A 57671-nucleotide genomic window follows, 5' to 3' on the forward strand; every position below is an offset into this window, starting at 1 on the left:
AATTTATATGTTTTTATAAAGTAAAGACAAAAGAGATATTTTCAGGAATGAAAATATCTCTTTTGTCAACGGTCTGAAGTCATCTCAAAAGAGATGACTTCTTTGTTGTTATTATATATTAAAAAATTCACAAGAGTTTTTATCAAAATACTCAATTAGGTTATTAGGACAAGAGTCCTATAAAAAAAGGGACTAAAGATATCTAGTTTAATAAATAAAGAAAAGCTATAATAAAGTCATGGTAATAAACCTCTTGCTTCAAGTAAGTTAACCCATAGCTTACAATTAGATTCCCACCTAAGAGGAGCAAGTAATATTTTTTTATCGTTTGCAGTATATATAGAAGAAGTCACCTCAGGAGAGGTGACTTCTTTGTTGTTATAATTAAAAACATAATAACAATAATTAAATAAATAGAATACTATAATAATCATAAATAAATTAGGAGCAGTATTCAATGAAGTTAAGAGAGGAAAAAATTAAAGTTAAGCTATATCCTGCTTTAAAAAATATTATATCAGGAAAAGTTTATGGATACATTGATGAAAAAGGAACTTTTATTATAGAGCCTAAGTATAAAAATGCTTATGATTTTAATGAATATGGAATAGCTATAGTTGAAGAAAATGATTTAACAGGAGCAATAAACTTTAAAGGAGATTATGTTATTAATCCTATTTATGAGAGTATTACACCTTTTAAAGAAGGTCGTGCTGTGTATGTTTTAAATAATAAAGTTGGAGTTATTGATGAAAAGGGAAATATAATTACTAAAAAAAATTATAATTACATCAGTGAATTTAATGAAGGAATGGCAGTTGTAAGCATAACTAGGAATGAGGAATCCTACTATGGATATATAGATAAAGATGGCAATGAAATAGTGTCTCCTAAATATTTAACAGCAAATGAATTTAAAGATGGAGTAGCATTAGTTAAGATTAAAGAGAATGAATATGCTTTAATAGATAAAACAGGAAAAGTTACTAATACCTATGATTATGAATATGTTAGCCAGTATGGTGATGGATTAATGGTTTTTACTAAATCTTTTGATGATTCTTACGGATATATAAATAAAGAAGGAAAAGTAGTAATTAAGCCAGTTTACAAGTTTGCCACAGGATTTAATGGTGGAATTGCAGTAGTAAGTACAGAAGAGCCAAACAATTTTAAATATGGTGCTATTAATACAAATGGAAAGTATATCTTTACACCTATTTATAGTGAAATAAAATATTTAGGAGAAGGAAAAGTTGCATTAGGAATGCCTTTAGGGGGAGAGAATAATATAAGTTCAAGCATATTTGCTATAGGAGATACTACTGGTAAGACCTTAACAAATTTTGAATATTTAGAAGTAGGTAATTATGAAAATGGAGTAGATTATGCATCAGATAGTTTGTATACATTTTTTATAGATGAGAATGGAAAGAAAGATAAAAAGCTACCTACAGTTAAGGGAAGTGGAGAATTAAAGATTAAAGATAACATAATACTAGCTAATATAGATTATTCTCCATATTATTTAAGCAAATCAGGAGAAATAATTTATAGACCTAATGAGACTATAGAGCTTGGCAATAAGTATTCAATCACAAGAATTAAATATAAACCTAATATAAATTATTTAATATATTATCCAGAAGTTAATGAAGCATCAAATAAAAAAGTTGAAAATAAAATAAATATAAAACTAAAGGAAATGTCATATTTCAAACCTAATAATAGTGATGGAACCATAAGTAATACAGATATTAAAACAGAGGATGTCCTAGAATATAACTATTATGGAGATTTTACAGTGAATTTTTTTAAGAATAGCTTATTAGTTATTGATATTTCAGGATATTATTATTTCTTTCATGCTGCGCATGGAATGCCATATAGAAAGACTCCTAATATAGATTTAGCTACAGGTGAGTTTTATGAATTGGGAGATTTATTTATAGGAGGAGTAAATTGGGTTGGAGAAATAAATAAAATTATTGATAATATGATAAAAACTGATAAGCAGTATGACTATGTCTTTCCAGATACTTTTAAGAGCATAAAGGCAGATCAAGATTTTTATGTTGATGAAAATAATATATATATATATTTTCCTCCATATGAAATAGGGCCATATGCAGCAGGATTTGTAACTTTCACAATACCATTTAATGAAGTGGATAATATTATCAATAAAGAAGGGGATTTTTATAAAGCATTTAATTAGTATAATATTAAATTAGCTTTAGTAAATAATAATTCTATAGGAAAAACTATGATGACAAAAAGGAGCAGAAATTATGTTTAAACCTAAAAGAATTATTTTTGAAAAAGGGTCATTAGAATATGATGTATCTAAAAGAATTTTTGAAGAATTTAAAGATAAACCTAATGTTGAAATTATAAACTTGAATTCAAATAGATTGAAAGAACATATTCCAGGAGAAAATTTATTTTCTCAATATAGAGAAGGCAAGAAAACTTTAGTTGTTGGGACAAAGAAGAGTTTAAAGTTTCAATCATGTAAGCCATCTGCTCATTATCAATTACCATTAGTATCAGGATGTATGGGTCAATGTGAATACTGCTATTTAAATACACAATTGGGAGATAAACCCTTTGTAAAAGTACATGTTAATATGGATGATATTTTAAATCAAGCTGAAAAATATATAGAAGAAAGATTACCTGAGACAACCATATTTGAAGGAGCTGCTACATCTGACCCTATACCAGTTGAAGCTTACACTCATTCACTAGAAAAAGCTATTTTGTTTTTTGGCAATAATGAAAATTCTAGATTTAGATTTGTAACAAAATATAATGATGTAGATTCATTGCTTAATCTGGAGCATAATGGGCATACAGAAATAAGATTTAGCATAAATACATCACATGTTATAAATCAATATGAAAACTTTACTGCTTCTCGTGATAAAAGATTAGAAGCAAGTTTTAAGGCAGCAAAAGCGGGATATCCAATGGGATATTTAATTGCACCAGTTTTTATTTATCCTAATTGGAAAGAAGAATATCATGAATTATTATTAGAATTAAAGGATAAACTTCCAAGTGATTTAAAGTATCCAGTAACATTTGAAGTTATATCTCATAGATATACAACAATAGCTAAGAATCGAATTCTTGAAGTATTTCCAGAGAGTAGTTTGCCTATGAAAGATGAGGAGCGTAAATTCAAATTTGGACAATTTGGATATGGAAAGTATGTATATGGTAAAGAAGATTTAGGTGAAATAAAAGAATTTTTTAAAACTGAAATAGAAGAGTTATTTGTAAATAAAGAAATAAAATATATTATATAGTTACATTGGACTAAGAATTAGGTTTCTTAGTCTTTTTTTATGTCTCTAAAGTCATATTGTCACCATATGTTAACTATAAAAATATAATGAATAGAGGGGGAATTTCAATGAATGATATAATTTATAGAAATATATATGAACCACTTTTGAAAAATGTTAGTACTCCAATTGAATTATATGAATCTATACTTGGAAAATACTTTATTGGATATGCTGATAATTTAACTTTTGGAAGCAATAATACAAGTGCTTGGGCTAGATTGTACAATCCTATAGGCTCAGGGGTTATTTTACATGTAAATGTATGGACTGTAACAGATGTTTTAGGATCAACTTTTCGTGCACAATTTTGGTTTAATGCAAGTCCACCTAAATCTGATGTTAAACAAGCTCCTATAACTCCTACAAATTTAGTTATTAAGCCAGCACCTAAGCCAAAGGTAAAATTAGAATATGCATCTAATGTTATTGGAAATCCTACAGGAGGAATAAAAGCTTTTGTTAGGAGAGCTCAGTCTGAAACAACATTAGTGGAGAGTGAAAATGGGAAAATAATGATTGGTGAAGGTGGAAACTTTTTAATATTTTTATCAACTCCAGAAACACAAGAAACTGCTGAAGGTAGAGTAGCTTTTGGCTGGTGGGAAGAAAAAGTCTATAATAAATGTAAATAGAAAAATACCACTAGAAGGGGTGCAGTTCAATATAATATTTTCTAGTGGTATTATTTATAGATATTTTTTAAAACCTTGGACAGCATCAATATCATATCCTACTGCTTGATAAAATTTATGAGATTCTTTTCTATAAGATGATGATACCAGCATGGTATAAGAACAATTTCTTTTGAGAGCATAATTTTCAAGATATTGTATTAAAATCTTTCCAACTCCAAGATTCCTAAAGTTACTTTTAACTATTACATTTTCTATAACCATAAATGGACGACAACCACCAATAATATCTTGACATATAATACCAAGTATAGAACCAACTAAATTATTGTTGCCATCTCGTGCTCCTAATAAAATGTAATTATCATTTGAATCTATCCATTGAAAGGTATTTTTCATTTTTTCAAGATTTGCTTCTACATATAAAAGTTCCTTATATAAATCTGCTAAGCTTTCTAAATCATTAGTAGATATTCTAGCTATACTAACCATACCTGTATAAATCTCCCTACTTAAAATTGTATTAATTCTTTTATAAATTCATCAGATAAGCTTATTGAACCAATAGTTTTTACTGGACCTGTCATATATACTGAGCCATCAGGTTTTATTTCTATATCAAGATTTCCTCCTGGCATATGAACAGTAACCTTATTATCAATAAGTCCTAACCTATAAGCAGCACTTGCTGCAGCTGAACTACTGCTACCAGATGCAAGTGTGTAACCAGCACCTCTTTCAAAAATTTCAATTTGAATATTATTTCTATCTAAAACCTTTAATAGTTGCATATTTATTCTATTTGGAAAGTTATTAGAAGTTTCAACATATGGACCTAATTCACATGCAAGTTCCTTTGAAATATTGTCCATAGGGATTACACAGTGTGGATTTCCAATAGATAAGCATGTTGATTTATATACTTTATCATTAAAAATCATAGGCTCATCAATAACTTCTCTAGCAGGCCCAGATACTGGTGTTTCAGTGCTTAAAAAAGTTGTTTTTCCCATTGAAACCTTTAATAAATCTCCACTTTTAGATAAATAGTGAACTTCAACATCTCCACCTAAAGTAGATAAAGTGAAAGAGTTACCTGTTACATATCCTGCATCCTTTAGATATTTTGAAAATATCCTTACTCCATTTCCACTTTTCTCAGCTTCACTACCATCAGGATTGAATATACGCAATTTAATCTTGCCATCTTCTAAAATAGGACCAAGTAGGATTCCATCAGAACCAACTCCAAAATTTCTATGACAAATTAATTTTATTCTTTCAGAATTTAATTTTAATCCATTTTTATTAGGATCTAAAACAATATAATCATTACCTAGACCATGATATCTCTCAAATATAACTCTCATTTCAATACCCCTTTATGATTTATAAGATTTAATTTCTGTAAATTGTGAATTGGATTATTTATATTATATAAAGCATTTTTAATCAATCACATAGGAATAAGTGCTAATGATATTGCAAAAAGTGTTTTTTAAATTGTATATGGTAATTATTGACTTAAAGACTATCTTGCAGTACAATATAGTTAAGGTAACTTGTAGTACAAGATAGTTAAAGAGGTGATTAAAACTTGGCAGATAAATCTCAATTCTTTAGAGGAACTTTAGAAGGCTGTATATTGAAGATCATTAGTGATGAAGAGGTATATGGTTATGAAATAACAGAAAGATTAAAAAAGTTTGGACTTGATGAAGTTAGTGAAGGAACTATATATCCTTTACTCTTACGACTAGAGAAAAATGGTTTTGTTAGTTCAATAAAAAAAGAATCAGCCTTTGGACCAAAACGAAAATATTATAACTTAACTGAGTTAGGAAAAGAAGAACTAAAGAGTTTTTATGAAAATTGGAATATGCTTAAAAATAGTATAGATATGGTATTTGAGAATTATGGAGGAAATTCAAAATGAGTAAAGTAGATGTCTTAAGAAAAGAAAATAATGAATTTAGTAAAAACCTAACTAAAGAGAATTATGAAATATATTTTGAAATGATTTGTTATTTAAGAGTAAGCAAGCTAAACGAAGAAGTGCAGGAAGAAGTTATAAGTGATATATTAAGAATATTTCTAGATTGCCAAGAGCAAGGAAATTCAATAGAAAGTGCAATTGGAGAAGATTTTAAAAAGTTTGTTGATGAAATAATATTAGCAATGAATCCTAGAATAGTTGTATTTGATAAGTTAAAAGAATGTTTTAAAATTTTTATTCAAGCTAGTTGTATACTGCTGACTATAGATTTAATATCTATATATTTACCTAAAATGATAAAAGGTAACTTCAATCTGAATTATGATTATACATTAGATATGTTAATGCAGGAGTTTCTAATTATTATTTTAAGCATAGCTATTGTAAATTATATCTGTAAAAATAGTTTTGATATTACAAAAAAGCAAATATTTAAATGGAAAAAGATTATTATAGTATGTAGTTTCAGTCTAGGCTTTATAATACTATATGTATTAACATTTTTGTTGAAAAATATAGAAGTAGTATCAATAAATGTGTATTATATCCTTCCAATACCAATTATATATTGGGGATATATAGGATTAAAAAAAGTAACAAAATAAAAATGTATTAAAACTGTTAAGTTCACAAGAGAATGTGATATATTTAACTTAAATGGACATAATCATATTAGGTAGGAGTGAAGTTATGTTTTTAGAAATAGATAGAAAAAAGAAATTATTAGATAGTAAAAGACCTTTAGATAAAGAAGCATTAAATAACTTGAAAAAATATTTTGATGTAGAATTAACTTATAATTCTAATGCGATTGAAGGAAATACTTTAACAATAACTGAAACAAAAGTAATACTTGAAGATGGATTAACCATAGGAAAAGGAAAAAGTCTTAGAGAGCATCTTGAGGTAATTAATCATAAAGAAGCAATAGATTATATTGAAGATATAGTAATTAAGAATTTAAACATATCAGAGGGGGTAATTAAGAATCTTCATTATATAATATTAAAAAGTATAGACAATAAAAATGCTGGAGAGTATAGACAAAGCAATGTTTTGATTAGTGGTAGTAAGCATAGACCAGTGGAACATTATTTAGTAAAAGAAAAAATGACAGAATTATTAGAGTGGTATAGTGGAAACAAAGATAAAATACATCCAATAGAGTTGGCAACAGAATTCCACTTTAGATATGTTTATATTCATCCATTTATAGATGGAAACGGAAGAACAGCAAGACTTTTAATGAATTTAATTTTGATGAGAAATGGATATCCAATAACAATAATAAGAAATGAGGATAGAGATGAATATATGAAAGCTCTTGAATCTGCAAGTATAGAGAATAATTTAGAAGATTTTTTGAAAATTGTTTCAAATGCTTTGGATAGAAGTTTGGACACATATTTGTATATAGTTAAATAAGTGAAACCATATATATGGAAATATTCTTCACCATATATATGGTAATATTCTTGAGAATATATATTCTTTAGAATATGCTGGGAAAATGCCAGCTGAAGCACTTCAAATCAAATTTATCTTTAGATAATTATTCATTAGTGCAGTTTCCAGTACCTCTCATACCTCCAGACATATGTCTTTCTTTTCCATTACCATTTTGATTTCTCATTTCACCAGGAACCCCTATACAATTTTCAGCGTTATTCTTTAAAGTTTCTTTTATAGAATCTCCTTCTTCTTTAGTTATAGTTCCATCGGTAGCAGCTTTATCAATAGCCTTGTTTTTTTCTTCAAGTACAGCAGCCTTAAAGTCAGACTCTGACATACCTTTATCCTTAGCTAAATCATAAACTGTCTTTTCAGAGTTTAATCCATTTGATATTTCTTCATCTGTCATACCAAGTTTATTCTTTAATATAGATTCAGTAAAATCGTATCCTCTCATACCAGTAGCTCTTTTAAGTCCTGCTTTTTGATGAGAGCTAACAGTAGTAGAATTTGATTGAGTAGCGTTATTAGAGTCATTACTTGCATATGCTGTTATTCCTAATCCCATTGTAAGAGTTATAGCTAATCCTAAAATTAATTTTTTACCTTTCATTTTTTATTCCTCCTCGTTTTTGCTTTGAATTTGTTGGGCATACTAAAATGATAAAACAAATTTTAAATTGAAAAGTGTCCTAAGTGTGAAATAATAAGACATATTTAAGACACAAATTTAATTAATATAACTGATAAAATTTAGATATATATTAAAGGATTTAAAGAGGGTGATAAAAATAGAAAAGAGTATTTTAATAGCTGATGATAACATGGAAATTATTAGAATTTTGAAGCCTTATTTGGAAAAAGAAGGCTTCAATGTGATATTTGCACTTGATGGAGAAGAGGCAATGCTAAAGTTTAAACATTATAATCCTGAGTTAGTTTTATTAGATATTATGATGCCTTTAATGGATGGAATAGAAGTCTGTAATAGAATTAGAAAACAATCCAATATTCCAATTATAATGATAACTGCTAAAAGTGAGGATGCAGATAAGATTCTAGGTTTAGATTCAGGAGCTGATGATTATATTGTAAAGCCATTTAGTCCAGGCGAAGTTATAGCAAGAATAAAAGCAATACTTAGAAGAATTAATCCAATTCAAAATAATAAATTATCTTTAATTAAATTAGATTCACTTGAAGTAGATATTGATAATTATTCAGTTAAATTAGATGGAAATGATGTTAACCTTACAAAAAAAGAAATTGAAGTTTTGTGGATGCTTGCAAGTGCCCCAAACAAGATGATAAAGAGAGATGATTTACTAGATAATATATGGGGGATAGATTACTTTGGAGATCCAAGAACAGTTGATACTCATATAAAAAGAATAAGAGCAAAATTAAAATTAAATAGTGAACAGAGTTGGGATATTAAAACTGTTTGGGGAATGGGATATAAATTTGAGGTAAAAGATGATTAAAAGAAATATTACATTCAAGTTAACTGTTGGATTCTTATCAATAGTCATAATATCAACACTTATATTAGGATTAATTTCATTAAATACATTTAAAAATAATATATATGAAATTAAAAAAAATAATATGAAAAAACATGCTTTAGCTATATCACAAACACTTGAGCCATATGTTGATGAAGCTGCTAATCGAGATGAGTTTGTGAAAATTATAAATTTATTAGGAGTAATTGATAATTCAAAAATTTGGATTATTAACACTGACAAGGAAATTATAACAGCAGGAGAGAATCAGAATAGAAATGTTAATTTTATTGATGATACAAATGTAAAAGAAGATTATTCCAGTGCTATAGATAAAGCTTTAAATGGAGAAGTGGAAGAGCTGGAACAGTACAATTCTTACTATCAAGAAGAAATGATTACAATATTAACTCCAATAAAAAATAATAATAGGATTAGTGGAGTGGTAATGCTTAATTCTTCAATAAGTGATTTATCAAATTCTATGAATAAATTTTTTGTTCATTTAATTGAAATATTATTTGGAGAAATAATTATTATTGGTATTATAGGATACTATTTTTCAAAAGGAATTTCTAAACCAATAATGAAGATAAATAATGCAGCTTTAGAACTTGCAAGAGGACAATATGGAATAAAAACAAATATATATCAAAAGGATGAAATAGGTGAGTTATCAAGTTCTTTTGATTTGTTATCATTAAAACTAAAATATACTATTGAAAAATTGTCAGAAGAAAAAAATAAGTTAAATAATATTATAAAAAGTATGAGTGATGGTATTTTAGCTCTAGATTTAGAATTTAATTTAATCAATATAAATAAGTCAGCTAAAAATATTCTTTCAATTAGATCAGAGAATGAAGTATTGAAGATACTATCAAATATAGAGATTAAGTCACAATTTGAAATTATAAGTGAGAGAAAATCTGTAATTAAGAAATATGAAGATAAAACATTAGAATTAACTATATCACCAATAAAAAGTAGTTCTAATGATATATTAGGTTGGGTAATTCTTATTCAAGACATAACTGAGAAAGAGAAACTTGAGCAAATGCGCAAAGATTTTGTATCAAACGTTTCACATGAATTTAGAACTCCATTAACTATTATAAAAGGAAATTTAGAGTTAATTCTAGATGGCATAATTAATCCAGAAGATATAATGGAAGTATGTAGTACCATTATAAAAGAGACCAATAGACTTGAAAGAATGGTTAAAGATTTATTAAACTTAAGTAAATTAGAATCAGGGAACATAGATACAGAGATTACAAAGATTGATGTTAATATGCTAATAAATGATACATTAAGAAGTCTTAGAGTGCTAATAAGAGAAAAAAATATTGATTTACAATTGTTGCTTTCAAATGAGTTGCTTAATTTAATGAGTGATTATAATAAATTAAAACAGCTACTTATTATATTTTTAGACAATGCAATTAAGTTTTCAAAAGTTGAAGGAAGACTAGATGTAATTACATATAAAGATAAAAAAAATATTTATATTGAAATTAAAGATTATGGAGTTGGAATTCCTAAAGAAGATATTAAGTATTTGGGAGATCGTTTTTTCAAATCAGATAAATCTAGAAGAGCAAATGTAGAAGGAACTGGACTTGGGCTTTCAATAGCAAAAAAGTTAGTGAAAGTTTTGAATGGTGAATTAAATATAGAAAGTGAGTTAGGAGAAGGAACAAAGATAATAGTATCATTACCAATTATAAATGATGGGGAGGAAGTATAATATGATGCGGAGTTATCATATGAGGATGGGGTTTTATGGGTTTTATGTTTTGATATTTTTTTTAATAGTATTTAGTGTATTAATATATTTATTATTAAGGAAGAAGTCAACACCAAGTCCTTTTATAATAAAATTAATTGATATATTAAAAGAAAAATATGCATCAGGAATTATTGATGTAGATGAATATATGGAGAGAAAATCTATAATTCAAGATATAAAATATACAAATTCATATATACCATTACTTCTTGAAAGGTATGCTAATTGCAAAATAGATACAAAGGAATTGGAAAAAATTAAATATGATATTGAAAATAAAAATTTAGATATAGGAATTATTGAAAAGTTAGTTAAGGGTGAAATACCATATGATAAATATAAAGATGATTTTCATAAAAATAGGTTGAACTAAAAAGTGAATAATTCATATTATGAAATGAGAATTGTTTTTTTTGGAGGAAGACTTTTGGCTATAGTATATATTTATAATGAAATCTATAATAGGATAGAAAAATATTATAGAAATGAATATGATCCTGTACCATATAGTATAGGAACTACATTAACTGTTGGAGAATTCAGAGGATCATCAAAATCTAGTGTTTTGTGGACCAATAGAAAAACTGTTGATTCATGGAATGTTTTTAGACGTTCATGGGGTAGACCAATATATGTAGGTTATGCATTTAAAAGAATCTGGGAGGGTGGTCATTCAGATCAGTCTCAGCATTATGCAGGAACAGCTTTTGATATGGGACAAACGCTAAATTCAACAGACAGGGATAGGCTTAGAAATTTTGCAAGTGCAGCAGGGGTTTGGAGTTATGTAGAACCAAAGTCTTTGACACCAACATGGGTGCATGTTGATGATCGTTTTGGGCTTCCTGCATGTTCAGCAGGTGGATTTCCAAGTATAGTTATAGGAAATAAAGGAAATTATGTTTTTATAGTACAAGATGCATTAAATGCATTAGGTTATAAAGTAGCACTTGATGGAGTATATGGGGTAAATACAGAAAATGCAATTAGAGCTTTTCAAAAAGCGAAGGGGATAAATGTAAATGGAATAGTAAATTGTGGCACATGGACAAGATTGACAGATGCTGCAAATGGAATAGGACGAACATCAACTGTTGTTTCCCCATAGGATATATATTGATAAATTAAAAAAAGAGCATGTCTCAAAATTACTATATAGGTAATTTTGAAACATGTTCTAGTTATTTTTTCTTAAATTTAAATGCTTCTGAGTATCCTCCAAATCCTTGGAAGTTAATTTCTCCATTTTCATAAGTAATTGAAAGGTTTTCTTCAAGAGCTGGGAATGTTATTTTTCCATTTTCAAACTTTCCATCAAGGGTACCATCATCACCGATTAAGGCAATTGAAGCTTTATTATTTGAATCTATAGAAATAGAAATTTCTACATCCTCTTCGCTTATTGCAATCCAGTTTCCTTCATAATCAGATTTACTTGGAGCACAAGATACCATAAAAAGTGTACTTAAAAGAACTATAATAACTGAAATAATAGAAATAAGTTTTTTCTTCATATGTTTTTTTTCTCCGTTTTTTTGACAAAATAACTGCAATTTTGCTGTTTGCTTATAAATTATAACAAAAGGTTAAATTTAATTCAAGCACTACAATAAAATAAAATTTTTAGGTTTCAGAAAAATATGTTTGGAGCCTTAATTTTTTGCGATTTAAACATAAGAGATTTGAAGTGAAAATTTTATAGTTAAGATTTTTGAATTCATTACGATAAATTGGTATGAGAATTATTATTACTAAAGATTGATTCGAAAAACAGGAGGATACAAATGATAAAACTACTTAATAATTTAAAGATGAGGGCAAAATTTATTTCATTAACTACTTTCTTAGCCTTATTTATTGGAGTTGTAGGATATATTGGATTAAACAATATGAATAAAATTCTGATGTTAGAACAGCATTAATTAAGATGGCTTATAAGGAAAGAAAAGATTCTGGTGAGAATGAAGAAATAGTTAAAGAGGTAGATGACTTAACAGGAAGAATTAATGAATTGTTTAAGAGTGTAAAAAGTGAAAATGAAGGGGTAAGACAGAACAAGAGTGAAGAAGATAGGCAAAATGATAAAGAAACATTTGAAAAGATAGAAAGTGCCTCAAAAACATATTTAGATATGGCAAAAAAAGTTACTAGTTTAGGGGCTTCAGGAGAATTAAGAGAAGCTCAAAAATCAATTTCATCAGCATCAAGTGCTAGAGCTACTTTATTTGAAGGATTAGGAACGCTTAATGATAATGCAGTAAAAGAAGCGGATTTAATATCTGCATCAAATGTAGATACATACAATAGAGCTAAATTAATAATGATATCTATAGCAGTGTTTGGATTTATAGTTGCAATGATATTAGGATCATTTATAGCGATTATTATATCAAAGCAAATAAAGAAAGCACTTTTATTTGCTGAAGATCTAGGAAATGGTGATTTAACCAAAGATGTAGAGATAGATTCAAAAGATGAAATAGGGGATCTTGCCAAGGCATTAAACAAGGCAAAAGACAATATGAAGGAGCTCTTATCAGAAATAATAAATGGGACTAGTAATATGAATGCTGCTAGTGAAGAGTTATCAGCTACTGCAGAAGAAGTATCTTCAAGTATGGATGTAGTTAATGAATCTACTGAATATATAACTAGAGGTATTCAAGATTTAAGTGCAACAACACAAGAAATTACAGCATCAACTGAAGAAATAGCAAATGAAACTGATATCTTAACTAATAAGGCTAATGACAGCTTTAAGTCAGCCATTGAAATTAAGGAAAGAGCAAAGGAAATTAGAGAAAAAGCAACTAAGAATATAGAAAAGGGTAACGAGATATATGAAAAGAATAGATTAAATATTTTAAATGCAATAGATGAAGGGAAAGTTGTAAAAGATATAACTGTAATGGCAGATTCTATTGGAGATATAGCAGAACAAACAAATCTTCTAGCATTAAATGCTGCTATAGAAGCTGCAAGAGCTGGAGAAATGGGTAAAGGTTTTGCTGTTGTAGCGGATGAAGTAAGAAATCTTGCAGAGCAATCTTCACAAGCAGTTTCAAATATTCAAGATATGGTAAGTAAAATTGAATTAGCATTTTCTAATTTATCAAATAGTGGTAAAGAAGTTTTAGACTATCTTGAAACTGGAGTAAAACCAAGTTATGAACTTCTTATGAATGTAGGAATTCAATATGAAAAGGATGCAGATTTTGTGAATAATATGGCAAGTGATATAGCTGATTCATCCAAACAAATGAAAATTGTTATAGATCAAGTATCTGTTGCAATGGAAACTTTATCTTCAACTACAGTTGAATCAGCAACAAGTTCTGAAGATATATTAAGAAAGGTAAATGAAATAACAACCTCTATGGATGAGGTGTCAAAGGCATCTCAAAGCCAAGCTAAAATATCAGAAGATATAACAGTAGCAGCTAGCAAATTTAATGTTTAAAATATAAAGTGATAGAGAGGATATATTCCTCTCTATTCTCTTGCAATAAAAATTTGCAAGTTCCTATTTTTGCTTATATTGAGGTTCTTGTTCCTCTATAAATTGTTGTCTTTGTTTTAATGTTTCAAGTGAGCAGTCAAGTTGATCTGCAATTTGTTGAAATTGTTGTTTTGCTTGCTTATCTTGAGTTTCTAAAGCAAAAGTTTTCATTGTAGCTGCTGCACTTTGAATACCAGCTATTGCTTGTTGCATTTGAGTTCCAACTGTCATATAATACACCTCCCTTCAAATATCAACCTTTAGGTTTAAATAATAATGATGCTATAAATGAAAAAATTATTGCAGTAGAAATACCAGCACTAGTTATTTCAAATAGACCAGTAAGTACACCAATAATTCCAGTTTCTTGAGCTTCCATCAAAGCTCCTTTTACAAGAGAGTTTCCAAAACTACAAATTGGAACAGAAGCTCCTGCACCTGCAAATTTTATTAATGGTTCATATAATCCTAGACCACCAAGTATGGCACCTATTACAACTAATGTACTCATAGTATGAGCAGGAGTAAGCTTGAATACATCCATCATTATCTGACCAATTACACATATTAGACCACCTACACAAAAAGCCCAAATAAATGTCATCAAGTTAAATCAACACCTCTCTTTATATTTCTATAGATACAGCATGAGCTATACAAGGGATGCTTTCTTTTTGTTGATATGATAAAGGGGACATTAAAGCTCCAGTTGCAATAACTAATATTCTTTTTAATTCACCCTTTTTCATACGCTTTAGAAAATGACCATAAGTAACAGTAGCAGAGCATCCACATCCACTTCCACCAGCAATTACGGGTTGATCATCCTTATAAATTAAAAGTCCACAATCTGTAAAGATATCAGAAGGAATTTTAAGTCCATGTTTATTCAATAATTCTGTAGCAATTTTATGACCAACTTTCCCCAAATCCCCAGTAGCGATAAGATCATAATAGGATGGATCTATATTTAAATCTCTAAAGTGAGCTTCTATTGTATCTACTGCAGCAGGGGCCATGGCAGCTCCCATATTATATGGATCTGTAAGACCCATATCAACTACTCGACCAATAGTAGCACAGTTTACTCTAGGGCCAATACCTTCTTGAGCTATTAATCCAGCACCAGCACCAGTTACTGTCCATTGTGCAGTAGGAGGTTTTTGGGCACCATATTCTGTAGGATATCTAAATTGTTTTTCAGAAGTCATATTATGACTTGAAGCTCCTGCAAGTACATATTTAGCAGCTTTACTATCAATAAGTAAAGAAGCTAAAGCAAGACTTTCCATTGAGCTAGAGCAAGCACCAAAAACTCCTAAGTATGGTATACCTAAAGTACGTGCTGTAAATGTACTAGAAATTATTTGATTCATTAAATCTCCACTGATAAAAAAATTTACATCTTCTTTTTTCATATTAGCTTTAGTAACAGCTCTTTCAGCAGCTTGCTCTAATAACTTTTGTTCTGCCTTTTCAACACTGTCTTGACCAAGCCATACATCTTCATGTAGAAAGTCAAAGTCTTCACTTAATGCACCTTTAGCCTCAAAAGGACCTCCAACTGCAGCAGAAGATATTATTACTGGTTTAGAATCAAAAATCCATGTTTGATGACCTTTTAGCATTTACATCCCACCTAACCATTTGATTGTTAATTTTATAATTGTAACAACAAAAGCTGAAAAAGCTCCATAAACTATTACTGAACCAGAAAGTTTAAACATATTTCCACCTACGCCTAAAACATAACCTTCACTACTATGTTCAATAGCAGCAGAAGCCATAGTATTTGCAAATCCAGTAATAGGAACAGCAGTACCAGCACCTGCCCATTGAGCAATATGATCAAATACTCCAAAACCGGTTAATAAAATTGAAATAATTATTAAAAGAGCAGAAGTAGGAGCTCCAGCAGATTCTTCTGTAAATCCAAAATAAGAAACAAAAAAATATTGAAAAACTTGACCTATGGTACAAATAATCCCTCCTACTAAAAAGGCTCTTAAACAATTCTTGATAACAGGACGTTTAGGTTCTATTTCTTTAGCTAAATCTTGAAACTCTTGTTGAACGGGAGTAAGTTTTTTCTTTTTTTTATTAGACAAATTACATCACCTTCTAACGTAATAAGTATGGTTCTAGACTATTCATTATCTGTTCTAATTTTTTAGCATCAGTTGAATACATATCTTTAGCTTTTTGATTATTTGTTTCTAATGAGAAAGAAATACAATCAGCTTGAGCTTTAGATATATTTGCATAAAGTAACTCTTTAATCTGAGGGCTAGGAAGATCTATTGAATCATCAAATAAATCAACATATAAATCTCCAGAAGAATCTATTTGAGCTATAAATACATTATCTAAAGATACGCCTAAGGTTGATAATTGAGTTTTTAACCATTCCTCAGTTAAACCTCTATTACATAAAGATTCATGCAATATATTTCCATCCATGATTACTACCTGAGGTTCAGATAATGGTGCAACTTTTTGTTTTAAATCATGAGCAGTTAATGGCTTTTTATCTGATTTCAATAAAGCATTAATTTCTCCAGTAGATTCCATAACTGCAAATTCTACATCAGCTAAGTTAAAGATATTTTTTGTTCTTAATGCTTTAAGTAATTCTTCACCAGTAAACTTTACATCCATTAAGTTTTCTTCCATAATCTTTCCATTCTTAATTAGAACAGTATCTTTTCCATTTACAAGGTCATGAACCCATTTGCTTTTTAAGGATAAATAATCTAGAGCTAATGAAAATACCACCCAAAGGGCTAATGATAAGAGACCAAAAACAAAATTTTCTATTAAACCTAATGAGATAAATGAAGAAATAATAGCAATTACAACATAACTTACAAATTTGAAAGGCGTTATATTTGATAAGTTTACTTTTCCCATGAGTCTAATTACAGCAAAAGTTAAAAAGAATATAATTGAAGTTCTTAGTAGAACTATAATCCAAGGTTGCATAATCTCTTCCTTTCTTAATTTCCTTTATATTGTGGTTCTTCAAACTCTAATGTTTTAATTCTATTTTCAATATCATTAATAACTGATTCAGTAGTTTGAAGAGCTTTTTTATATGCCATAACTTCATCTTTATTGCTACTTTGAATTGAATAAATTCTTAAAGTACTTTCGATACCTTTCAAATTAGCTAAAGTTTGTTTTACCTTTGACCCTACTGTCATTTACAATCAACTCCATAAATAAATTCATGAATTTAGTATTATCAGAGTTTGGCAAGAATATACGATTATTTAAGTTAGGGACTTGTTATTTTTTTGATTGTCCCTTATATCTTTTTCTTCTTATATAAAAAGGACAATATTGCAAATACTGAAATTATAAATAAAATTGTAACAATAGTTTTTATTCCTAACGACATAATAATTCCTCCTGCATAATTTTTTATAATTTGTTTAACTCTATTAGTATTAAATGAATGAAAAAAATATATACGAAAGAGTGATGGGAATGGAAGAAATAATTGATATAGTATTACAAACACTTATAGCTTTTTTTGCAATACTATTGATTACTAGAATTTTAGGACGCCAACAAGTAGCACAATTAACACTATATGAGTATATAAATGGTATTACATTTGGTTCTATTGCAGCTACTGTAGCAACAGATTTAGGGCAGGCATCAAGAGGACACATTGTAGGATTATTTTTATTTGGAATTTTAACTTTTATTATGTCTTATGTCTGTAAGAATAGTAGAACTTTTTCAAAGATAATTGATGGAGAGCCTGTTCTTGTAGTACAAGATGGGCATATTTTTGAAAGAAATTTATCCAAATTTCAATATACAGTAGACGACTTAAATCATTTATTAAGAAAAAAAGATATATTTAATCTTCAAGATGTTAAGTATGCAATTTTAGAAACCACAGGAGAAGTAAGTGTTTTAAAGGTTGCTAATAAGGAAAATATAAAAGTGGAAGATATGAATTTACAGGTAGCACAAGAAGAATTAGTTACAGATATCATAGTAACTGGAAAGATAATTTATGATAACTTAGAAAAAAGAGGAGTATCAGTTAATTGGTTAACTAGTCAGTTAAAAATGATGGGAGTAAAAAATATAGAAGATGTTTATTACGCAACTTTAGATAATAATAAAAAGATATATATTGATTATTTTAGTGATAGAATATCAAATCCTGTTGATATTACTGAAAAAAGTTAAATTAAAAACAGACTTACTTTTGGGTAAGTCTGTTTTTAGGGTTAAGAAGCTTTTTCTTCTTTTGAATTTTTATTTAAAAATAGAGTTGCTATTAATCCAGCAGCAGCAATTATAGCAGCAGCTATAAACATATTTCTATAACCAGAATTTACAACACTTTGAAATGTATCTACAATTGAACTACTAATAGAATCAAGTGCATTTATTACAATAGGTTTTACTTGAGGTGGTAAAATGCTTTCAAATGCTGTTTTTAGCATATCAACAACAGTTGTTACATCTGCATTCTGAAGTGATTTGAAAGCATCAGTACTTGTGTTTCCAGAAGAAGGAATTGGCATACCATTCATGGAGGATGATAAACTAGATTGAACAGTATCCATTAACTTAGTTTGTAAAGTCTTAGAGGCTTCTACTACAAAACCTATCATTACACTTGGCGAAATAGCAAGTCCTATTGAACGCATAAGTGACATTGTAGCAAGACCAGAGGCACTCTCTTCTTTAGGTACAGTTTTAAGAACCAAATAGTTAAGGGGTGCTCCCATAGTAAAACCAACACCAAGGCCCATTAAAGCAAGACCAATAAATACACTTATAAATGTAAGGAATTTAGTAGCTATAAATCCAAGGAATAAGGTTCCACATATAGTGAAAGTAAATCCTATAGATAAAACAAAACGAGAACTTTTCTTATCAATAAGTTTACCGCTTATAGGGGCTGCAACTCCAGAGAATAGTGCTAATAGTGTTATTAAATAACCACCACTTCCAGCCTTTAATTTTAGTACATTTTCAGAAAATTGAGGTACAAATATCATACCCATCATACCAACACCAACTATAAATGATATGATTAAAATTACTAACATTTCTTTGGTTTTAAAGTATTTAATATTTAGTACTGGATCTTTTGCTTTATTTTCTACAAATACTAATATTGGTGTAAGAATTATAAATATAATTAAATAAGGATAAACATTGGTTGATTTTATACTTTCTATAAAATTAAAGAAATCTAAATTAGTTAATGCATACATAATGCTAGCTATAACTCCACCAAGTGTAATTGAACCTAAAAGATCCATAGGTCTTTCTTCAGATGATTTAGAATTTTCCAAGCTAGTGCTCAATAACAATATAATAATACTTATAGGTACATTAATAAAGAAAACCCATCCCCAATTAGATGAACCTGCTATATCAATTATAGTACTACCTAAAGTTGGACCTAATATATTACCAACTCCATAAATCATTCCAACTAGCCCTAATGCTGAACCTCTTTTTTCTTCAGGAAAACTATTACCAATTACAGCATTAGCTATAGGCATTATTCCACCAGCACCAATTGCTTGTATAGCACGAGCGGCTAGAAAAAAACCAAATGTTCCATAAAAGTTTGAGATACCACATAAAAGGGAACCAATACCAAAGGTAGCTATTCCAAAAACATAGGCTTTTTTATAACCATACTTATCACCTAGTTTACTAACTATAGGCATCGATATAGCATATATTAGAGTATACAAGGTTATCATCCATGTACTAAGACTTTGATCAATTCCAAAGCTATTTTGAATTAATGTTCTTGCAGGAGAAACAATACCTGTATCAATTGCTCCCATAAATATTCCTAGCATAAATAGTATAAGAATTAAAGTTTTATTTTTTTTAAGCATAGAAATTCCTCCTTTTATTATTTTTTAAATTAAATGAACGATGTTCATTTAAGTTCATAAAATTATTCATATCAAATATCTAATATGAATAATCAGTGGTTTTATATTGTTACTAAGAACAAAGATAATCTTTAATTATTTTCTCAAAATCATCATAATTAAACTGTTTCATTTGAGACATCATCATAAAATTTAGAATTAGAAATTTAGCAAGTATATATGAGCTCATAGAAAAGTTTATATTTTTTTTATCTTTTTCTTTTTCAATTATGTGTTCGAGTCTTTGTGTAAGTTTATCTAAGAAAATATTTTTCCTATTTATACCATCAATAGTATATTCAGAAGAAGTGTTTTTTATCCATACTTCCTTAAATGTATCAACAAAAAAAGCCATATCATTAAAAATTTTATGCAGTTTTGAGAAAAAATCACTTGAAGATTTATCTGCTTCATCTACTAGAGAAAGATATTCATACCAGTAATTTTCAATTAAATCAATAGTTAAATCTTTTTTTGTAGGGAAGTAGTTATATATAGTACCAACTGCAATACCTGATTTCTTTGAGACTTCTCTCATAGTTAAGTTTTCAATTCCCTCAGTAAGAACAATATCCTTTGCGTATAATAGTATGGATTCTTTTGGGTTTTCTAAAATCTTTGGCATAATCTCACCTCTTTATGAACTGTGTTCATTATAACTCCAATAATTTTTTGTGTCAAAGATTTATTAAAGAAATATAATAAAATGAGCTATCCTAAAATAGAAAGTTTGAATTCGTCCTATTTTAAGATAGCTCATTTTATAATTGGTATTATTTATTAGCATTGTTCATGAAGGATATCTTCCATATTTGTAACATGTTATCAGGGTTATTTTTTGGAAGTTACCCATGTTAATTGGGTCTTTGCTAAGGAAACTATTAGAGTTAATTTCCTTAATTATAAGATTGAGTAGAAAACATAGTTTTCATAAATCAATGTTAATTGTATACAAGCACAAAATAAAAATAACATTTTCGTATATGCCTGTAAAGGTTTTAGTCGTGAAAGTGAAATATTATGTCGTAAGATAAAAAGTTCAAGCCAAAAACTATGATGAAAATACATAAATTTGTGTTAATTCAAGAAATATTTATAAGGTTTAAATACATTGGAATATATCAGCAATAATCAGCCTTTATATAAATGCAATAGCTGATAAAATATTATTAGAGTAAATAAAAGGAGATATTTAAATTGTTGATAGAAAAGTTTCAAAAGAAAAAAATTAAAATCCATACAATTACTTCTCAGTCTCTTAGACTTGGGATACTTCTTGCACTAGTAGGTGGTTTTTTAGATTCATATACATATATAACTAGGAATGGAGTATTTGCCAATGCTCAAACAGGAAATATTGTAATGGTAGGAGTTGAAGCATCAATTGGAAATTGGGGTCAAGCATTATTGCATGTCCCACCTATTATTGCCTTTATATTAGGAGTTATAGTAGTAGAAAAAATTAAAAACATATATGTACATAAAGAAATAATAGATACAGAAAGAGTTATACTAGGTATTGAAATATTAACATTATTTTTTGTGGGATTTATATCTATTTCAGTTCCAGACATAATAGTTACAGTAATAATTTCATTTGTTGCTTCACTTCAAGTTCAATCCTTTAGAAAATTGGTAGGGTCACCATATAACACAGCTATGTGTACAGGAAATTTACGTACAGCTTCACAAGTTGCATATGAAGCAATAAAGGATGGAGATAGAAAAAAAGCCATTAAGGCAATTAGATATGGAATTATTATAATTTCATTTCTTATTGGAGCAATAATAGGAGGAGCGATAACTTTAAAGGTTGGAATAAGGGCTGTTTGGGGTGCAGATGTAATATTAGTAGCAGCATTTATTTTATTTAATTTGGATGAATACAGAATAAAAATAGGGAAGATGACAGTGAGAACAGTTGAATAAGTATTAATAATTATAGAGCAATAAGCAGAGAATATACAAAGAAGATACTATAATGTATAATATAAAAAAACTATGATTAATTTTAGGGTAATATCTTTATTTAATGAGGGGTGTTTTATTATGTATGAGATGAAAGATGAATACAGAACAGGGATTAAATCTATTGATGAACAACATGAAAAGATTTTTGAAATAGCAGATAAAGCTTACACGTTATTAAAAGATGATTTTACAGTTGATAAGTATGATAAAGTAGTACAATTAATGGAAGAACTTAGAGAATACACTAAATTTCATTTTAAAGAAGAAGAAGCTTATATGGAAAAGATAGGTTTTAAAAGGATGTTTACTCAAAAAGTAGAACATGAACAATTTATTAAAAAATTAGATAATATGGATTTAAGTTTAATTGATAAAAATCAAGATCAATATATTATGAATATATTACAATTTTTAAGTGATTGGTTAGTTGAACATATTCAAGAGAAAGATATGCTTATTGCAAAGCAAGAATAATATGGTTTAAAATGGATAATGCAGTGGAGGAAAATGTTATGATTAATAGAACTAGTGAAGTAATAGAAAAGATGATAAAATATTATAGTTTAGACCCAAGGAGAGTTAATCATTTTTTAAAAGTATACTCTTTTGCAAAATCCATTGGAGAATTAGAAAAACTAGATGAAGAGACTAAATATATTTTGGAAGTATCAGCTATAGTTCATGACATTGGAATAAAGGTTAGTGAGGAAAAATATAATTCATCAGCTGGTAATTATCAAGAAATAGAAGGTCCTCCTGTGGCTAAATTTATGCTGTCAGAGTTAAGTTTTGATGAGGATATTATAAATAGGGTATGTTATTTAGTTGGTCATCATCACACTTACAAAAACATAGATGGAATAGATTATCAGATACTTATAGAAAGTGATTTCTTGGTAAATATTTATGAAGACAATATTGGAGAAGAGCAAATTAAATCAATTAGAGATAAGTATTTTAAAACCAAGACAGGAATTCAATTTTTAAATAATATATATTTGTAAAGATAGAGGTAATAACCCTCTATTTTTTTGGCCAAAATTAACAATTATTTATTGACAGTATAAGTTAATATTGATACAATCGTATTAAACATATAAAGTTACTAAGTGTTTAAATTTTGAACTTAAAAGTATATAAAAGCTTTTAAAAATTGGGGAGGTTTAAAATGAGTAAAAATTACAGATTTGAAACACAACAATTGCATGCAGGGCAGGTACCTGATCCTACAACAAAGTCTAGGGCAGTACCAATATATCAAACAACATCATATGTCTTTGACAATACAGAGCAAGGAGAAAATCTTTTTGGGCTAAAAGAAAGTGGAAACATTTATTCAAGAATTATGAATCCAACTAGCGATGTATTTGAGCAAAGAATAGCAGCTCTAGAAGGTGGAGTTGGAGCATTAGCAACAGCAAGTGGTTCAGCAGCTATTACTTATTCCGTATTAAATATTGCTGGCGTTGGGGATGAAATTGTTGCAGCATCAACATTATATGGTGGAACCTATAATTTATTTTCAACAACACTACCAAAACTCGGGATAAATACAACCTTTGTAGATCCAGATGAACCAGAAAACTTTGAAAAAGCAATTAATGAAAAGACTAAAGCATTATATATAGAATCAATAGGAAATCCAGGAATTAATGTAGTTGATATAGAAGCAGTAGCCAAAATAGCACATAAACATGGAATCCCTTTAATAGTAGATAATACTTTTGGAACACCATATTTACTTAGACCAATAGAATATGGTGCAGATGTAGTTGTACATTCAGCTACCAAGTTTATTGGAGGACATGGAACTTCAATAGGAGGAATAATTGTTGATGGTGGTAAATTTGATTGGACACAAAATAATAAATTTCCAGGATTTACTGAACCAGATGCAAGTTATCATGGATTAAGATATGCTCATGATATTGGAGCAGCAGCTTATATTACAAAAGCACGTGTACAATTACTACGTGATACAGGAGCTTGTATAAGTCCATTTAATTCATTCTTATTATTACAAGGGCTTGAAACTCTTTCTCTTAGAGTAGACCGACATATTGAAAATACTAAAAAGATAGTAGAATATTTAAAATCTCATGAACAAGTATCATGGGTAAACTATCCTTCTTTAGAAGGCAATAAATATTATGAGTTATCTAAGAAGTACTTACCAAAGGGGGCAGGATCAATTTTTACCTTTGGAGTAAAAGGTGGAGAAGGAAAAGCTCGTAAATTTATAGATAGCTTAGAAATATTCTCTCAACTTGCAAATGTAGCAGATTCTAAGTCATTAGTAATTCATCCAGCTTCAACTACACATCAACAATTATCGGATGAGGAACAAAAGGGTGCTGGTGTTACAAAGGATATGATTAGAGTTTCTGTAGGAACAGAGCATGTTGATGATCTTATAGAAGATTTAGAAAATGCATTTAATAGCATAAAGTGAAACTTTTCAGGTGGAGTTTTAACTCCAGCTGAATTTAGTTGAACTTATCCAGGAGCGTGTAGCCGTTATCTCCCACTTGAAGAAGGGGGAGTGTTACGGATGCTAGCTATCGGATAAAATAAATTTGTAGTAATATATTGACATTATCAAAAAAAGGGAATATTATATAAACATAAATTGAATAATTCTTCGGGGCAGGGTGTGATTCCCTACCGGCGGTATAGCCCGCGAGCCATTATGTGCATGATTCGGTGAAATTCCGAGGCCGACAGTAAAGTCTGGATGAAAGAAGATAGTAATAAATATAATTAAATTATATTATTTTTGTAATATTTGCTCTGAAATATTTATATTTCAGAGCTTTTTTATATGAAAAATTTTTATATATTTAATTTGCCTCGAGTAACTTTACTCGAGTTTTTTTATTTTAAGATTAAAGCTATATGTCTTGAAGAATAATAAATAATAAAGAAAGGAGAATAAACCTATGGATGAAAAGTATATGGAATTAGCTTTGAGTTTAGCAAAGAAGGGGAGAGGCTTTGTAAGCCCAAATCCGGTTGTGGGAGCTGTTATTGTAAAGGATGGAAAAATAATAGGTGAAGGATATCATAAAAGATATGGAGGACCTCATGCTGAAGTGGAAGCTTTTAATAATATCTCAGAAGAAGCTGAAGGTGCTACTATGTATGTTACATTAGAACCTTGTTCACATTATGGGAAAACTCCACCTTGTGCAGATTTAATAATAGAAAAGAAAATAGCTAAAGTTGTTATAGGAATTTTAGATCCTAATCCTCTGGTTGCAGGTAATGGTGTTAAAAAACTTAAAGATGCTGGGATTGAAGTGAAAGTTGGAGTTTTAGAGAAAAAATGCAATAAAATTAATGAAATATTTATGAAGTATATATCCACAAAAATACCCTTTGTTTTAATGAAGACAGCTATGTCTCTAGATGGAAAAATTTCAACATATACAGGTGAGTCCAGGTGGATATCAGGAGAAGAATCTAGAAAACAAGTTCATAAGCTTAGGATAAACTATTCAGCTATTATGGTTGGAGTAAATACAGTTGTAGAAGATGATCCAGAACTTACATGCAGAATAGAAGGTGGAAGAAATCCAATAAGAATAATTTTAGATAGCAATCTAAGAATTCCTATGTCTTCAAAAATTGTTCAAAGTGCAAAAAAAGTAAAAACAATAGTAGTAGCAACAAATAATGCACCTAGAGAAAATAGAATAATGCTAGAGAAAAAGGGGATAAATATACTATTAACTGATGATATAGATGGAAGAGTTAATCTAAAAGATTTAATGAAAAAGCTTGGAGAATTAAATATAGATAGTGTGCTTTTAGAAGGTGGTTCAACAGTAAATTTTTCAGCACTTGAGCAAGGTGTAGTTGATAAAGTTCAAATATATATAGCACCAATGATACTTGGTGGAGATATATCCAAATCAACAGTAGGAGGAAAGGGTGTTGAACATTTAAAAGATGCCTTTAAGCTAAAAAAATTATCTACTCAATATGTGGGTGAAGATGTATTGATAGAGGGATATATAGAAAAGAGGGTGGAAAATCCATGTTTACAGGAATAGTAGAAGAACTAGGAGAAATCAAATCAATAAAAAATGGAGAAAAATCATCTGTTCTTGTTATAAAAGCAAATAAAGTTCTACAAAACACTAGATTGGGTGATAGCATTTGCACAAATGGTGTATGTCTTACAGTTACAAATATAAATGGGGATGCTTTTGAGGCAGATGTAATGGCTGAGACATTAAGAAGGAGCAACCTAGGAGAATTAAGAAAATCCAGTAAAGTTAATCTTGAAAGAGCACTAAGTTTACAAGATCGATTAGGTGGACATTTAGTTAGTGGACACATAGATGGAATTGGAGAGATAATATCTATTCAAAAGGAAGATAATGCTACATGGTTTCAGATAAAATTAGAAGAAAGTTTACTTAGATATGTAGTAGAAAAGGGCTCTATAGCAATAGATGGAATAAGTTTAACTGTTGCATATGTAGATGATAAAAGTTTTAAAGTATCTATAATTCCTCATACAGCTAAGGAAACTGTTCTATTAATGAAAGGTATTGGAGAGAAAGTTAATATTGAATGTGATATTGTTGGAAAATATATTGAAAAGTTATTTATAAATAAAGAAGAAAAGAAAAAGACTAGTATAGATGAAGGCTTTTTAAGAATAAATGGCTTTATGTAAGGAGAGGATAGTATGTATAAATTTAATAGTATAGAAGAGGCTATAGAAGATATTAAAGATGGAAAGATGGTACTAGTAATTGATGATGAAGATAGAGAAAATGAAGGGGATTTAATAGTAGCAGCAGAAAAATGTACTCCTGAAATAGTAAACTTTATGGCTATGCATGCCAGAGGGTTAATCTGTATGCCAATGGAAGAAGAAAGGCTTAAAGAATTAGAAATAAATCAAATGGTAGAAAAAAATACAGATAATCATGAGACAGCATTTACAGTATCTATAGATCATGTAGATACTACAACAGGAATTTCTGCATTTGAAAGAAGTATGACAATAACTAAAGCAATTGAAGATGGAGCTAAAAAAGAAGATTTTAGAAGACCAGGGCATGTTTTTCCACTAGCAGCTAAAAAAGGTGGAGTGTTAAAAAGAACAGGGCATACTGAAGCAGCTGTAGATTTAGCAAAACTTGCAGGACTTAAAGGTGCAGGAGCTATATGTGAAATTATGAATGAAGATGGAACAATGGCAAGAACACCTGAACTTATAGAATTCTCTAAAAAGCATAATATAAAAATTATTACTGTAGCAGCATTAGTAGCATATAGAAGAAAAAGTGAAGAATTAATAGAAAGAGTTGTAAAGACAAAAATGCCTACAAAATATGGTGATTTTGTTATATATGGATTCATAAATAAATTAAATGGAGAACATCATGTAGCTCTAGTAAAAGGAGAGATAGATGAAAATTCACCAGTTTTAGTGAGAGTTCATTCTGAGTGTTTAACAGGTGATGCATTAGGCTCTAGACGATGTGATTGTGGTGAACAATATGATTTAGCTATGAAAATGATAGCTAAAGAAGAAAGTGGAATACTTTTATATATGAGACAAGAAGGAAGAGGAATAGGTTTAATAAATAAGCTTAAAGCTTATGCACTTCAAGATGAAGGATATGATACAGTTGAAGCAAATTTAAAATTAGGATTTAAAGCAGATATGCGAGATTATGGCATTGGAGCACAAATTCTAAAGAACTTAGGAGTAAAACAAATAAGACTTATTACAAATAACCCAAGAAAGATAAATGGATTAAGTGGATATGATTTAGAAGTAGTTGAAAGAGTTCCTATACAGATAGAAGCTAATGAAAACAATGAATTTTATCTAAAAACAAAACAAGAAAAATTAAGCCATATGTTGAAATATTATTAAGAGTAAGGGGAGAAAAAAGATGAAAGTATATGAAGGAAATTTAGTATCAGAAGGATTAAAGGTTGGAATAGTAGTAGGAAGATTTAATGAATTTATTGTATCAAAATTATTAGGCGGAGCTTTAGATGGATTAAAAAGACATGGAGTTAAAGAAGAAGATATAGAAGTTGCTTGGGTTCCAGGTGCATTTGAAATTCCATTAGTAGCAAAAAAGATGGCAAAGACTAATAAATATGATGCTGTAATTTGTTTAGGTGCAGTTATAAAAGGTTCAACACCACATTTTGATTATGTATGTGCAGAAGCATCTAAAGGGATTGCATCAGTTTCATTAAGTGAAGAAAAACCAGTTGTATTTGGAATACTTACTACAGATTCTATTGAGCAAGCAATTGAAAGAGCTGGAACAAAAGCAGGAAATAAAGGATATGATGCTGCAGTAACAGCAATAGAAATGTCAAATTTATTAAAGACTATAGGTTAGGGACATGAAAATAGTCTGGCAGATTGACTTGTTATTTTTTTGATTGTTCCTTAGTAGTAATAAAATATAAAACTTAATAATAAAATAAACTATAGTTAAAATGAAGCAAGAAGACTATAAGATAAAAATGATTAAAAGCCTAATATATCAATTTAGTATATGGGCTTTTTTTTATTTAGAATTACAAGAAAAATTAGGGGAATAACTAAAATTGGAAGGCTTTGTAGAATATTAAAAATAGGAGGCAATATTATGAGAAGAGGCGCTGGGGTTTTAATGCATATATCTTCACTCCCAGGAGAATTTGGGATAGGTGCATTAGGTGATGAAGCTTATAAATTTGTGGATTTCATTAAAAAGGCTGGATTTACCTACTGGCAAATACTACCTTTAGGGCATACTGGATATGGAGATTCCCCCTATCAATGTTTTACAGCATTTGCTGGCAATCCATATTTCATTGACTTTGATAAATTAAAAGATGAGGGGCTATTGAATGATGAAGAATATAAATTAGAAACTTATTATGATAATAGAGAAAGAATTAACTATGGGTTAATATATAATGCAAAATATAAAGTGCTTAGAAAAGCATTTGAGCACTATAAAAATATGAATAACTTAAAAGAAAAGTTAAAAGAATTCAAAAGAAATAATGATTTTTGGTTGGAAGATTATAGTCTATATATGGCTTTAAAAGCAAAGTTTAATTATAATAGTTGGTACAATTGGGATACTGATATCAAGGAAAGAAAACCAGAAGCATTAGCAAAATACAAAAATGAATTAAGTGAAGAAATAGAGTATTGGTCATTTGTACAATATCTATTTTTTACTCAATGGGAGAAATTAAAAAAATATGCTAATTCATTAGATATACAAATAATAGGAGATATACCCATATATGTTTCAGAAGATAGTGTTGATACATGGAGTAATCCTAATGATTTTGAGATAGACAAAAAAACATTAAAACCTAAACTTGTAGCAGGATGTCCACCAGATGATTTTTCTCCTACTGGGCAGTTGTGGGGAAATACCATTTATGATTGGGAATATATGAAAGGTACAGAATATAAATGGTGGACTTCTAGAATAAAACAAAGTTTAAAACTTTATGATGTATTAAGAATAGATCACTTTAGAGGATTCGAATCTTATTGGCAGGTTCCTTATGGTGAAAAAACAGCTAAAGATGGATCTTGGGGAAAAGGTCCAGCTATGAATTTATTTGATGTAATAAAAAAGAATCTTGGTGATATTGAAGTTATAGCAGAAGATTTAGGATATCTATCTGAAGAAGCAATAAAGTTTGTTAAAGAAACTAAATTTCCTGGAATGAGAGTTTTGCAATTTGCCTTTGATGGATCAATTAATAATAATTATTTACCACACAGATATATTAATAATTGTATAGCATATACAGGAACTCATGATAATGATACGTGTTTAGGATGGTATGAAAAAACAGGAAGTAAGAATGATGTTAAAAATGCAGAAGTATATTTAGGATTAAATAAAGAAGAAGGCTATAATTGGGGGCTTATTAGAGGCATATGGTCAAGTGTGGCAGATGTAGCAATAGCACAGATGCAAGATTTTCTTAATATAGGTAATGAAGGAAGGATGAACTTACCATCTAGCTTTGGAGGAAACTGGAGTTGGAGAGTGAAAAAAGAAAGCTTAACAGAAGAACTAGCTAATAAAATTTCTCATATTAATTATATATATGGACGAATGAATCAATAAAATATAGATGTTTTACAAACTCTTTAGAAGTTTCTACAAAAAACTTTTGAAGAGTTTGTATGTATTGCTACTAGATGTAAACGTTATTTAGAGGTATACTATAAGAAATAAAAGTCAAGGGGGTAAAATTATGGCAAACCTTTCGTTAAAAAATATATATAAAATCTATCCTGGAGATGTTGCAGCAGTAAAAGATTTTAATCTTGAAATTGAAGATAAGGAATTTATAGTTTTTGTAGGACCTTCTGGATGTGGTAAATCTACTACATTAAGAATGATAGCAGGACTTGAGTCAATATCTCAAGGAGAATTATTTATTGGAGACAGACTAGTAAATGATGTAGAACCAAAAGAGAGAGATATATCAATGGTATTCCAAAACTATGCATTATATCCTCATATGTCTGTATATGACAATATGGCATTTGGACTAAAAATAAAAAAAGTGCCAAAGGCTGAAATCGAGGAAAAGGTAAAAGAAGCTGCTAAAATATTAGATATTGAAACTCTTTTAAGCAGAAAACCTAAGGCTTTATCAGGTGGACAAAGACAAAGGGTTGCTTTAGGAAGAGCAATTGTTAGAAACCCAAAAGTATTCTTAATGGACGAGCCATTATCTAACTTAGATGCAAAGTTAAGAGTTCAAATGAGAACTGAAATAGCTAAGTTACATAAAAAGTTAGAGACAACATTTATTTATGTAACTCATGACCAAACAGAAGCTATGACTATGGGTACAAGAATCGTAGTTATGAAGGATGGAATAATTCAACAAGTGGATACACCTCAAAATATATATAATTATCCAGAAAATATGTTTGTAGCAAGCTTTATTGGTAGTCCTCAAATGAATTTTATAAATGGAGATGTATTATTTGAAGGTGGTAAAGCATATGCTAATTTTGAGGGACAAAAGATTCTTTTACCAGAAAAGAGTGCAAGAATACTAAAAGAAAATAATGTGGAGAACAAGAAGTTGGTATTTGGTGTAAGACCAGAAGCTTTAGATGATAATGTTTCAAAAATAAAAGAAAATCCAGAAGAAACAATAGAAGTATCTGTAGATGTTATTGAATTAATGGGAGCAGAGAGCTATATTTATACTAAAGACGGAAGTACAAGCTTGACTGTTAGAGTAGATGGAACAACAAAATTAAAGGTAGGAGAAAATGCTAAAATTCATATAAATGTGGATAAGATTCATGTTTTTGATAAAGAAACGGAATTAAGAATCATATAGAAAGAAAATGGGGTTTGAGGTGTGTAAATGAAAAATATAAGTAAACTCTTACAAGAGATTAGCGATATTGCACAGATTTCTTTTAAATTAAAAAATGAAAAAGGTGACATTTATACATCACCAAACTTTTATATTAAAACAACTTATTTAGAAAAAATTTTCAAAGTATATGAAGAAACTTTAACATTAAGAATATGTAAAGAAGATGAAAAGGCATTATCTCTTCTAGAAAATTATATAGTAACCACTATTAAGAGAGATATTATTAAAAGAAATAATATTATTGAAAACATTATTGAAAACAAGGGAGTAACCAAGAAGGAAGTTGAAGAGGCATATCCATTTTTAATGAATAAGTTCAAATTAATATTAATAAATGTTAATAATAATTTAGATGAAAGCATATCATTAATACAGGATGGATATCGAGAGGAAAACATAACAATTGTTGTCTATAAAGGCAAGATATTAATCTTAGGTGATTTAGAGGATGAATATGAACATGCATCTAGCATAAAGGAAACATTGGAATATAATCTAAGGGAAACTTCTATAATTTCTTACAGTATTGTTGAGGGGTATGAAAACCTGAGCAAAGTTGTTGATGGTTGTATGAAGAAAATAATATTAGCTCAAAAGTTTAATATAACAACAAAGATACTTGGTGAAACTTCCCTTGTTTTTGAAGATATAGTGGATAGCATTGATGAAGGGAAAAAAAAGATTTTAGTAAATCAATTCAATGATGGATTTAATAAATTGGATGATGAAATGATAAGAACTATAGATGTATTTTTTAACTGTGGTCTTAATATAAGTGAAAGTGCAAAATGTTTATATATTCATAGGAATACATTAATTTACCGATTGGAGAAAGTTCAGAAATATACAGGTTTTGATATAAAAGATTTTAACATGGCAACGGTTTTTAAAATATTACTTTTTTTATGGAAAGAGCAAAAAAATGTAAAAAGGTCTTGAAAATTACAAATGAAAAGGTGTACAATATATATGGAAACGGTACCGAGGGTGTTGGAAAATAAATGTACAAGTTATTGTATTGAAAAATAACACCTAAAGTATCTATCGCATTGTTTGGAACCGATACCGGGAATGCTTAAATACCTTAAAAAGGTTTAATTTATAAATTATTAAGGAGGAAATGATAATGAGTAAACGTACAAAGGTCGTTGCAATTGTTATGGCCGCTACTATGATGACTATGGGGTTAGCAGGATGTGGAAGTAAAGGTAGTGATAAAGAAAAACTAACAGTTTGGTCTCACCTATCTACACAAGAAAATGATGAAATTCAAAAGCTAGCTAGTGATTGGGGAGAAAAAAATAACGTTGAGGTCAAGGTTGTTGAAGATTCAGGAAAGATGCAAGACTTTAAAGAAGCAGCAAACAGTTCTTCAGGACCAGATCTTTATTATGGATCACCACATGATAATTTAGGGGCATTCCAGAAAGCGGATCTTTTAGCAGAGGTTCCAAGTGATATGATAAATGAAAGTGATTATACAGCAAAAAATGTTATAGATGCAGTAACTATAAATGGCAAAAAATATGCACTTCCAATAGCTCAAGAAGCAATAGGATTATTTTATAATAAAAAGTTAGTTAAAGAAGCTCCAAAGACAATGGAAGAGGTTGTGAGCATAGGAAAGGAAAAAGGTTTCAAATTTAATGTCACTGATTTCTACCTAACATATGGACTAATAACAGCTGATGGAGGATATATTTTCAAAAATAATAATGGTACTTTAGATACTAAGGACATTGGATTAAATAATGCAGGAACAGTAGTAGGTCTTCAATTTATTAAAGATTTAGTAGTAAAAGATAAATTAATGACTGCTGACGTTAATGATGATATAGCTAAGGATGAATTTAAACAAGGAAAAACAGCATTCTATATTTCAGGACCTTGGAATGTACAAGATGTTAAAGATGCTGGAATCGATTTAGGAGTTTGTGCATTACCTACATTAAATGGTAAGACAGTTACACCATTCTTAGGAGTTCAAACTGCTTTTGTTAATAAAAATTCAACTAAACAAGATAAGGCTTGGGATTTAATAAAATATTTAAATGAAAACAATACTTCAATCTTAGTTGAAAAAGGAAATAGAATTCCTGTAACAAAGAAAGGTCAAGATTCAGATACATTTAAGAATAATCAAAATATTAGTGTTTTTGCAGCTTCAGCTAAGAATGCTACACCAATGCCTAACATTCCAGAAGTACAAGCAATTTGGGATCCAGCTAAGGACAATATAAAATCAATGATTGCTGATAAAATAGATGCTCAAACAGCAGCTAAAAATATATATGATCAAGTTCAAGAAGGAATTAAGCAAATGAAATAAAAATATAGGAGGGAGTAAATCCCTCCTAAGCTTATAAGTTATTATTTTGAGAGGAGAATTGTTATGGTTGTTAAAGTAAAAGCTAAACATAGTATTAAAGCTATGCCATACTTAATAGCTGGACTTATATACATTGTAGTATTTACAGTTCTTCCTATATTGTATACAGTTTGGATTTCATTCACCAATAAAACTGTGTATACAAAGGATGGAGAAAGCGCATTTATTGGATTAGCAAATTTTAAAGAAGTATTTAATGGACCTTTTAAAGATGTATTTTTCCCTGTATTTGGGTGGACATTGATTTTTGCAGTAATATCTACTGCAGGTTGTTTCTTAGTAGGATTAATTCTTGCCATACTATTGAATAATCCTGACATTAAAGAAAAAGGCATCTATAAAGCTATATTAATTCTTCCATGGGCATTGCCTGTTACAGTTGCAGTTCTTTCATGGCAAGGATTATTTAATGGGACATATGGTGCAATTAATAATGTTTTAATTAATATGCACATTATATCAAGTCCAATCCCTTGGCTCACAGATCCATTTTGGGCAAAGGTAGCTGTAATTATAGCTAATATTTGGCTTGGATTTCCCTATATGATGAATGTTTGTATAGGTGGACTTTCAGCAATACCTGATTCATACTATGAAGCTGCAGATGTTGATGGTGCTAATAGATGGATTAAGTTTACAAAAATAACTTTACCATCATTAGCTAGGACAGCATATCCACTTTTAATTACAAGTTTTGCATTTAATTTTAATAATTTTAATTCTGCATACTTAATTACAGAAGGTGGACCTGCTAGATTATCTACACAATTTGCTGGATACACAGATATATTAGCATCTGTAAATTATAAATTATCAACACAATTTGGAAGAGTTGATATAGCATCAGCTATAAGTATTGTAATATTCGTGATACTTGCAGTCCTATCTTACTTCCAAATGAGAATGTCTGGACAATTTAAGGAGGTGGATTAGATGCAAGTACAAATGAGTGTTGATAACACAAATGTCTCTTTAAAGTATAATAAAAAGATGACAAAAGCAAATAAGAAGTCAGCTTGGCTTTCAAGAATAGTATTATGGATGGTTATAGTGATTACTTTATTTCCTATATTCGCTGTAATTTTTGCATCACTTAGTAAAGGAAGTTCATTTACACAAACCACAATACTTCCTAAAAGTTGGACTCTTGATAACTATAGAAAGGTTATAGAAGATACTCAATTTTTAAGATGGCTTGTGAATTCAATGATAACATGTATTGCAGCAGCATTAATACAATTAGCATTAGTAATCCCAGCAGCCTTTGCATTTTCAAAACTTAGGTTTGCTTTTAGAAGCAAGGGGTTAATGGCTTTATTAATACTTCAGATGTTTCCAACATCAATGGCATTGCCAGCAATACTAAGAATTGCATATAATCATAATGGTATGGATAACTTATTTGTTATAACTATATTATTGTGTACAGGAATAGCATATAATATTTGGCTTATGAAAGGATATATGGATGGTATTCCAACAGAATTAATAGAAGCAGCATATGTAGATGGAGCTACAACATTCCAAGTTTTTATTAAGATACTATTACCTTTAATAAAAAATATGGCACTAGTAATATTCTTGTTTGCTTTTATTTCAGCATATAGTGAATTCATGATTAGTTCAGCATTATTAAAGGATAGATCAACTCAAACTATTGCAGTAGGTATGCAACAGTTTATAAGAGATAGATTCTCAGCTAACTGGACACAATATTCAGCAGCAGCTATTATGGCTTCAACTCCAGTAGTGATACTATTCTTATCACTTCAAAAATTTATAGCAAAAGGATTAACAGCTGGGGCAGTAAAAGGCTAAAAAATAAACAAATATATATAAATTTTCTCTAGTAACTTATAAGTAATTTGAATGAATATAGAGATTCCTATATAAAAAATAGGAATTTCTATATGGAAAAATACGGTAACGTTACCGGTATAAGTACCGAAGTAGAGAACATAAGGAGAAAAGATCAATGAATATAAAAGATATAGCTAAATTATCAGGTGTAGGTGTAAGTACAGTATCAAGAGTACTTAATAATCATGTGGATGTTAAGGAAAGCACTAGACAAAAGGTATTAGAAGTGATTAAGAAAAGTAATTACATACCAAACAATAGTGCTAGGATACTTAAACAAAATAATACTAATAATATAGGAGTTTTAGTAAAGGGTGTATTTAATCCATTTTTTTCAGAAATGGTAAGTGTAATAGGTAAAATTATTTCAAAGTCAAAATATACAATGGTACTTCAGCAAAATGATTTTACACTTGGAGATGATTTTGAAACACTCCAATCATTTATTAAAGAAAAAAGATTACAAGGAGTTATTTGTCTTGGGGTCAATTTTGAATCAGTTAGTAAAGATAGTATAAACTCTTTAGATGTTCCTGTAGTTCTTACATCAGCAAATTTCAAACTAGATGAAGCTAGCTATTCTTCTGTAGGAATTGACAATGTAGACTCTGCATATAAAGCGACTAATTATTTAATAGAATTAGGACATAAAAATATAGCTGTTATGATTGGTGAAGAAAATGATATTGGTATAAGTTGGACCAGACTTAAAGGTTATAAAATGGCACTAGAAGAAGCAGGAATTTCCTTCAATCAAGATAATATGCTTGTAGGAGATTATAGTTATGAAAAAGCTTATAAAGTAATGAGAGAATTCTTAATCAAAAATAAGAATATAACTGCTATATTTTCAATTTCAGATATTATGGCAGTTGGTGTAGCAAAAGCTATAGTTGATTCTGGACTAAGGATAGGAGAGGACATCTCATTAGTTGGTTTTGATGGGCTTGAAATAAGTAAATTTTATAATCCAGGAATAACAACTATGAAACAACCAAAGGTTAAGATGGCTAAGCAGAGTATAAATCTTTTATTAGATTTATTAAATGGAAAAGGAAATCATGCACATGTAATATTAAATACAGAATTAATTAAGAGAGAATCATGTAAAAAACTAGAGAGGGGTTAAACAGTGACTGGATGGAAAATAAATAATCAAATTACTAGATATACATTTGGAAATCCAATAAATACTGATGCCATATTTTTAAGTAAAAATCATGATAAAGAAATAAATTGTGAAGGCATAAAGTATTTTAGCCTAGATAAAGATGGTAGTTTAAATTATGTTTTAGATGATGAAGACATAGTTTATGGACTTGGGGAAAATGTAAGAGGACTTAATAAAAGAGGCTGGATATATGAAAGCTTTTGTACTGATGAGTATAGTCATACCCCTAATAAAAAGAGTCTCTATGGAGCTCATAATTTTATGATAGTTTATGGTAGTGAAATTTTTGGAGTATTTATAGATAGTCCATCTAAAGTGATTTTTGATGTAGGATATACAGATTATAATAAATTAAAAGTTAGTTGTGAGAATCAAAATTATGATTTATATATTATTTGTGGAAATACCTTAAAAAACATAGTAAAAGAATTTAGAATTTTAATTGGAGAAAGTTATGTTCCTCCTAAGTGGGCACTTGGATATGGGCAAAGTAGATGGGGATATGGAACTGAACATGAAGCAAGAGAAGTTATTAAGAAGTTTAAAGAGAAGAATATTCCTTTAGAGATGCTTTATATAGATATAGATTATATGGAAAGATTCAAAGACTTTACTATAGATAGAAAAGCCTTTCCAAGTTTTGAAGAGCTAATTGATGAATGCAATAAAGAGGGGATTAAGGTCATACCTATAATAGATGCTGGTATAAAGATAGAAAAAGGATATTCTACTTATGAGGAAGGTCTAGAAAAAGGATATTTTTGCACAGATGAACATGGAAATCCTTTTATAACTGCAGTGTGGCCAGGTAAGGTACACTTACCAGATTTTTTGAATTCTAATGCAAGGAGATGGTTTGGAAGCCAGTATAAAGTATTGACGGACAAAGGCATTGAAGGTTTTTGGAATGATATGAATGAACCAGCATTATTTTATTCAGAAAAAGGTTTAGATAATGCCTTTAAAAGAGCAGATGAAGTAAAAAATAAAAATATTGATGTATATTCATATTTTGAGCTTAAAGATAATTTTAATAATTTAGCTAATTCTGTGGAAGATTATAAAAGTATATATCATGATATGGACGGGAAAAGAGTAAATCACTATGATGTCCATAATATATATGGTTCAAACATGACTAAGTCAGCTTATGAAGGCTTAGAAAATATATTTAAGGATAAGAGATTTTTACTATTCTCAAGAGCATCATGTGTGGGAATGCACAGATATGGGGGAATGTGGACTGGAGATACTTTTTCATGGTGGGAGCATATAGAATTAACTATTAAAATGTTACCAGCTTTAAATATGTGTGGGTTTATGTTTATAGGATCAGACACAGGTGGTTTTGCAGGAGATACTACAAGTGATTTATTGATTAGATGGAATCAACTAAGTCTATTTACTCCTTTGTATAGAAATCATACATCTAGATGGTCAAGATCTCAAGAGCCTTACGCTTTTGATGAAAGAACAACAGAAATAATTAGAAATATAATATCTTTTAGATATTCAATTATTCCATATTTGTATAGTGAATTAATGAAATCTATAAAGAATAATGATATGTATTTTAAGCCATTAACATTTGAATATGAAGATAGATTTTCAAGAGAAGTTGAGGATCAATTAATTGTGGGTGATTCCTTAATGATAGCACCTATGTATAAACAAAATGCAAAAGGAAGACACATATATTTGCCAGAAAAAATGCTATTGTGCAAATTAGATAATAAAGGAGAGTTATCCTTTGAAGTTTGTGATGAGGGAGATAGATTTTTTTATTGCAGGTTGGAGGAAACTGTATTTTTTGTTAGGAAGGATAAAATATTGCCTTTGGTGGAAACTAAAAATAAAGTTGAAGACATATCTTTAGAAGAATTGAATTTAGTAATTTTTATAAATGAAAAAGCAGAATATATATTATACGAAGATGATGGGGATACAAAAGAGTATAGGAATAATAAATTTATACTTATAAAGTTAGTTGTAGAAAAGAAGAATGATAAATATGAGTTAAGAGTAGAGAAACCTCAAGATACTAAGCTGAAGAAAATAAATGCAACTATTTATAACTTAGAAGGGGGAAAAGAAACAATTGTAATGAATGTATAAGATTAGGAGGATAGATTTATGGACAGAGGCGCAGGAGTTTTAATGCACATAGCTTCACTTCCAGGTAGATTTGGAATAGGATCTTTGGGAAAGGAAGCATATGAATTCATAGAATTTATAAAAAAAGCAGGATTCAAGTATTGGCAGATACTCCCTTTAGGACATACTGGATATGGAGATTCACCATATCAATGTTTCTCAGCTTTTGCAGGAAATCCATATTTCATTGATTATTGTATTCTAGAAAAAGAAGGACTTTTAGAAGAAAATGATTATAAAGATGAAGATTATGGAGCATCAAATGAATATATAGATTATGGTGTAATATTTGTATCTAAATTTAATGTGTTAAAAAAAGCTTATGATAACTATAAAAAATTGAAACCTTCAGAAATTGAAAAAAAGTTTGAAGAGTTTAAAAAAGAAAAAGCCTTTTGGCTTGAAGATTATTCTTTATATATGGCTTTAAAATATCACTTTGACTTAAAGGGGTGGTATGAATGGGATGAAGATATAAAGAAAAGAATGCCAGAGGCTATAAAAAATTATAAAGAAAGTTTAAAAGATGATATAGAATATTGGTCATTTATGCAGTATTTATTTTATGATCAATGGGATAGTCTAAAATCATATGCAAATGAATTAGGAATTAGAATAATTGGAGATATTCCAATTTATGTTGCTGAAGATAGTGTAGATACATGGAGCCATCCAGAAAATTTTAAGATAGATAAGAGTACATTAAAACCAATATCAGTTGCTGGCTGTCCACCAGATGCTTTTTCAGATACAGGACAATTATGGGGAAATTTAATTTATGATTGGGATCAGATGAAAGCTGATGATTATGATTGGTGGGTAATGAGAGTAAAAGAAAGTTTAAAGCTTTATGATATTCTTAGAATTGACCATTTTAGAGGCTTTGAATCTTATTGGGAGATACCTTATGGAGAAAAAACAGCAATAAATGGAGAGTGGACAAAAGGCCCAGGAATGGAACTTTTTAATGAAATAAATAAAAAACTTGGAAATTTAAATATAATAGCTGAGGATTTAGGATATTTAACTGATGATGTAAGAGAATTTTTAAAGGAATGCAAATTCCCAGGAATGAGAGTATTGCAATTTGCTTTTGATGGCAAACCTGATAATAATTATTTACCTCATATGTATATTCAAAATTGTATTGCATATACAGGTACACATGATAATGATACTTTTCTTGGCTGGTATGAAAAAACAGGTAGTAAGTCAGAAACCAAAAGAGCAAAAAAATATTTAGGGTTAAACGGAAAGGAAGGATGTAACTGGGGATTTATAAGAGGAATTTGGGCAAGTATAGCAGAAGTTGCAGTGGCTCCTATGCAAGATTTTTTAAATCTTGGTAATGAAGCTAGAATAAATTTGCCTTCAACACTTGGACATAATTGGAAATGGAGAATTGAAAAGAATGACTTAAGTGATGATTTGGCCCAAAGGATATATAAGTTTACAAAAATGTATGGAAGGTGTGGGGAAGATGAATAAAGAAGAACTAAGAAATTCAATTGAAAGAATGTTAAAAGTAAAATATGGGAAAACCTTAGATAAAGCTTTAGAATATGAAGTGTTTAATGCATTATCATTAAGCCTATTAGAAAATATAGTTGATGATTGGAATGCGACTACAGAATTATATTCAAAAGGAAAGCAAGCATATTACTTTTCAGCGGAGTATTTAATGGGAAGGGCCCTTGGAAATAATTTAATTAGCATAGGGGGATATAGTGAAGTTAGGGAATTATTAAAAAAATTAAACATTGATATAAATAAAATTGAAGAAATAGAGGAAGACGCAGGCCTTGGAAATGGGGGGCTTGGAAGATTAGCAGCTTGTTTTATGGATTCAGCAGCTGCTATGGAAATTCCTTTAATAGGATATGGGCTAAGATATAATAATGGACTATTTAATCAATATATTGAAGATGGATTTCAAATAGAAGATGGTGATTATTGGCTGAAATATGGGGACCCATGGAGTATAAGAAAAGAAAGTGAAACTCAAATAATTCATTTTGAAGATATGGATGTTAAGGCAGTTCCGTATGATATGCCTATAATAGGATATGGAACAAGAAATATCAATACTTTAAGACTTTGGAAAGCTGAACCATTAAAAGATTTTGATTTTAAGCTATTTAATGATCAAAAATATGATAAAGCAATAGAACTTAAAAATAGAGCAGAAGATATCACAAGAGTATTATATCCAAATGATTCATCAGAAGAAGGTAAGATATTAAGATTAAGACAACAATATCTTCTAGTAAGTGCATCATTAAAGGATATAATAAAAAAGCATAAAGAAATGTTCGGAACCGTTACCAAGAAGCTAGGAGAATTGAATGCAATTCAATTAAATGATACACATCCTACTTTAGGTATTCCAGAACTTATAAGAATATTAGTTGATGAAGAAGGTTTAACATTTGAAGATAGCTTAGATATAGCAAAATCTATGTTTAGTTATACAAATCATACAATACTGGCTGAAGCATTAGAAAAGTGGGATATAGATTTAATTGAAGAATTATTTCCTAGAATATTAGAAGTAATAAAGGATATAGATAAGAGATTTGTTGCTGAATTAAAGGATAAAGGATATGATGGAGCTGATATTAAGAATTATAAAATAATATATAAGAAACAAGTTAGAATGGCAAATTTAGCTATCCATGTTGGTTCAGTAGTAAATGGAGTTGCCAAGCTCCATACAGATATATTAAAAGAAACTGAACTTAGAAATTGGTATGAGCTTTATCCTGAAAAATTCCAAAACAAGACTAATGGAATTACACCAAGGAGATGGCTTAGACTTTCAAATCCTGAATTATCTGCATTAATTACTGAACTTTTAGGAAGTGAAAAGTGGGTTAGAAATCTTTCATTACTAAAGAATCTAGAAAAGTATGTGGATGATAAAGAAATACTAAATAGATTTATGAGTATCAAACATAAAAAGAAAGAACAGTTAGCTGAATATATAAAAGAAAATGAAGGGGTAGATATAGACCCAGATTCATTATTTGATATTCAAATAAAGAGATTACATGAGTATAAGAGACAATTACTAAATGCAATTTATATATTAGATTTGTATTATAGAGTTAAAGAAAATCCTAATATGGATATACCAAAAATAACATTCCTTTTTGGAGCTAAAGCGTTCCCAGGATATAAGAGGGCAAAAGCTATAGTAAAGTTTATTAATGAGATAGCTAATTTAGTTAATAATGATAAAGAGATTAATGGAAAGATTAAAGTAGTATTTGTACAAAATTACAGAGTGTCTTATGCAGAAAAGTTATGCCCAGCTGCAGATATCTCAAAGCAAATTTCAACAGCAGGTAAAGAAGCATCAGGTACTGGGAATATGAAACTTATGTTAAATGGAGCACCTACTTTTGGTACTCTTGATGGAGCTAATGTTGAAATAGTAAATGAAAGTGGAGAAGAAAATAATTTTATATTTGGATTAAAGGTACAAGATATAGAAAATTTAAAAGAAGATTATAATCCAAAAGATTATTATGAAAAAAATTTAAGTTTAAAGAAAGTTTTGGATACATTAGTTGATGGAACCTTTAATGATGGGGGGACTGGAGACTTTGAAGATTTATTTGATTCTTTATTAGAAGAAGGAGATCAGTATTATATATTAGCTGATTTTGAAAGCTTTAAGGAAACTGAAGACAAAGTATTTGAAGCATACAAAAACAAAGAAAAATGGGCAAAAAAATGTTTCTTAAATACATGCAATGCAGGAATTTTTTCAAGTGACAGAACTATATTAGAATATGCTAAAGATATTTGGAATATTGAGAGAAAGTCACTATAAATAAGTTTCCCCTAAATTTGTTGTTTATATATAAAGGAGTTTCTTTTAAATAAGAAGCTCTTTTTAGTTAGAAAAATTATAAATAAAAAATTTAATAGTAAAATCTTTATTATTAAAGTACTATTAATTAAGGAATTAGGTACTAATGTGCTTTTTGAATAAATATCCAGTAACAAGAATATCCGTTATTAGTATAAAAAACACCATATATTAGTCAGTTGTACCTCGAAAATTAAAATAATATAATGGTATTAGAAGAATTAGATAGAGGTGAAAAAATGAGAACTGAAAAAAACATACTAAAACTTTCAGCGCTAGGTGGATTATTATTCGCTGTACTAGGGATAGTATGGGGAACAGTGATTAATTCAAGCATGATTATGTTTGATGGCCTATATGCGTTACTAAGCTTATTTTTATCTATGTTATCAATAGGTATAACAAGTTATATAGAAAAATCAGATTTTGAAAAGTTTCCATTTGGTAAAGGAATGTTAGAACCTATTATGGTGGCCTTTCGTTCAATTGTATTAGTTATTACTTGTAGTTTTACTTTAACTAGTGGAATTAAGGATTTCTTAGCAGGGGGAAATCCTGTTGATGCAGAGTTAGCATTTGGATATTCATTAATATCTTCAATTGGATGTGCATCTATATTTTTTATCATGTATTTTTTAAGAAAAAATATACCATCAGATATAGTGGAATCAGAGAATAATCAATGGCTAATGGATACATTATTAAGTATTGGAGTACTTTGTGGGTTTGTAGTTTCAGTGTTATTAGAAAAAAATTCACTATCCCACCTTACAAGATATGTGGACCCTATAATGGTTGTGATTTCATCATTAATATTTATACAAGTTCCTATAAGAAGTTTAATTAGCAGCTTTAAGGAAATAGTCAATGGTAATGCTGATAAAGAAATAAATGATAGAATTTATACTATAGTTAAAGATATAGAAGAAGAATATAACTTTGAAGACTCAATAACCAGAGTGAGTAAGATTGGAAGAGAATTAAGAATTGAAATTGATTTTGTATTTAATGACAGTTCTAACTTAAATGAGCTTGAAGAAATGGATAAAGTTAGAGAAGAAGTTTATAAAAATATGAAAAATATAAATTTCAAAAAATGGTTAAATATTAACTTTACAGGAGATAGAAAGTGGGCTTTATAAAGGATTAGGGAAACCTAGTCTTTTTTTTTCAATTATTTTAAGGTTTTCAACTAGACATAAATTGGTATATAATGGAATAGAATAGTATTTTGTTATAAATGAAGGTGAGCTTTTTGATTATAGTTGGAAGTCAGAGACGAATTAAATTTGAAAAGAAAATGAAAAGAAGAAGGGTAAAAACATATATAGTAATAGGTGTAATATTAATGTTAAGCATATATACAGTAAGAAATGTTAGTGCTGAGAAATCTCCACAAGAAAATGTTGAATATCTCTTAACAATGGGGGTAGGAGAATATAACATAAAAGATTTTCAAGAAAAAAGAGAGGAATATGAAAAAAGTTTAGATATAAAGGAATTAGATTATAAATTAGATGAAGATATAGAAAAAGATAATAATCCAACAGTATTAGTATATCATCATACAGCAGCAGAAGGTCTTACTCCAGAAAATATAAATAAAGATCATAAAGGAAAAGGCTGGGGTGGGATAGGTTATCATTTTTATATAAGAAAAAATGGTACTATCTATAGAGGGAGACCTGAAGAATATATAGGGGCTCATGCTATAGGAAAAAATTATGATAGTATTGGAATATGTTTAGAAGGAGATTTTGAGGTAGAAGAGCCAACAGAGGCTCAGAAAAGTTCTTTAGTTAAGTTATCAACAGATATGATAATAAAATATAATTTAAAAGATGCAATAGGGCATAGGGATGTTTATGAAACTTTATGTCCAGGAGAAAAATTCCCTATGGAAGAGATTAAAGAAAGAGTAAGAGATGAGATTTTTAAGGAAAAAAAATTTTAGTAAGTGATTTCAATTAAATAGGACAAACTCTTGTATATAACAATAATAACAAAAAATGTGAATAACTCTGTGGATAAGTATAGGTTTTATCCACAGAAGCATATAGCTAAAATAGGGGCTTTGTGAATAATGTGAATAAATATATGAAAAATGTGGATAACTTAAAAAGTTATCCACATTTTTTGAGAAAATTATTGACACAATATATGTAAAAAGTATATTTGTCAACAACTACATAGAGAACATTGCATAAAAAATTATTATCCGTTAAAATCTATTATATTATAACAATAGATTGTGATAAAAATAACCACAGTTTTTATAAAGTTGTGGACAAAAACTGTGGATAATGTGTATAAGTGAGGTGGAAAAGTGGAATATAATAAAAATATATATGAAGCAATTTTTATAGAGAGACCAAATAGATTTAATGCTAAAGTAAAGTTTAGAGGACAAGAAATCGTTGTGCATGTTCCTAACACTGGAAGGTGTAAAGAGATTCTAATTCCAGGCTGTCAGGTGTTTCTAAGGGAAGAGAGTAATCCTTTAAGAAAGACAGCTTTCGATTTGATTGGAGCATATAAGGGAGATAAAAATATAAGTATAGATTCTCAAATTCCCAATAAAGTTGTAAAAGAGGCACTTGAGAATAAAGTTGTGGATAAGTTAATAAATTATACAAATATATTAAGCGAAAAAACATTTGGAAGTAGCAGGTTTGATTTTAAATTATCAAAAGATAATGGAGAAGAATATTATTTAGAAGTTAAAGGGGTAACCTTAGAGGAAAATGGACATTGTAGATTTCCAGATGCACCAACAGAAAGAGGAAAAAAACATCTTTTAGAACTAATTGATGTAAAGAAAAGTGGAAGAGGTGCTGGCGTTTTATTTTTGATTCAAATTGAGGATGTAATTAGTTTTTCTCCAAATGATGAAACAGATCCTGAGTTTGGAAAAGCATTAAGAAAAGCAGTAAATGAAGGTGTGGATATTTTTGCATATTCTTGTGTAGTTACAAGAACAGGAATAACATTACACAAACCTATTAAAGTACTTTTACAGGAGTAAATTTACGAGTATAATGAAAACAAAGAAATTTAAGTTGATAAAAGCATATTTAAATAAAACCTATTGAAAGAGGGATAGTATGAATTTTAAATTTTGTCCTATTTGTGGGAGAGAGCTTGGGGAAATGTTTTGTGGTGATGAAGGCAATGTACCATATTGTGCTCATGATAATGAATTATTTTTTAATACACCAAAGCCATGTGTAATGATTGCTGTAGTAAAAGAAGATGAGATTCTTTTATTAAAACAAAGTTACATATATAAGAATTCTAAGGTTTTAGTATCAGGATATATTGGAGTGGATGAAAGAGCTGAAGATACTGTTTATAGAGAGGTCTTAGAAGAAACAGCAATTAAAATCCAGGATGTTGAATTTTTAGGGACTGATTATATAGAAGGAAAAGAAATATTAATGCTTACATATCTAGCAAAGTATAAATCAGGAAACTTAAAAAAGTCAAAAGAAGTTGAAGAATTAGGTTGGGTTAAATTGAGTGAAGCTTCAAATTGCATGAAGGAAAATTTTATAGGACAAAGGTTAATTAAAAAGGTAATAGATAAGACTAATTAAGTTTTTAGTATAGAAGAAATGCAAAGTTCAAAGTATAACCTTCAAAAGATGTTAAAAAAATCATCTTTTGAAGGTTTATTTTAGGGCAAGATTAATATAATTTAAGATAAGGTTAGTGTTAAAATATAGAAATAGATGCTAAAATAATAAGAAAAATATAATTTATTTTAATGTTAAAAAATTATTATAAATTATTACAAAATGCTAATTATAATAAGTTTACAATGTTATAAAAATAAATTAATAATTTTTATCTTTATTAATGGAAATAAAAGTGTATAATATTTGAATAGTGAGATTAAAGGATAGGAGGATAAAGTATGGCAAAGGAGTCAAAATATATACCCGAAATAAAAGGAACTTTAAGAAATCATGTTGTAGAGGTTCCATCAGTCATACGAGATTGTAGTGGGATTAAGATATTTGGAAAAAGGATAAAGTCCTTGCTCTTTTCAACAGATGTAGCAATAATAAGAAATACAAATGCTGATGCAATAATAGCTGTTTATCCATTTACTCCTCAACCTTTAATTACAGAAGCATTAGTAATGGCTGCAGATGTACCAGTATTTTGTGGTGTAGGGGGAGGAATAACTCAAGGAAAAAGAGTAGTTAACCTAGCACTTGATGCAGAATTTAAAGGAGCTATGGGAGTAGTTGTTAATGCCCCTACTTCAAATGAAGTTGTAAGAAAAATTAGAGCAACAATAGATATACCAGTTGTAGTTACTGTAGTTTCAGAACATGAAGATATAGCAGAACGAATTGAAGCAGGTGCTACAATATTAAATATATCAGGGGGTAAGGATACAGCTAAAATAGTAAGAACAATAAGGGAGAGATTTCCTGAGTATCCTATAATAGCAACTGGAGGACCTACTGAAAAAAGTATAAAAGAAACTATAGCAGCAGGAGCTAATGCAATAACATTTACTCCACCGCCAACAGCTGAAATAATGGGAGACCTTATGGATAGATATAGATAGATCTAGTATGGTGTTAAACCAAACTAGATTTTTTTATATTCTTTTTATTCAAGAATTATATATTAGTATATAATTTGTATTTTAAATTGATATTAATTGATATTTAAAAAAACTAAAAAAAAATCAAATTTAATTTTATATTATACCTTTAAATTTTAAAAATACAATATATGTGTGCATTTACGATTATATTTTACAAATTTTTATGATATACTTAGATTGATATCTTTAGAGTAAAAGATGCTTTAACTAATGAAAAAGGATGTGGTAAGAATATGTATGATAGTAGATGGGCAATGATTGTTGATGAAATTCCAGATGAAGAAAGAAAGAAACTTGATAAAAAAATTAGAGGAAAAAAGAAAGAAAAATTTTCTTTAAAATGGTTAGTTATAATATTATTAGGGGTAGCTATAGCATTATCAATCAAACACTTCTTAATTTATAAAGTTAAAGTTTCAACTGGATCCATGCTTCCTACAATAGAGAATGAAGAACAAATTCTTGTTACAAGAGTATATAACTTGAAAAATTTAAAAAGAGGAGATATCCTTGTTTTTGAATCTAAAGAATATGAGGACATTTTTATAAAAAGACTTATTGGTTTACCTGGAGATAATGTTAAAATAATGGACGGAAAAGTATCAGTAAATGGAGAACAACTAGATGAAAGTTATGTGAAGAGTCATGATGATGATTATGGTGATTTTATTGTTCCAGAAGGCAAGTATTTCTTTTTAGGAGACAATAGACCAGAATCTTGGGATTCTAGAAAATGGGTAAATACATATATAGATGGATCAGATATTAAAGGAAAAGCTATAATGAAAGTATATCCATTTAGACATTTTGGAAAAATTGAATAGTAGAATATATTTGAAAATAATTGAATCATACATTTGAATTTAATATATACAATCCAGCATAAGTTTTTTTGCTGGATTTTTTTGTAAATAAAAATAAGTATTTACTTTAAGATTTATTGTGGATGAAATAATTGCTATGTTATACTAAATATGTATATTAATTAAAAAGGGGAGAATTTATGGGTAATATAAAAAATACATATTTAGATAACAAGGATTCAATCAATAGAAAATTAAGTATAAATAAAAATAAAAAAATAAAAACATATAAAAATGTGTTTCTTGAATGGATAGTTCCAATTTTAATATCAATTGTTATAGCGTTGCTAATAAAGAAATATCTTATTTTTGAAGTAGAAGTACCAACAGGGTCTATGATTCCAACAATTAATGAAAATGACAAGTTCCTTGTTACAAAAATATATAATTTAGATAATATGGAAAGAGGAAATATTATTGTATTTTATTCAAATGAATTTAATGAACTTCTAATAAAAAGGCTTATAGGACTTCCAGGAGATGATATTAGTATAGTAGATGGTAGAGTATCGATAAATGGAGAGGAATTAGATGAAAGTTATGTAGTTAATCATGATAAGTTTAATGGAAAATTCCATGTTCCAGAAGGGAAATATTTTTTCTTAGGAGATAATAGACCTGATTCTAATGATTCAAGAATGTGGAAAAATCCATATGTAGATGGAAAAGATATAAAAGGTAAGGAATTTATAAGAATATATCCAGTTAGAGATTTTGGTACAATTAAATAATGTGGATATTTTAGCAATTATTAAAATGTTTGTTGGGAAGGTGAGATGGGAATAATGAATAAAAGTAGTGAAGAAATATTTTTGCAAGATATTCAAAAAAAATATGAAATAAATATATTTAAAAAGAAAAATTTCATTTTAAAATTGATAATTTTAATTATATTTGTTGTATGTATGGTATTACTTTTAAAAAAATATCTCATTTGTATGGTTTATATTCCCTCATCTTCAATGGTACCAACATTAAATGTAGGAGATCATCTCTTAGTTACAAGAGTGTGCAATTTAAAAAATCTAAAAAGAGGAGATATTATTGTATTTGATTCAATAGAGTTAAATAATGTTTTAATAAAAAGACTTATTGGTCTTCCAGGAGATGATGTAAAAATAGTAAAGGGAAAGATATCAATAAATGGACAAGATGTTAATGAAAGGTATGTAGAAAATTATGATGATTTTAATGGAGAGTTTTATGTTCCAGAAGGAAAGTATTTTTTCTTAGGAGATAATAGAACAGATTCTTTTGATTCAAGATTATGGAATAATAGTTATATTGATGGAAAAGATATAAAAGCAAAGGCTCAAATAAAAATATATCCATTTAAGGATTTAGGAACAATTAAATAGCAAAAAAATTCAACATAAAATTTGTATGTTGAATTTTTTTGTACAGGTCAATAATGAAGGAATTCTTAACATTCTAAGGACATTGTTAATTAATAATTTTTTGTGTTATACTAAGTCTGTATATCTATAAGAAAAGGAGATCTAAATAATGGAGCGTCGATATATTGTTGATAGAATAGAAGGTGACTACATTGTGATAGAATCATCAACTGGGGAGATGATAAATGTAAAGAAGGATAATGTTAGAGGAAATGCAAAAGATGGGGATTGTTTAATTTTGAAAAACGATTATTTTTTTATAGATGAAAAAGCTACTTTAGCAAGAAAGCATGAGATATCAAGAAAAACGGAAGGGATGTGGACGGATTAATGAGTGATACTAATCAAGAGGTAAATGGGGAAAAAACTTCAAATGAAGGGGAATCAAACATAGATAAAAAAGAAGAGAAAAAGGGAATGATAAAAAAGAAGGGAAATTTCTTTTTGGAGTGGATATTTCCAGTAGCTGTGGCTGTGGTTATAGCTTTACTTATAAAACAATTTCTTATTTTTAAGGTATACATTCCTTCTGGATCAATGATACCAACATTAAATATAGGAGATCATCTTTTTGTTACAAGAGTATATAATTTAGATAATATAAAAAGAGGCGATATCCTTGTATTTGATTCAGAGGAACTAAATGATGTACTAATAAAAAGGGTTATTGGTCTTCCAGGAGATACTGTTACCATAAAAAATGGAAAAGTATCAGTAAATGGAGAGGAACTAGATGAAAGTTATGTAGTAAACCATGATGATTCTTATGGAGAATATCATGTTCCAGAAGGAAAATATTTTTTCTTAGGAGATAACAGGCCAGTTTCTTATGATTCTAGAAAATGGGTGAATCCATATGTTGATGGTAAGGATATAAAAGCAAAAGCTCAGCTTAAAGTATATCCATTTAGTGATTTTGGTAGTGTTAAATAATAAGTTAGAACTAAGGAAAGAGGTGGGTGTATATGAATAACGAACCTAAGAAGAATGAAAATAAAAGTAAGAAACCCATAATAATATATTTATTAATAGCTTTAGGAATACTGATACTGGCTAACTATTCTAGAAGTGAATATATGAATAAGGAAATTTCATATAATGAGTTTCTAAATATGGTTGAACAAAAAGAAATTAAAGAAATTGTTATCTCTAGTGATAATTTAGTTATCACTCCTAAAGAAGGAACAGAATATGCTGGAAAGACCTTATATACAGCCAATATTAAAAATGATAAATTGTTAGATGAACTCATTAAAGCTGGAGATATAAGATTTATAGGAAAAAATCCTAGAGAGTCTGTTCTTGTAAATGCTTTAATTACATATATATTCCCGTTAGTGCTTTTATATCTTATGTGGAGATTTTTATTTTCTAAGATGTTTGGCAAAATGGGCGGAGGAATTGGCAATATTGGAAAGAATAATGCTAAAGTATATGTAGAAAATCAAATCAAGGTTACATTTAATGATGTGGCAGGACAAGAAGAAGCAAAAGAATCTCTACAAGAGGTTATTGGTTTCTTAAATGCTCCAGGTAAATATACTGAAATAGGTGCAAAACTTCCTAAAGGTGTTCTTTTAGTAGGCCCTCCAGGTACTGGTAAAACACTTATTGCAAAAGCTGTAGCAGGAGAAGCAAAGGTACCATTTTTCTCTTTATCAGGATCAAGTTTTGTAGAAATGTTTGTTGGAGTTGGTGCTTCAAGAGTTAGAGAATTATTTAGAGAAGCAGAGCAAAAAGCTCCTTGTATAATATTTATAGATGAAATTGATGCTATAGGTAAAAGTAGAGATAATCAAATGCAAAGTAATGATGAGAGAGAACAAACTTTAAATCAATTACTATCAGAAATGGATGGATTTGATTCTTCAAAGGGTATAGTTATATTAGCCGCTACCAATAGACCAGAGATATTAGATAAAGCTCTTCTTAGACCAGGAAGATTTGATAGAAGAGTAATTGTTGATAGACCTGATCTTATAGGAAGAGAAGCTATATTAAATGTTCATGCTAAAGATGTAGCATTAGATCCGGAAATTAATTTAAAGGAAATAGCAAAAGGAACTCCAGGAGCAGTAGGAGCAGACCTTGCAAATATAATTAATGAAGGAGCTATAAGAGCTGTAAAACATGGCAGAAAGAGTGTGCTTCAAGAAGATTTAAGAGATGCAGTAGAAGTTATTATTGCTGGTAAAGAAAAGAAAGACAGAATATTGTCACCAAAGGAAAAGAAAATAGTTTCTTTCCATGAAGTAGGACACGCATTGGTTGCTGCCTTACTTAAGGGTGCAGATCCAGTACATAAGATTACAATAGTACCTAGAACAATGGGAGCTCTTGGATATACTATGCAACTTCCAGAAGAAGAAAAGTATTTAAGTTCAAAAGAAGAACTTATGAATCAAATTACTACACTTCTTGGAGGTAGATCAGCAGAAGAAGAGGTGTTTGGAGAACTTTCAACAGGTGCTTCAAATGATATAGAAAGAGCTACACAAACTGCAAGAAGTATGGTAACTATTTATGGTATGACAGATAGATTTGATATGGTAGCATTAGAATCTGTACAAAATAGATATCTAGATGGAAGAGCTGTTAGAAATTGTAGTGAACAAACTTCAACTATAATAGATGATGAAATACTAAAAATAGTAAGAGAAGCTCATAATAAAGCTAGAACCATATTAAGAGAAAATAGAGATTTACTTGATAGAATATCAGATGTTTTATTAGAAAAAGAAACTATATTTGGAGAAGAGTTTATGAACATAGTTTGTGAAAAGTATCCAGAGCTTAAAAAAGAAGAAAAGAAGGAAGAATTATCTTTAGATGATAAATCTATAGAATTAAATCAAGAAAAAAACAATGCTCCTATGTTTATTGGAGATGTTACAAAGTAAAACATAATTAAAGATAAAAAATATGGATTCCTACAGGATTTTTTTAGAAGGTATAAGAAGTTCTGTAGGATTTTATGACTTGATTTTTAATTTTCAAAATGTAGAAGAGGTGTTAAATTGGATAAGGACCTAGAATTTATAATGGAAGAAAATAAATTGCAAGATACTCTAAGTATTTTAAACACTGAAATACTTAATTATATTGGTAAGAGAAAAAACATTACTGATTATATAGTTGAATATAGAAAAAAATTAATAGAAGATTATAAAGATGATGAAGATAAGATAATAGACTATTTTGATCATGAGAAATTTGTAAAAGAAGAAGCATTTAAAACTATAGATAAGAGACTTAGGGAATTTACAATACTTAAGGAATCACCTTACTTCGGAAAAATTACCTTTACTGAAGAAAGTGAAGGAGCTGAAGATTTATATATTGGGAGATTTGGATTAACTCCAGAGGAAAGTTATGAACCAGTAATAGTTGATTGGAGAGCTCCTATTGCTTCTTTATTTTATAAGGGAACTTTAGGTGAAAGTAGTTATATTTCACCAGTTGGGGAGATAAAAGCAAATCTTTTAGGAAGAAGGCAGCTTATAGTAAAAAAAGGTGAATTAAAAGGGTTGTTTGACTCAGCTGTAGATGTTAAAGATGAAATACTACAAATGGTATTAACAACAAATTCAGGAGAAAAATTAAAAGATATAGTAATGACTATTCAAGAAGAACAAGATCAGGTTATAAGAGCACCAAAAGATAAAATAGTAGTAGTTAATGGTGTTGCTGGTTCAGGAAAAACAACAATAGCACTTCATAGAGTGTCTTATTTGCTCTATAACAATAGAAAACAATTTGGTGATAAAGTGCTAGTGCTTGGACCAAATGATATATTTATGGATTATATAGCACAAGTTCTTCCAACCCTTGGAGAAGAAGGCGGGATAAAGCAAACTACATTCCAAAATTTTGCTATGGATGAAATAAATCTTCAAGAACCTGTAAAAGGATTCTCAGAATATATAGAAGAGGCTATGAATGGAAATGAAGAAGCATTAAGAGAATATAAATATAAAAGTTCTAAGGGATTTACTGAATTATTAGATAAATCTTTAGAAGATATGAATGAAAATTATTTCAATGTAAAAGCTGTAACTTTCTTTGGAGAGAAAATAGTTGATATTAAAGAAATAAAAGAATTATTTACAATACATTATGCATATATGCCTCTATTTAGAAGAAGTGAAAAAATAAAAAGAATTCTTATATCAAAGATAAAAGATAAAAGAGATGAACTTGTAAGAGAACTTAATGCTGAAATAAAGAAAAAGTTAGAAGCATTAACTCCAGCTGAAGTTGAGATAGAGAAAAATAATATAGATTTTAAAAGAAGAGTTAGAATAAGAGAAATAGTTAGAGGAGTTATGAATTCAAGAGATGAATTAGATGAATGGATAAATCATGAAGATACTGTTTCTTTATATAAGACAATAACAAATACAGAATCTCTTGGATATATGGACCTTGCAGGAATATTATACTTAATGGTAAAGTTGAATGGTAAAAAGTGTAAAAGAGAAATAAAACATGTTGTTATAGATGAAGCTCAAGATTATAACTTGACTCAGTTTAAATTAATTAGAGAGCTTACAGATTGTAAAAGCTTCACAATAGTTGGAGATAGTAATCAAAGGCTTATAACAACAGATGAAGAACCAGCTATGCTACATTTGGAAAAGTTATTTGGAGATGATGTAGTAAAATTTGAATTAAATAAAAGTTATAGATCTACACAACAAATAATGGAATATGCAAATAGATTTTTAGATGAAAATAAAGTAGTTCCATTAGTTAGAGAAGGAGAAAAAGTATTAGAGGAAGAAACTGTAACATTGGAAGATACAGTAGAAACACTAGCATCTATAATAGAAGATTTTGAGGAAGATGGTCTCGAGAGTATAGCTATTATAACAAAAGATAAAGATAAGTTAAGGGAAGTATCTTCATTAATAAAATCAAAAACTAAAATAGTAACCTTTGATAGAGAGGATATGATATACAAGGGAGGTTTAGTATTATTACCTGCATATTATGCTAAAGGATTAGAATTTGATGGTGTAATATTATTGGATGACTTTGAAAATACACCAAACCTTGTTAAATATATTATGTGTACTAGAGCTCTTCATAGGCTTGCGGTAATAAAAAGAAAATAAATTTATTTTTAGTATAGATAAATGAATAAAAATGCATAAAATATGCATAAAAATTGAATGAAATCAGTTTTTATGCATTTTTTTTATACATAAATGTTGAAATTTATATTCTGTGGTAATGATGCAAGAAAATCATGGTTGATTTCAAATATAATTGACTATTGTGCATTAAAACTCGGTAATGGCAATATATGTGTTTGTAATTGAAATTCCACATAATTATTAATTATTATTCAAAGGCAATAAGAAGGAATTCAGCATTAATTGTGAATTATTCACTGAAAAATATAAAAAATAATCTATGTATATAATTATTTTATAGAAATATTATAAAAAGGTATTGCATAATTATAAGTTAATAAGGTATAATTATGCTTGTATTAAAAATTAAGGATGAAATTTAAAGGGGGTTAATATAAATGAAAAAGGGATTGCTAAAAAAGGTTATTACTATAACTATGGCTTCAATAATGGTTCTTTCACTTGCTGCATGTGGGAAAAAGGAAGAAAAAAATTCTCTTGCATCAATAAAGGAAAAAGGAAAAGTAGTTGTTGGATTAAGTGCTGATTATGCACCATATGAATTTCATGCAATTGTAAATGGGGAAGATAAAACTGTAGGGTTTGATGTTGACCTTGCAAATGAAGTAGCAAAAGATCTTGGAGTAGATTTAGAAATAAAAGAGATGGACTTTGAAGCATTAATAGGTGCTCTTAAAGCAAATCAAATAGATATGATTATATCTGGTATGAATCCAGATGAAGAGAGAAAGAAGCAGATTGATTTTTCAGATATATATTATGAAGCACAACATGCTGTTTTAGTAAATTCAGCTAATAAGGATAAATTTAAAAAAGCTGAGGATTTAAATGGAGTTAAAGTTGGAGCACAATTAGGATCAACACAACAAAAAATCGCTGAAGAGAAAATTCAATCAGGAGGAGTTGCTTTATTAGCTAGTGTTAATGACTTAGTATTACAGTTAAAGAGTGGTAAAGTTGATGCTGTAATAACAGAACAACCAGTTGCCCAAATGGCTACTAAAAGTAATCCAGAATTAGTTCTTTCAGATATATCTTTTAAAGATGAAAGTGGTGGAAACGCTATTGGAATGAAGAAAGATTCTAAAGAATTAACAGAAGCAGTAAATAAGACAATAAAGAGATTAAAAGATTCAGGTGATTTAGATAAATTTATAGTAAGTGCTAATGATTTAGCAGCACAAAATCAAAGCAAATAGGATTTTAGTTGATAGTTAGTATTATGTAGCTATCAGAGGAGGAGAGACTTTGTTTACATTTAGTTTTCTAGGAGATTACATGCCAAAGTTTTTAGATGGAGTAAAAGTAACTTTAGGCATATCTCTAATTACAGTGTTATTAGGAACAATACTTGGGGCAATATTATTTTTTATGAAGAATTCAAGTCTTTCTATATGGAAGATAAAACCGTTAAAGATTATAGCAACAATTTATGTTGAAATAATTAGAGGAACACCAATTCTATTACAGATTTTGATGGTTTATTCAGGATCTAAGTTGATTTTTGACATAGATGTTACAGCATTCTCAGCAGCTATAATTGCTATAGCATTAAATTCAGCAGCCTATGTATCAGAAATAGTTAGAGCTGGAATTGAAGCAGTTGATGCTGGGCAAATGGAAGCAGCAAGAAGCTTAGGAATGTCAAAAGGTATGACTATGAGATTAATAATTGTGCCACAAGCTATTAGAAATATATTACCTGCAATAGGGAATGAGTTTGTAGCTGTAATTAAAGAATCTTCAATGGCATCAGTTTTAGGTGTTGGAGAGCTAATGTTTTCAGCAAAAATTGTACAAGGTGCTACATATCTTTCATTAGAACCATTAATGGTTGTAGCAGTATTTTATTTCATCCTAACATTTTCATTAGGAAGATTAATGGGCTATGCTGAAAGGAGAATGAAAGCAAGTGATTCACGTTAAAAATTTGCACAAGAGCTTTGGACACAATGAAGTTCTTAAAGGAATAGATTATCACATCAAAAAAGGTGAAGTTGTGGTAGTAATAGGACCATCAGGTTCAGGAAAGTCCACCTTTTTAAGATGTTTAAACCTTCTAGAAACTCCTACTAAGGGTGAAATAGTATTTGAAGGCAAGACTATTACAGATAAGAAGGTAGATATAGATAAACTTAGAGAAAAGATGGGAATGGTATTTCAGTCCTTTAATCTTTTCCCACATAAAAAAGTTATAGATAACATTACCCTTGCTCCTATCAAGGTTAAGAAGATGGAGCAAGAAGCCGCAAAGGCAAAAGCAAAAGACTTACTAGATATGGTTGGATTAATTGAGAAAGCAGAGACTTATCCATCTTCCCTATCTGGAGGTCAAAAACAAAGAATAGCTATAGCGAGAGCATTGGCTATGGAACCAGATGTTATGCTATTTGATGAGCCTACATCAGCACTAGATCCAGAAATGGTTGGAGAAGTTTTAGCTGTTATGAAGAATCTTGCCAAAGAAGGTATGACAATGGTAGTTGTAACCCATGAAATGGGATTTGCCAGAGAAGTTGGAGATAGAATAATATTTATGGATGGAGGAGTAATACTTGAAGAAGGAACTCCAGAAGAAATATTTGATAACCCTAAAAATTCTAGAACAATAGACTTTTTATCAAAAG

58 protein-coding genes and 1 riboswitch (1 of these 59 running past the window's edge) are annotated in these 57671 nt (G+C 29.0%); of the genes, 46 read left to right on the forward strand and 12 right to left on the reverse strand.

The genetic code is table 11. The features are described from left to right. The first annotated feature begins 457 nt into the window (after window positions 1–457). From NNC19_RS14580 to NNC19_RS14590, 3 genes are all read left to right on the forward strand, one after another. Window positions 458–2218: a WG repeat-containing protein gene (locus NNC19_RS14580; RefSeq protein WP_310939395.1), complete on the forward strand. Its 1761-nt coding sequence runs from the start codon at window positions 458–460 to the stop codon at window positions 2216–2218. Between the two features lie 73 nt (window positions 2219–2291). After that, window positions 2292–3314: a spore photoproduct lyase gene (gene splB, locus NNC19_RS14585; protein WP_310939396.1), complete on the forward strand. Its 1023-nt coding sequence runs from the start codon at window positions 2292–2294 to the stop codon at window positions 3312–3314. Between the two features lie 107 nt (window positions 3315–3421). Then, window positions 3422–3988 (forward strand): DUF6143 family protein, encoded by a 567-nt coding sequence (locus tag NNC19_RS14590; protein ID WP_310939397.1) that lies wholly within the window; start codon window positions 3422–3424, stop codon window positions 3986–3988. Between the two features lie 54 nt (window positions 3989–4042). Here the strand turns inward: NNC19_RS14590 and NNC19_RS14595 are convergent, their stop codons facing one another. Next, entirely contained in the window at window positions 4043–4480 is a 438-nt protein-coding gene (locus NNC19_RS14595) for a GNAT family N-acetyltransferase (protein ID WP_310939398.1), read from the reverse strand. 20 nt (window positions 4481–4500) lie between these two features. Continuing rightward, complete coding sequence (gene dapF, locus NNC19_RS14600) at window positions 4501–5358, reverse strand: diaminopimelate epimerase (RefSeq protein WP_310939399.1); 858 nt, start codon at window positions 5356–5358, stop codon at window positions 4501–4503. A gap of 227 nt (window positions 5359–5585) precedes the next feature. Here dapF and NNC19_RS14605 point away from each other — a divergent pair, with 227 nt between their 5' ends. From NNC19_RS14605 to NNC19_RS14615, 3 genes are all read left to right on the forward strand, one after another. Further along, complete coding sequence (locus tag NNC19_RS14605) at window positions 5586–5924, forward strand: PadR family transcriptional regulator (protein WP_310939400.1); 339 nt, start codon at window positions 5586–5588, stop codon at window positions 5922–5924. Further along, entirely contained in the window at window positions 5921–6589 is a 669-nt protein-coding gene (locus tag NNC19_RS14610; protein WP_310939401.1) for a hypothetical protein, read from the forward strand. The genes NNC19_RS14605 and NNC19_RS14610 overlap by 4 nt, the downstream gene beginning before the upstream one ends. Window positions 6590–6674: 85 nt before the next feature. Then, the gene (locus tag NNC19_RS14615; protein ID WP_310939402.1) at window positions 6675–7409 is read left to right on the forward strand and encodes a Fic family protein; all 735 of its coding nucleotides are present in this window, start codon (window positions 6675–6677) and stop codon (window positions 7407–7409) included. A 127-nt stretch (window positions 7410–7536) separates the two neighbouring features. Here NNC19_RS14615 and NNC19_RS14620 read toward each other — a convergent pair whose 3' ends face one another. Beyond that, entirely contained in the window at window positions 7537–8049 is a 513-nt protein-coding gene (locus NNC19_RS14620) for a hypothetical protein (protein WP_310939403.1), read from the reverse strand. Window positions 8050–8227: 178 nt separating this feature from the next. Between NNC19_RS14620 and NNC19_RS14625 the strand changes: the two genes are divergently transcribed. The 4 genes from NNC19_RS14625 to NNC19_RS14640 are packed head-to-tail and all read left to right on the forward strand — an operon-like array spanning window position 8228 to window position 11841. Further along, window positions 8228–8920, forward strand: a complete 693-nt coding sequence (locus NNC19_RS14625; protein ID WP_310939457.1) for a response regulator transcription factor — start codon at window positions 8228–8230, stop codon at window positions 8918–8920. Continuing rightward, complete coding sequence (locus tag NNC19_RS14630; RefSeq protein WP_310939404.1) at window positions 8913–10691, forward strand: ATP-binding protein; 1779 nt, start codon at window positions 8913–8915, stop codon at window positions 10689–10691. Before NNC19_RS14625 ends, NNC19_RS14630 begins: the two co-directional genes overlap by 8 nt. A 1-nt stretch (window position 10692) precedes the next feature. After that, window positions 10693–11106: an SHOCT domain-containing protein gene (locus NNC19_RS14635; RefSeq protein WP_310939405.1), complete on the forward strand. Its 414-nt coding sequence runs from the start codon at window positions 10693–10695 to the stop codon at window positions 11104–11106. 54 nt (window positions 11107–11160) lie between these two features. Continuing rightward, window positions 11161–11841, forward strand: coding sequence for a peptidoglycan-binding domain-containing protein (locus NNC19_RS14640; RefSeq protein WP_310939406.1), 681 nt, complete (start codon window positions 11161–11163; stop codon window positions 11839–11841). Between the two features lie 73 nt (window positions 11842–11914). Here NNC19_RS14640 and NNC19_RS14645 read toward each other — a convergent pair whose 3' ends face one another. Continuing rightward, entirely contained in the window at window positions 11915–12247 is a 333-nt protein-coding gene (locus NNC19_RS14645) for a hypothetical protein (RefSeq protein WP_310939407.1), read from the reverse strand. 270 nt (window positions 12248–12517) lie between these two features. On the opposite strand from NNC19_RS14645, the gene NNC19_RS14650 reads away from it, so the two are divergent. Further along, window positions 12518–12655, forward strand: coding sequence for a hypothetical protein (locus tag NNC19_RS14650; RefSeq protein WP_310939408.1), 138 nt, complete (start codon window positions 12518–12520; stop codon window positions 12653–12655). Between the two features lie 5 nt (window positions 12656–12660). Further along, the gene (locus tag NNC19_RS14655) at window positions 12661–14193 is read left to right on the forward strand and encodes a methyl-accepting chemotaxis protein (protein ID WP_310939409.1); all 1533 of its coding nucleotides are present in this window, start codon (window positions 12661–12663) and stop codon (window positions 14191–14193) included. Between the two features lie 63 nt (window positions 14194–14256). On the opposite strand, the gene NNC19_RS14660 is transcribed toward NNC19_RS14655, so the two are convergent. From NNC19_RS14660 to NNC19_RS14685, 6 genes are read right to left on the reverse strand one after another with little or no spacing between them, the layout of a single operon-like run. After that, window positions 14257–14463 carry a DUF1657 domain-containing protein gene (locus NNC19_RS14660; RefSeq protein WP_310939410.1) on the reverse strand — a complete coding sequence of 69 codons (207 nt, stop codon included), beginning with the start codon at window positions 14461–14463 and terminating at the stop codon, window positions 14257–14259. 22 nt (window positions 14464–14485) lie between these two features. Continuing rightward, window positions 14486–14839 carry a stage V sporulation protein AE gene (spoVAE, locus tag NNC19_RS14665; RefSeq protein WP_310939411.1) on the reverse strand — a complete coding sequence of 118 codons (354 nt, stop codon included), beginning with the start codon at window positions 14837–14839 and terminating at the stop codon, window positions 14486–14488. Window positions 14840–14858: 19 nt separating this feature from the next. Further along, window positions 14859–15860, reverse strand: coding sequence for a stage V sporulation protein AD (gene spoVAD / locus NNC19_RS14670; RefSeq protein ID WP_310939412.1), 1002 nt, complete (start codon window positions 15858–15860; stop codon window positions 14859–14861). After that, on the reverse strand, window positions 15861–16340 hold the full coding sequence (spoVAC, locus tag NNC19_RS14675) for a stage V sporulation protein AC (RefSeq protein WP_310939413.1): 480 nt from the start codon (window positions 16338–16340) through the stop codon (window positions 15861–15863). A gap of 13 nt (window positions 16341–16353) precedes the next feature. Then, complete coding sequence (locus NNC19_RS14680) at window positions 16354–17214, reverse strand: DUF421 domain-containing protein (RefSeq protein ID WP_310939414.1); 861 nt, start codon at window positions 17212–17214, stop codon at window positions 16354–16356. Between the two features lie 14 nt (window positions 17215–17228). After that, complete coding sequence (locus NNC19_RS14685; protein ID WP_310939415.1) at window positions 17229–17435, reverse strand: DUF1657 domain-containing protein; 207 nt, start codon at window positions 17433–17435, stop codon at window positions 17229–17231. 286 nt (window positions 17436–17721) lie between these two features. Between NNC19_RS14685 and NNC19_RS14690 the strand changes: the two genes are divergently transcribed. Beyond that, window positions 17722–18441 (forward strand): DUF421 domain-containing protein, encoded by a 720-nt coding sequence (locus NNC19_RS14690; RefSeq protein WP_310939416.1) that lies wholly within the window; start codon window positions 17722–17724, stop codon window positions 18439–18441. Window positions 18442–18482: 41 nt separating this feature from the next. On the opposite strand, the gene NNC19_RS14695 is transcribed toward NNC19_RS14690, so the two are convergent. Both NNC19_RS14695 and NNC19_RS14700 read right to left on the reverse strand, forming a co-directional pair. Next, a complete protein-coding gene (locus tag NNC19_RS14695; RefSeq protein ID WP_310939417.1) occupies window positions 18483–20123 on the reverse strand; it encodes an MFS transporter in 1641 nt (546 codons plus the stop codon). Window positions 20124–20235: 112 nt separating this feature from the next. After that, window positions 20236–20787: a TetR/AcrR family transcriptional regulator gene (locus NNC19_RS14700; RefSeq protein WP_310939418.1), complete on the reverse strand. Its 552-nt coding sequence runs from the start codon at window positions 20785–20787 to the stop codon at window positions 20236–20238. Between the two features lie 572 nt (window positions 20788–21359). On the opposite strand from NNC19_RS14700, the gene NNC19_RS14705 reads away from it, so the two are divergent. From NNC19_RS14705 to NNC19_RS14865, 33 genes are all read left to right on the forward strand, one after another. Beyond that, on the forward strand, window positions 21360–22091 hold the full coding sequence (locus tag NNC19_RS14705) for a YoaK family protein (protein WP_310939419.1): 732 nt from the start codon (window positions 21360–21362) through the stop codon (window positions 22089–22091). 120 nt (window positions 22092–22211) lie between these two features. Beyond that, the gene (locus NNC19_RS14710) at window positions 22212–22607 is read left to right on the forward strand and encodes a hemerythrin family protein (protein WP_310939420.1); all 396 of its coding nucleotides are present in this window, start codon (window positions 22212–22214) and stop codon (window positions 22605–22607) included. 38 nt (window positions 22608–22645) lie between these two features. Next, window positions 22646–23137, forward strand: a complete 492-nt coding sequence (locus NNC19_RS14715) for an HD domain-containing protein (protein WP_310939421.1) — start codon at window positions 22646–22648, stop codon at window positions 23135–23137. A 164-nt stretch (window positions 23138–23301) separates the two neighbouring features. After that, entirely contained in the window at window positions 23302–24585 is a 1284-nt protein-coding gene (locus tag NNC19_RS14720) for a homocysteine synthase (RefSeq protein WP_310939422.1), read from the forward strand. 181 nt (window positions 24586–24766) lie between these two features. After that, window positions 24767–24883, forward strand: a riboswitch (FMN riboswitch). 189 nt (window positions 24884–25072) lie between these two features. Continuing rightward, entirely contained in the window at window positions 25073–26188 is a 1116-nt protein-coding gene (ribD, locus tag NNC19_RS14725) for a bifunctional diaminohydroxyphosphoribosylaminopyrimidine deaminase/5-amino-6-(5-phosphoribosylamino)uracil reductase RibD (protein ID WP_310939423.1), read from the forward strand. Next, on the forward strand, window positions 26173–26820 hold the full coding sequence (gene ribE / locus NNC19_RS14730; RefSeq protein ID WP_310939424.1) for a riboflavin synthase: 648 nt from the start codon (window positions 26173–26175) through the stop codon (window positions 26818–26820). Before ribD ends, ribE (NNC19_RS14730) begins: the two co-directional genes overlap by 16 nt. A 12-nt stretch (window positions 26821–26832) precedes the next feature. Further along, a complete protein-coding gene (locus NNC19_RS14735; protein WP_310939425.1) occupies window positions 26833–28035 on the forward strand; it encodes a bifunctional 3,4-dihydroxy-2-butanone-4-phosphate synthase/GTP cyclohydrolase II in 1203 nt (400 codons plus the stop codon). Window positions 28036–28054: 19 nt separating this feature from the next. Further along, entirely contained in the window at window positions 28055–28519 is a 465-nt protein-coding gene (ribE, locus tag NNC19_RS14740) for a 6,7-dimethyl-8-ribityllumazine synthase (RefSeq protein WP_310939426.1), read from the forward strand. A gap of 252 nt (window positions 28520–28771) precedes the next feature. Then, window positions 28772–30268 carry a 4-alpha-glucanotransferase gene (gene malQ / locus NNC19_RS14745; protein ID WP_310939427.1) on the forward strand — a complete coding sequence of 499 codons (1497 nt, stop codon included), beginning with the start codon at window positions 28772–28774 and terminating at the stop codon, window positions 30266–30268. A gap of 130 nt (window positions 30269–30398) precedes the next feature. Beyond that, window positions 30399–31508: a sn-glycerol-3-phosphate ABC transporter ATP-binding protein UgpC gene (locus tag NNC19_RS14750; RefSeq protein ID WP_310939428.1), complete on the forward strand. Its 1110-nt coding sequence runs from the start codon at window positions 30399–30401 to the stop codon at window positions 31506–31508. Window positions 31509–31535: 27 nt separating this feature from the next. Beyond that, on the forward strand, window positions 31536–32489 hold the full coding sequence (locus NNC19_RS14755) for a helix-turn-helix domain-containing protein (RefSeq protein ID WP_310939429.1): 954 nt from the start codon (window positions 31536–31538) through the stop codon (window positions 32487–32489). A gap of 187 nt (window positions 32490–32676) precedes the next feature. Next, on the forward strand, window positions 32677–33879 hold the full coding sequence (locus NNC19_RS14760; protein WP_310939430.1) for a maltose ABC transporter substrate-binding protein: 1203 nt from the start codon (window positions 32677–32679) through the stop codon (window positions 33877–33879). A 63-nt stretch (window positions 33880–33942) separates the two neighbouring features. Beyond that, entirely contained in the window at window positions 33943–34872 is a 930-nt protein-coding gene (locus tag NNC19_RS14765) for a sugar ABC transporter permease (protein ID WP_310939431.1), read from the forward strand. Continuing rightward, window positions 34873–35757, forward strand: a complete 885-nt coding sequence (locus NNC19_RS14770) for an ABC transporter permease subunit (RefSeq protein WP_310939432.1) — start codon at window positions 34873–34875, stop codon at window positions 35755–35757. It begins immediately after the preceding gene. A 157-nt stretch (window positions 35758–35914) separates the two neighbouring features. Continuing rightward, window positions 35915–36928 carry a LacI family DNA-binding transcriptional regulator gene (locus NNC19_RS14775; protein WP_310939433.1) on the forward strand — a complete coding sequence of 338 codons (1014 nt, stop codon included), beginning with the start codon at window positions 35915–35917 and terminating at the stop codon, window positions 36926–36928. A gap of 3 nt (window positions 36929–36931) precedes the next feature. Then, window positions 36932–39085 carry a TIM-barrel domain-containing protein gene (locus NNC19_RS14780; protein WP_310939434.1) on the forward strand — a complete coding sequence of 718 codons (2154 nt, stop codon included), beginning with the start codon at window positions 36932–36934 and terminating at the stop codon, window positions 39083–39085. Window positions 39086–39103: 18 nt separating this feature from the next. After that, window positions 39104–40612, forward strand: a complete 1509-nt coding sequence (malQ, locus tag NNC19_RS14785) for a 4-alpha-glucanotransferase (protein ID WP_310939435.1) — start codon at window positions 39104–39106, stop codon at window positions 40610–40612. Beyond that, a complete protein-coding gene (locus tag NNC19_RS14790; RefSeq protein WP_310939436.1) occupies window positions 40605–42962 on the forward strand; it encodes a glycogen/starch/alpha-glucan phosphorylase in 2358 nt (785 codons plus the stop codon). Before malQ (NNC19_RS14785) ends, NNC19_RS14790 begins: the two co-directional genes overlap by 8 nt. Window positions 42963–43240: 278 nt before the next feature. Next, on the forward strand, window positions 43241–44143 hold the full coding sequence (locus NNC19_RS14795) for a cation transporter (protein ID WP_310939437.1): 903 nt from the start codon (window positions 43241–43243) through the stop codon (window positions 44141–44143). Between the two features lie 98 nt (window positions 44144–44241). After that, complete coding sequence (locus tag NNC19_RS14800; RefSeq protein WP_310939438.1) at window positions 44242–44955, forward strand: peptidoglycan recognition family protein; 714 nt, start codon at window positions 44242–44244, stop codon at window positions 44953–44955. A 372-nt stretch (window positions 44956–45327) separates the two neighbouring features. Then, window positions 45328–46026, forward strand: coding sequence for a DNA/RNA nuclease SfsA (gene sfsA / locus NNC19_RS14805; protein ID WP_310939439.1), 699 nt, complete (start codon window positions 45328–45330; stop codon window positions 46024–46026). A gap of 79 nt (window positions 46027–46105) precedes the next feature. After that, window positions 46106–46597 (forward strand): NUDIX domain-containing protein, encoded by a 492-nt coding sequence (locus NNC19_RS14810; protein WP_310939440.1) that lies wholly within the window; start codon window positions 46106–46108, stop codon window positions 46595–46597. A 320-nt stretch (window positions 46598–46917) separates the two neighbouring features. Next, the gene (locus tag NNC19_RS14815; RefSeq protein WP_310939441.1) at window positions 46918–47583 is read left to right on the forward strand and encodes a hydrolase; all 666 of its coding nucleotides are present in this window, start codon (window positions 46918–46920) and stop codon (window positions 47581–47583) included. A gap of 275 nt (window positions 47584–47858) precedes the next feature. Further along, window positions 47859–48449, forward strand: a complete 591-nt coding sequence (gene lepB, locus NNC19_RS14820) for a signal peptidase I (protein ID WP_310939442.1) — start codon at window positions 47859–47861, stop codon at window positions 48447–48449. Window positions 48450–48628: 179 nt separating this feature from the next. Beyond that, on the forward strand, window positions 48629–49219 hold the full coding sequence (gene lepB, locus NNC19_RS14825) for a signal peptidase I (RefSeq protein ID WP_310939443.1): 591 nt from the start codon (window positions 48629–48631) through the stop codon (window positions 49217–49219). Between the two features lie 54 nt (window positions 49220–49273). After that, the gene (gene lepB, locus NNC19_RS14830; RefSeq protein ID WP_310939444.1) at window positions 49274–49846 is read left to right on the forward strand and encodes a signal peptidase I; all 573 of its coding nucleotides are present in this window, start codon (window positions 49274–49276) and stop codon (window positions 49844–49846) included. 148 nt (window positions 49847–49994) lie between these two features. Next, the gene (locus NNC19_RS14835; protein WP_310939445.1) at window positions 49995–50216 is read left to right on the forward strand and encodes a DUF3006 domain-containing protein; all 222 of its coding nucleotides are present in this window, start codon (window positions 49995–49997) and stop codon (window positions 50214–50216) included. 86 nt (window positions 50217–50302) lie between these two features. Further along, complete coding sequence (gene lepB, locus NNC19_RS14840; protein ID WP_310939458.1) at window positions 50303–50818, forward strand: signal peptidase I; 516 nt, start codon at window positions 50303–50305, stop codon at window positions 50816–50818. 32 nt (window positions 50819–50850) lie between these two features. After that, window positions 50851–52785 (forward strand): ATP-dependent zinc metalloprotease FtsH, encoded by a 1935-nt coding sequence (ftsH, locus tag NNC19_RS14845; protein WP_310939446.1) that lies wholly within the window; start codon window positions 50851–50853, stop codon window positions 52783–52785. Between the two features lie 117 nt (window positions 52786–52902). Beyond that, on the forward strand, window positions 52903–55002 hold the full coding sequence (locus NNC19_RS14850) for a UvrD-helicase domain-containing protein (RefSeq protein ID WP_310939447.1): 2100 nt from the start codon (window positions 52903–52905) through the stop codon (window positions 55000–55002). A 419-nt stretch (window positions 55003–55421) separates the two neighbouring features. Beyond that, entirely contained in the window at window positions 55422–56243 is an 822-nt protein-coding gene (locus NNC19_RS14855) for a transporter substrate-binding domain-containing protein (RefSeq protein WP_310939448.1), read from the forward strand. 79 nt (window positions 56244–56322) lie between these two features. Next, entirely contained in the window at window positions 56323–56970 is a 648-nt protein-coding gene (locus tag NNC19_RS14860; RefSeq protein ID WP_310939459.1) for an amino acid ABC transporter permease, read from the forward strand. Beyond that, window positions 56957–57671, forward strand: the 5' portion of a protein-coding gene (locus tag NNC19_RS14865; RefSeq protein ID WP_310939449.1) for an amino acid ABC transporter ATP-binding protein. The gene runs 8 nt beyond the window's last position; the window shows 715 of its 723 coding nt (coding positions 1–715); the start codon lies at window positions 56957–56959; the stop codon falls past the right edge of the window. The genes NNC19_RS14860 and NNC19_RS14865 overlap by 14 nt, the downstream gene beginning before the upstream one ends.

Origin of the sequence: Clostridium sp. SHJSY1, from assembly GCF_031626875.1 — a bacterium.
Lineage (GTDB): Bacteria > Bacillota > Clostridia > Clostridiales > Clostridiaceae > Clostridium.

Excerpts from the sequence above, each read along its gene's own strand:
- lepB (WP_310939442.1), top strand. The coding sequence starts at position 47,859 with ATGTATGATAGTAGATGGGCAATGATTGTTGATGAAATTCCAGATGAA.
- NNC19_RS14690 (WP_310939416.1), top strand. The coding sequence starts at position 17,722 with ATGGAAGAAATAATTGATATAGTATTACAAACACTTATAGCTTTTTTT.
- NNC19_RS14760 (WP_310939430.1), top strand. The coding sequence starts at position 32,677 with ATGAGTAAACGTACAAAGGTCGTTGCAATTGTTATGGCCGCTACTATG.
- malQ (WP_310939435.1), top strand. The coding sequence starts at position 39,104 with ATGGACAGAGGCGCAGGAGTTTTAATGCACATAGCTTCACTTCCAGGT.
- NNC19_RS14635 (WP_310939405.1), top strand. The coding sequence starts at position 10,693 with ATGATGCGGAGTTATCATATGAGGATGGGGTTTTATGGGTTTTATGTT.
- ribE (WP_310939426.1), top strand. The coding sequence starts at position 28,055 with ATGAAAGTATATGAAGGAAATTTAGTATCAGAAGGATTAAAGGTTGGA.
- NNC19_RS14835 (WP_310939445.1), top strand. The coding sequence starts at position 49,995 with ATGGAGCGTCGATATATTGTTGATAGAATAGAAGGTGACTACATTGTG.
- NNC19_RS14685 (WP_310939415.1), bottom strand. The coding sequence starts at position 17,435 with ATGACAGTAGGGTCAAAGGTAAAACAAACTTTAGCTAATTTGAAAGGT.
- NNC19_RS14710 (WP_310939420.1), top strand. The coding sequence starts at position 22,212 with ATGTATGAGATGAAAGATGAATACAGAACAGGGATTAAATCTATTGAT.
- malQ (WP_310939427.1), top strand. The coding sequence starts at position 28,772 with ATGAGAAGAGGCGCTGGGGTTTTAATGCATATATCTTCACTCCCAGGA.
- NNC19_RS14655 (WP_310939409.1), top strand. The coding sequence starts at position 12,661 with ATGGCTTATAAGGAAAGAAAAGATTCTGGTGAGAATGAAGAAATAGTT.
- splB (WP_310939396.1), top strand. The coding sequence starts at position 2,292 with ATGTTTAAACCTAAAAGAATTATTTTTGAAAAAGGGTCATTAGAATAT.
- NNC19_RS14815 (WP_310939441.1), top strand. The coding sequence starts at position 46,918 with ATGGCAAAGGAGTCAAAATATATACCCGAAATAAAAGGAACTTTAAGA.
- lepB (WP_310939458.1), top strand. The coding sequence starts at position 50,303 with ATGATAAAAAAGAAGGGAAATTTCTTTTTGGAGTGGATATTTCCAGTA.
- NNC19_RS14680 (WP_310939414.1), bottom strand. The coding sequence starts at position 17,214 with ATGCAACCTTGGATTATAGTTCTACTAAGAACTTCAATTATATTCTTT.
- NNC19_RS14580 (WP_310939395.1), top strand. The coding sequence starts at position 458 with ATGAAGTTAAGAGAGGAAAAAATTAAAGTTAAGCTATATCCTGCTTTA.
- lepB (WP_310939444.1), top strand. The coding sequence starts at position 49,274 with ATGAATAAAAGTAGTGAAGAAATATTTTTGCAAGATATTCAAAAAAAA.
- NNC19_RS14595 (WP_310939398.1), bottom strand. The coding sequence starts at position 4,480 with ATGGTTAGTATAGCTAGAATATCTACTAATGATTTAGAAAGCTTAGCA.
- NNC19_RS14720 (WP_310939422.1), top strand. The coding sequence starts at position 23,302 with ATGAGTAAAAATTACAGATTTGAAACACAACAATTGCATGCAGGGCAG.
- dapF (WP_310939399.1), bottom strand. The coding sequence starts at position 5,358 with ATGAGAGTTATATTTGAGAGATATCATGGTCTAGGTAATGATTATATT.
- NNC19_RS14855 (WP_310939448.1), top strand. The coding sequence starts at position 55,422 with ATGAAAAAGGGATTGCTAAAAAAGGTTATTACTATAACTATGGCTTCA.
- NNC19_RS14615 (WP_310939402.1), top strand. The coding sequence starts at position 6,675 with ATGTTTTTAGAAATAGATAGAAAAAAGAAATTATTAGATAGTAAAAGA.
- NNC19_RS14715 (WP_310939421.1), top strand. The coding sequence starts at position 22,646 with ATGATTAATAGAACTAGTGAAGTAATAGAAAAGATGATAAAATATTAT.
- NNC19_RS14630 (WP_310939404.1), top strand. The coding sequence starts at position 8,913 with ATGATTAAAAGAAATATTACATTCAAGTTAACTGTTGGATTCTTATCA.
- NNC19_RS14860 (WP_310939459.1), top strand. The coding sequence starts at position 56,323 with ATGCCAAAGTTTTTAGATGGAGTAAAAGTAACTTTAGGCATATCTCTA.
- NNC19_RS14700 (WP_310939418.1), bottom strand. The coding sequence starts at position 20,787 with ATGCCAAAGATTTTAGAAAACCCAAAAGAATCCATACTATTATACGCA.
- NNC19_RS14610 (WP_310939401.1), top strand. The coding sequence starts at position 5,921 with ATGAGTAAAGTAGATGTCTTAAGAAAAGAAAATAATGAATTTAGTAAA.
- NNC19_RS14650 (WP_310939408.1), top strand. The coding sequence starts at position 12,518 with ATGATAAAACTACTTAATAATTTAAAGATGAGGGCAAAATTTATTTCA.
- NNC19_RS14800 (WP_310939438.1), top strand. The coding sequence starts at position 44,242 with ATGAAGGTGAGCTTTTTGATTATAGTTGGAAGTCAGAGACGAATTAAA.
- NNC19_RS14590 (WP_310939397.1), top strand. The coding sequence starts at position 3,422 with ATGAATGATATAATTTATAGAAATATATATGAACCACTTTTGAAAAAT.
- NNC19_RS14810 (WP_310939440.1), top strand. The coding sequence starts at position 46,106 with ATGAATTTTAAATTTTGTCCTATTTGTGGGAGAGAGCTTGGGGAAATG.
- ribD (WP_310939423.1), top strand. The coding sequence starts at position 25,073 with ATGGATGAAAAGTATATGGAATTAGCTTTGAGTTTAGCAAAGAAGGGG.
- NNC19_RS14735 (WP_310939425.1), top strand. The coding sequence starts at position 26,833 with ATGTATAAATTTAATAGTATAGAAGAGGCTATAGAAGATATTAAAGAT.
- ftsH (WP_310939446.1), top strand. The coding sequence starts at position 50,851 with ATGAATAACGAACCTAAGAAGAATGAAAATAAAAGTAAGAAACCCATA.
- NNC19_RS14765 (WP_310939431.1), top strand. The coding sequence starts at position 33,943 with ATGGTTGTTAAAGTAAAAGCTAAACATAGTATTAAAGCTATGCCATAC.
- NNC19_RS14755 (WP_310939429.1), top strand. The coding sequence starts at position 31,536 with ATGAAAAATATAAGTAAACTCTTACAAGAGATTAGCGATATTGCACAG.
- spoVAD (WP_310939412.1), bottom strand. The coding sequence starts at position 15,860 with ATGCTAAAAGGTCATCAAACATGGATTTTTGATTCTAAACCAGTAATA.
- NNC19_RS14790 (WP_310939436.1), top strand. The coding sequence starts at position 40,605 with ATGAATAAAGAAGAACTAAGAAATTCAATTGAAAGAATGTTAAAAGTA.
- NNC19_RS14750 (WP_310939428.1), top strand. The coding sequence starts at position 30,399 with ATGGCAAACCTTTCGTTAAAAAATATATATAAAATCTATCCTGGAGAT.
- NNC19_RS14775 (WP_310939433.1), top strand. The coding sequence starts at position 35,915 with ATGAATATAAAAGATATAGCTAAATTATCAGGTGTAGGTGTAAGTACA.
- lepB (WP_310939443.1), top strand. The coding sequence starts at position 48,629 with ATGGGTAATATAAAAAATACATATTTAGATAACAAGGATTCAATCAAT.
- NNC19_RS14795 (WP_310939437.1), top strand. The coding sequence starts at position 43,241 with ATGAGAACTGAAAAAAACATACTAAAACTTTCAGCGCTAGGTGGATTA.
- NNC19_RS14770 (WP_310939432.1), top strand. The coding sequence starts at position 34,873 with ATGCAAGTACAAATGAGTGTTGATAACACAAATGTCTCTTTAAAGTAT.
- NNC19_RS14660 (WP_310939410.1), bottom strand. The coding sequence starts at position 14,463 with ATGACAGTTGGAACTCAAATGCAACAAGCAATAGCTGGTATTCAAAGT.
- ribE (WP_310939424.1), top strand. The coding sequence starts at position 26,173 with ATGTTTACAGGAATAGTAGAAGAACTAGGAGAAATCAAATCAATAAAA.
- NNC19_RS14620 (WP_310939403.1), bottom strand. The coding sequence starts at position 8,049 with ATGAAAGGTAAAAAATTAATTTTAGGATTAGCTATAACTCTTACAATG.
- NNC19_RS14645 (WP_310939407.1), bottom strand. The coding sequence starts at position 12,247 with ATGAAGAAAAAACTTATTTCTATTATTTCAGTTATTATAGTTCTTTTA.
- NNC19_RS14695 (WP_310939417.1), bottom strand. The coding sequence starts at position 20,123 with ATGCTTAAAAAAAATAAAACTTTAATTCTTATACTATTTATGCTAGGA.